Annotated in this window: 57 protein-coding genes and 1 pseudogene (2 of these 58 only partly in view); 11 read left to right on the top strand and 47 right to left on the bottom strand. The window is 68.7% G+C overall.

Annotated elements, in window-relative coordinates:
• From AWC17_RS22900 to dxr, 9 genes are all read right to left on the bottom strand, one after another.
• A protein-coding gene (locus tag AWC17_RS22900; RefSeq protein ID WP_197083387.1) for an alpha/beta hydrolase crosses the window boundary here: on the bottom strand, positions 1-63 show its start. It extends 498 nt beyond the left edge of the window; only the first 63 of its 561 coding nucleotides appear in the window; the start codon lies at positions 61-63; its stop codon lies beyond the left edge, outside the window.
• 120 nt (positions 64-183) lie between these two features.
• A complete protein-coding gene (locus tag AWC17_RS22895; protein WP_046183439.1) occupies positions 184-1695 on the bottom strand; it encodes a cobyric acid synthase in 1512 nt (503 codons plus the stop codon).
• Positions 1696-1699: 4 nt separating this feature from the next.
• Positions 1700-2557, bottom strand: a complete 858-nt coding sequence (map, locus tag AWC17_RS22890; RefSeq protein ID WP_046183452.1) for a type I methionyl aminopeptidase — start codon at positions 2555-2557, stop codon at positions 1700-1702.
• Positions 2558-2591: 34 nt separating this feature from the next.
• Positions 2592-3176, bottom strand: a complete 585-nt coding sequence (locus tag AWC17_RS22885) for a DUF1707 SHOCT-like domain-containing protein (RefSeq protein ID WP_046183440.1) — start codon at positions 3174-3176, stop codon at positions 2592-2594.
• A gap of 66 nt (positions 3177-3242) precedes the next feature.
• The gene (locus AWC17_RS22880) at positions 3243-5060 is read right to left on the bottom strand and encodes a penicillin-binding transpeptidase domain-containing protein (protein ID WP_046183441.1); all 1818 of its coding nucleotides are present in this window, start codon (positions 5058-5060) and stop codon (positions 3243-3245) included.
• 113 nt (positions 5061-5173) lie between these two features.
• On the bottom strand, positions 5174-6028 hold the full coding sequence (locus AWC17_RS22875) for a GNAT family N-acetyltransferase (protein WP_046183442.1): 855 nt from the start codon (positions 6026-6028) through the stop codon (positions 5174-5176).
• 56 nt (positions 6029-6084) lie between these two features.
• On the bottom strand, positions 6085-7263 hold the full coding sequence (ispG, locus tag AWC17_RS22870) for a flavodoxin-dependent (E)-4-hydroxy-3-methylbut-2-enyl-diphosphate synthase (RefSeq protein ID WP_046183443.1): 1179 nt from the start codon (positions 7261-7263) through the stop codon (positions 6085-6087).
• Between the two features lie 17 nt (positions 7264-7280).
• On the bottom strand, positions 7281-8504 hold the full coding sequence (locus AWC17_RS22865; RefSeq protein ID WP_046183444.1) for a M50 family metallopeptidase: 1224 nt from the start codon (positions 8502-8504) through the stop codon (positions 7281-7283).
• 19 nt (positions 8505-8523) lie between these two features.
• Positions 8524-9720, bottom strand: a complete 1197-nt coding sequence (dxr, locus tag AWC17_RS22860) for a 1-deoxy-D-xylulose-5-phosphate reductoisomerase (RefSeq protein ID WP_046183445.1) — start codon at positions 9718-9720, stop codon at positions 8524-8526.
• 96 nt (positions 9721-9816) lie between these two features.
• Here dxr and AWC17_RS22855 point away from each other — a divergent pair, with 96 nt between their 5' ends.
• Positions 9817-10071, top strand: a complete 255-nt coding sequence (locus AWC17_RS22855; RefSeq protein ID WP_046183453.1) for a DUF2631 domain-containing protein — start codon at positions 9817-9819, stop codon at positions 10069-10071.
• A gap of 16 nt (positions 10072-10087) precedes the next feature.
• Here AWC17_RS22855 and AWC17_RS22850 read toward each other — a convergent pair whose 3' ends face one another.
• The 6 genes from AWC17_RS22850 to pyrH all read right to left on the bottom strand — a co-directional run bounded on the left by AWC17_RS22850 (position 10088) and on the right by pyrH (position 15177).
• Entirely contained in the window at positions 10088-10957 is an 870-nt protein-coding gene (locus tag AWC17_RS22850; RefSeq protein ID WP_046183446.1) for a cytochrome c biogenesis CcdA family protein, read from the bottom strand.
• 4 nt (positions 10958-10961) lie between these two features.
• Entirely contained in the window at positions 10962-11471 is a 510-nt protein-coding gene (gene dsbE / locus AWC17_RS22845) for a disulfide bond-forming protein DsbE (RefSeq protein WP_046183447.1), read from the bottom strand.
• Positions 11472-11723: 252 nt separating this feature from the next.
• Complete coding sequence (rlmN, locus tag AWC17_RS22840; RefSeq protein WP_047321724.1) at positions 11724-12818, bottom strand: dual-specificity RNA methyltransferase RlmN; 1095 nt, start codon at positions 12816-12818, stop codon at positions 11724-11726.
• Positions 12819-12840: 22 nt separating this feature from the next.
• Positions 12841-13764, bottom strand: coding sequence for a phosphatidate cytidylyltransferase (locus tag AWC17_RS22835; RefSeq protein ID WP_046186786.1), 924 nt, complete (start codon positions 13762-13764; stop codon positions 12841-12843).
• 33 nt (positions 13765-13797) lie between these two features.
• On the bottom strand, positions 13798-14355 hold the full coding sequence (frr, locus tag AWC17_RS22830; protein ID WP_046186785.1) for a ribosome recycling factor: 558 nt from the start codon (positions 14353-14355) through the stop codon (positions 13798-13800).
• Between the two features lie 15 nt (positions 14356-14370).
• Positions 14371-15177 carry a UMP kinase gene (gene pyrH, locus AWC17_RS22825; protein WP_046186784.1) on the bottom strand — a complete coding sequence of 269 codons (807 nt, stop codon included), beginning with the start codon at positions 15175-15177 and terminating at the stop codon, positions 14371-14373.
• A gap of 353 nt (positions 15178-15530) precedes the next feature.
• Here pyrH and mbp1 point away from each other — a divergent pair, with 353 nt between their 5' ends.
• Both mbp1 and AWC17_RS22815 read left to right on the top strand, forming a co-directional pair.
• The gene (gene mbp1, locus AWC17_RS22820; protein WP_046186783.1) at positions 15531-15767 is read left to right on the top strand and encodes a microaggregate-binding protein 1; all 237 of its coding nucleotides are present in this window, start codon (positions 15531-15533) and stop codon (positions 15765-15767) included.
• 222 nt (positions 15768-15989) lie between these two features.
• Positions 15990-16715 (top strand): winged helix family transcriptional regulator, encoded by a 726-nt coding sequence (locus AWC17_RS22815; protein WP_046187230.1) that lies wholly within the window; start codon positions 15990-15992, stop codon positions 16713-16715.
• Positions 16716-16752: 37 nt separating this feature from the next.
• Here the strand turns inward: AWC17_RS22815 and AWC17_RS22810 are convergent, their stop codons facing one another.
• From AWC17_RS22810 to AWC17_RS22800, 3 genes are all read right to left on the bottom strand, one after another.
• On the bottom strand, positions 16753-17688 hold the full coding sequence (locus AWC17_RS22810; protein ID WP_046187229.1) for a lysophospholipid acyltransferase family protein: 936 nt from the start codon (positions 17686-17688) through the stop codon (positions 16753-16755).
• A gap of 115 nt (positions 17689-17803) precedes the next feature.
• Positions 17804-18358, bottom strand: a complete 555-nt coding sequence (locus AWC17_RS22805) for an MPT63 family protein (RefSeq protein WP_046187066.1) — start codon at positions 18356-18358, stop codon at positions 17804-17806.
• A 280-nt stretch (positions 18359-18638) separates the two neighbouring features.
• Positions 18639-19052, bottom strand: coding sequence for a ChaB family protein (locus tag AWC17_RS22800; RefSeq protein WP_046187065.1), 414 nt, complete (start codon positions 19050-19052; stop codon positions 18639-18641).
• 135 nt (positions 19053-19187) lie between these two features.
• Between AWC17_RS22800 and AWC17_RS22795 the strand changes: the two genes are divergently transcribed.
• Positions 19188-19607: a MarR family winged helix-turn-helix transcriptional regulator gene (locus tag AWC17_RS22795; RefSeq protein ID WP_046187064.1), complete on the top strand. Its 420-nt coding sequence runs from the start codon at positions 19188-19190 to the stop codon at positions 19605-19607.
• Positions 19608-19656: 49 nt separating this feature from the next.
• Here AWC17_RS22795 and AWC17_RS22790 read toward each other — a convergent pair whose 3' ends face one another.
• The 3 genes from AWC17_RS22790 to rpsB are packed head-to-tail and all read right to left on the bottom strand — an operon-like array spanning position 19657 to position 22729.
• Positions 19657-21054: an amidase gene (locus AWC17_RS22790; protein WP_047321722.1), complete on the bottom strand. Its 1398-nt coding sequence runs from the start codon at positions 21052-21054 to the stop codon at positions 19657-19659.
• 30 nt (positions 21055-21084) lie between these two features.
• Positions 21085-21900 (bottom strand): translation elongation factor Ts, encoded by an 816-nt coding sequence (gene tsf, locus AWC17_RS22785; RefSeq protein ID WP_046187327.1) that lies wholly within the window; start codon positions 21898-21900, stop codon positions 21085-21087.
• Between the two features lies 1 nt (position 21901).
• Positions 21902-22729, bottom strand: coding sequence for a 30S ribosomal protein S2 (gene rpsB / locus AWC17_RS22780; protein WP_047321720.1), 828 nt, complete (start codon positions 22727-22729; stop codon positions 21902-21904).
• A 292-nt stretch (positions 22730-23021) separates the two neighbouring features.
• On the opposite strand from rpsB, the pseudogene AWC17_RS22775 reads away from it, so the two are divergent.
• A pseudogene (locus AWC17_RS22775) lies at positions 23022-23489 on the top strand (M23 family metallopeptidase); the annotation flags it as partial.
• A gap of 94 nt (positions 23490-23583) precedes the next feature.
• Here the strand turns inward: AWC17_RS22775 and AWC17_RS22770 are convergent.
• Genes AWC17_RS22770 through dprA form a run of 4 tightly spaced genes read right to left on the bottom strand, consistent with a single transcriptional unit; the run spans position 23584 to position 27761 of the window.
• A complete protein-coding gene (locus tag AWC17_RS22770) occupies positions 23584-24474 on the bottom strand; it encodes a tyrosine recombinase XerC (protein ID WP_085165115.1) in 891 nt (296 codons plus the stop codon).
• Positions 24475-24506: 32 nt separating this feature from the next.
• Entirely contained in the window at positions 24507-25670 is a 1164-nt protein-coding gene (locus tag AWC17_RS22765; RefSeq protein WP_046186945.1) for a lactate 2-monooxygenase, read from the bottom strand.
• Between the two features lie 41 nt (positions 25671-25711).
• Positions 25712-26563 carry a siderophore-interacting protein gene (locus tag AWC17_RS22760; RefSeq protein WP_046186946.1) on the bottom strand — a complete coding sequence of 284 codons (852 nt, stop codon included), beginning with the start codon at positions 26561-26563 and terminating at the stop codon, positions 25712-25714.
• 31 nt (positions 26564-26594) lie between these two features.
• Complete coding sequence (gene dprA, locus AWC17_RS22755; RefSeq protein ID WP_047321716.1) at positions 26595-27761, bottom strand: DNA-processing protein DprA; 1167 nt, start codon at positions 27759-27761, stop codon at positions 26595-26597.
• A 113-nt stretch (positions 27762-27874) separates the two neighbouring features.
• Here dprA and AWC17_RS22750 point away from each other — a divergent pair, with 113 nt between their 5' ends.
• Positions 27875-28150 (top strand): DUF4190 domain-containing protein, encoded by a 276-nt coding sequence (locus AWC17_RS22750; protein ID WP_046187287.1) that lies wholly within the window; start codon positions 27875-27877, stop codon positions 28148-28150.
• Positions 28151-28164: 14 nt separating this feature from the next.
• On the opposite strand, the gene AWC17_RS22745 is transcribed toward AWC17_RS22750, so the two are convergent.
• From AWC17_RS22745 to AWC17_RS22730, 4 genes are all read right to left on the bottom strand, one after another.
• Positions 28165-29676, bottom strand: coding sequence for a YifB family Mg chelatase-like AAA ATPase (locus tag AWC17_RS22745; RefSeq protein ID WP_085165114.1), 1512 nt, complete (start codon positions 29674-29676; stop codon positions 28165-28167).
• Positions 29676-30053, bottom strand: coding sequence for a YraN family protein (locus AWC17_RS22740; RefSeq protein ID WP_046187233.1), 378 nt, complete (start codon positions 30051-30053; stop codon positions 29676-29678). The genes AWC17_RS22745 and AWC17_RS22740 overlap by 1 nt, the downstream gene beginning before the upstream one ends.
• A 114-nt stretch (positions 30054-30167) precedes the next feature.
• The gene (fdhD, locus tag AWC17_RS22735) at positions 30168-30986 is read right to left on the bottom strand and encodes a formate dehydrogenase accessory sulfurtransferase FdhD (RefSeq protein ID WP_046187234.1); all 819 of its coding nucleotides are present in this window, start codon (positions 30984-30986) and stop codon (positions 30168-30170) included.
• A gap of 80 nt (positions 30987-31066) precedes the next feature.
• Positions 31067-32047: an SDR family oxidoreductase gene (locus AWC17_RS22730; RefSeq protein WP_047321714.1), complete on the bottom strand. Its 981-nt coding sequence runs from the start codon at positions 32045-32047 to the stop codon at positions 31067-31069.
• Between the two features lie 272 nt (positions 32048-32319).
• Between AWC17_RS22730 and AWC17_RS22725 the strand changes: the two genes are divergently transcribed.
• Positions 32320-33087, top strand: a complete 768-nt coding sequence (locus AWC17_RS22725) for a GAF and ANTAR domain-containing protein (protein WP_046184438.1) — start codon at positions 32320-32322, stop codon at positions 33085-33087.
• A 6-nt stretch (positions 33088-33093) separates the two neighbouring features.
• Here AWC17_RS22725 and AWC17_RS22720 read toward each other — a convergent pair whose 3' ends face one another.
• The 4 genes from AWC17_RS22720 to rplS all read right to left on the bottom strand — a co-directional run bounded on the left by AWC17_RS22720 (position 33094) and on the right by rplS (position 35525).
• Positions 33094-33399 (bottom strand): DUF2469 domain-containing protein, encoded by a 306-nt coding sequence (locus AWC17_RS22720; protein ID WP_085165113.1) that lies wholly within the window; start codon positions 33397-33399, stop codon positions 33094-33096.
• Between the two features lie 4 nt (positions 33400-33403).
• A complete protein-coding gene (locus AWC17_RS22715) occupies positions 33404-34210 on the bottom strand; it encodes a ribonuclease HII (RefSeq protein ID WP_231614122.1) in 807 nt (268 codons plus the stop codon).
• A gap of 13 nt (positions 34211-34223) precedes the next feature.
• Positions 34224-35114 (bottom strand): signal peptidase I, encoded by an 891-nt coding sequence (gene lepB / locus AWC17_RS22710; RefSeq protein ID WP_047321713.1) that lies wholly within the window; start codon positions 35112-35114, stop codon positions 34224-34226.
• A gap of 69 nt (positions 35115-35183) precedes the next feature.
• Complete coding sequence (rplS, locus tag AWC17_RS22705; RefSeq protein WP_007775353.1) at positions 35184-35525, bottom strand: 50S ribosomal protein L19; 342 nt, start codon at positions 35523-35525, stop codon at positions 35184-35186.
• Between the two features lie 354 nt (positions 35526-35879).
• On the opposite strand from rplS, the gene AWC17_RS22700 reads away from it, so the two are divergent.
• A complete protein-coding gene (locus AWC17_RS22700) occupies positions 35880-36848 on the top strand; it encodes a serine hydrolase (RefSeq protein WP_047321712.1) in 969 nt (322 codons plus the stop codon).
• On the opposite strand, the gene trmD is transcribed toward AWC17_RS22700, so the two are convergent.
• From trmD to AWC17_RS22675, 5 genes are all read right to left on the bottom strand, one after another.
• Positions 36845-37531: a tRNA (guanosine(37)-N1)-methyltransferase TrmD gene (gene trmD / locus AWC17_RS22695; RefSeq protein WP_046184428.1), complete on the bottom strand. Its 687-nt coding sequence runs from the start codon at positions 37529-37531 to the stop codon at positions 36845-36847. The two genes, AWC17_RS22700 and trmD, sit on opposite strands and share 4 nt — an antisense overlap.
• The gene (gene rimM, locus AWC17_RS22690; protein WP_046184429.1) at positions 37528-38049 is read right to left on the bottom strand and encodes a ribosome maturation factor RimM; all 522 of its coding nucleotides are present in this window, start codon (positions 38047-38049) and stop codon (positions 37528-37530) included. The genes trmD and rimM overlap by 4 nt, the downstream gene beginning before the upstream one ends.
• Before the next feature lie 15 nt (positions 38050-38064).
• Positions 38065-38307: an RNA-binding protein gene (locus tag AWC17_RS22685; protein ID WP_003878715.1), complete on the bottom strand. Its 243-nt coding sequence runs from the start codon at positions 38305-38307 to the stop codon at positions 38065-38067.
• An 8-nt stretch (positions 38308-38315) separates the two neighbouring features.
• Positions 38316-38834, bottom strand: a complete 519-nt coding sequence (rpsP, locus tag AWC17_RS22680) for a 30S ribosomal protein S16 (protein WP_046184430.1) — start codon at positions 38832-38834, stop codon at positions 38316-38318.
• A gap of 200 nt (positions 38835-39034) precedes the next feature.
• Positions 39035-39454, bottom strand: coding sequence for a nuclear transport factor 2 family protein (locus tag AWC17_RS22675; protein WP_046184431.1), 420 nt, complete (start codon positions 39452-39454; stop codon positions 39035-39037).
• A 58-nt stretch (positions 39455-39512) separates the two neighbouring features.
• On the opposite strand from AWC17_RS22675, the gene AWC17_RS22670 reads away from it, so the two are divergent.
• A complete protein-coding gene (locus AWC17_RS22670; RefSeq protein WP_046184432.1) occupies positions 39513-40388 on the top strand; it encodes a D-alanyl-D-alanine carboxypeptidase family protein in 876 nt (291 codons plus the stop codon).
• Here the strand turns inward: AWC17_RS22670 and AWC17_RS22665 are convergent, their stop codons facing one another.
• From AWC17_RS22665 to ffh, 4 genes are read right to left on the bottom strand one after another with little or no spacing between them, the layout of a single operon-like run.
• Positions 40389-40997: a TetR/AcrR family transcriptional regulator gene (locus tag AWC17_RS22665; protein WP_046184433.1), complete on the bottom strand. Its 609-nt coding sequence runs from the start codon at positions 40995-40997 to the stop codon at positions 40389-40391. It abuts the gene before it with no gap.
• Position 40998: 1 nt separating this feature from the next.
• Positions 40999-42852 (bottom strand): N-acyl-D-amino-acid deacylase family protein, encoded by a 1854-nt coding sequence (locus AWC17_RS22660; protein WP_141224727.1) that lies wholly within the window; start codon positions 42850-42852, stop codon positions 40999-41001.
• 52 nt (positions 42853-42904) lie between these two features.
• Entirely contained in the window at positions 42905-43984 is a 1080-nt protein-coding gene (locus AWC17_RS22655) for a metal-dependent hydrolase family protein (RefSeq protein WP_141224732.1), read from the bottom strand.
• 12 nt (positions 43985-43996) lie between these two features.
• The gene (gene ffh, locus AWC17_RS22650) at positions 43997-45562 is read right to left on the bottom strand and encodes a signal recognition particle protein (protein ID WP_046184436.1); all 1566 of its coding nucleotides are present in this window, start codon (positions 45560-45562) and stop codon (positions 43997-43999) included.
• Positions 45563-45756: 194 nt separating this feature from the next.
• Here ffh and AWC17_RS22645 point away from each other — a divergent pair, with 194 nt between their 5' ends.
• Positions 45757-46548, top strand: coding sequence for an alpha/beta hydrolase (locus tag AWC17_RS22645; RefSeq protein ID WP_047321710.1), 792 nt, complete (start codon positions 45757-45759; stop codon positions 46546-46548).
• 102 nt (positions 46549-46650) lie between these two features.
• Entirely contained in the window at positions 46651-48381 is a 1731-nt protein-coding gene (locus AWC17_RS22640) for a DEAD/DEAH box helicase (RefSeq protein WP_047321709.1), read from the top strand.
• Here AWC17_RS22640 and AWC17_RS22635 read toward each other — a convergent pair.
• From AWC17_RS22635 to smc, 5 genes are all read right to left on the bottom strand, one after another.
• Positions 48378-50843, bottom strand: a complete 2466-nt coding sequence (locus AWC17_RS22635) for a [protein-PII] uridylyltransferase (protein WP_141224725.1) — start codon at positions 50841-50843, stop codon at positions 48378-48380. The genes AWC17_RS22640 and AWC17_RS22635 overlap by 4 nt on opposite strands.
• Positions 50844-50888: 45 nt before the next feature.
• Positions 50889-51227 (bottom strand): nitrogen regulatory protein P-II, encoded by a 339-nt coding sequence (gene glnB, locus AWC17_RS22630; RefSeq protein WP_046185924.1) that lies wholly within the window; start codon positions 51225-51227, stop codon positions 50889-50891.
• On the bottom strand, positions 51224-52615 hold the full coding sequence (locus AWC17_RS22625; protein WP_046185926.1) for an ammonium transporter: 1392 nt from the start codon (positions 52613-52615) through the stop codon (positions 51224-51226). The genes glnB and AWC17_RS22625 overlap by 4 nt, the downstream gene beginning before the upstream one ends.
• 185 nt (positions 52616-52800) lie before the next feature.
• The gene (gene ftsY, locus AWC17_RS22620) at positions 52801-54105 is read right to left on the bottom strand and encodes a signal recognition particle-docking protein FtsY (RefSeq protein WP_047321708.1); all 1305 of its coding nucleotides are present in this window, start codon (positions 54103-54105) and stop codon (positions 52801-52803) included.
• A gap of 198 nt (positions 54106-54303) precedes the next feature.
• Positions 54304-56238, bottom strand: the 3' portion of a protein-coding gene (gene smc, locus AWC17_RS22615; RefSeq protein ID WP_047321707.1) for a chromosome segregation protein SMC. Its footprint extends 1668 nt past the window's final position; 1935 of the gene's 3603 nt are visible here — the last part of the coding sequence; its start codon lies beyond the right edge, outside the window; the stop codon is at positions 54304-54306.

Here is a 56238-nt window from a genome sequence, read left to right as displayed (position 1 = left end):
TTCCGGACCGGCCACGCCTACCGGGACGGGGAATCCGTCGAGAGTGGTCATCATGGAGGGCATCTTCGCACGCTACAGCGGAGCGGCCTGCGCGCGCGACGATTTCTTAACATCCGCGCGTGCGCCCCGGGTTTTGCGTCGCCGTCAATTCGTCCTTCATGCGTGCACGTACTCGTGAATGTCCTACGGCCGCAACCGACTTGCGATGTGCGGTCGGTGGGGCGGCGGACCGTCGAGCAGGCCCAGGACGGCGTCGACGTCGAGATGGGAAGCCAGCAGATCGGCGATCAAGTCGAGCTGGGTATCGCGCCGCGCGGCGACGTTGGTGTCGGCGACGACGAACCCGCCACGGCCGGCCGCGACCGCGACGCGGGTAAGCCACGCGCGCCGGAACGCGTCGTTGTCGAGCAGTCCGTGCCAGTGGGTGCCGAAGACCGCGCCGCGCACGAGGCCGTGCGGTTCACCGTCGGGCCCACCCTCCGCGCCGAACCAGCTCTCCTCGGCGCACCGCGACACCCGGCCGTGACGGATTTCGTATCCGGCGAGCGGCGCTGGCCACCGGCGCAGAATCTTGGTCTCGCCGAAGGTGATGTCGGCGTCCAACAGCCCCAGCCCGGCGACCTCGCCGGCCCCGGATTCCACCGTGTCGTCGATGCGCCGGCACAGCATCTGAAACCCCCCGCAGATACCCAGCACCGGCTTGCCGGCTGCGGCATGCGCCGTGATCGCCTCGGCCAGGCCGTGATCGCGCAGCCAGGCGAGGTCCGCGACGGTGGATTTGCTCCCCGGAATCACGACGAGGTCGGTGTCGGCAAGGTCGGCGGGGTCGGTGCTCCAGCGCACCACCACGCCCGGTTCGCACGCCAGCGCCTCCACGTCGGTGGAGTTGGAGATCCGGGGCAGCCGGATCGCGGCCACCCGCAGCCACTCGCGCCCGCGCGGCGGCGCGGGGGTGCCGACGACGCGGTGCGCGACCACCGACAGCGAGTCCTCGGCGTCCAACCAGAGCTCGTCGGCGTAGGGCAGCACCCCGTAGGTCGGACGTCCGGTCATCGCGTGCAGCTGCCGCAGTCCGGGTTCCAATAGGGCGGGATCGCCGCGGAATTTGTTGACGACGAAGCCGGCGATCAGCGCTTGGTCGTCGGGCTCGAGCACCGCGACCGTCCCGAAGAGATGGGCGAGCAGGCCGCCGCGGTCGATATCACCTACCAGGATCACCGGCAGGTTCGCGGCCCGGGCCAGGCCCATGTTGGCCAAATCCGTGGCGCGCAGGTTGATTTCGGCCGGTGAGCCGGCTCCCTCGCAGATGACGGCGTCGAATTCGTCACGCAGGCAAGATAATTCGTCTGCGACGATCCCGGCAAGGCGGTCGCGATGCCGTACATAGCTCGCCGCCGTGACCGAATCGGCGACCCGGCCCCGGATCACCAGCTGCGACGTCCGGTCGCTGCCCGGCTTGACCAGGATCGGGTTGAACCGCACGCTGGGTTCCAACCCCGCCGCCCGCGCCTGCAGCGCCTGCGCCCGGCCGATCTCGCCGCCGTCGACGGTCACCACCGAATTGTTGGACATGTTCTGCGCCTTGAACGGCGCCACCCGAACGCCGCGGCGGGCCAACAACCGGCACAAGCCCGCGACCACCACCGATTTCCCGGCGTCGGAGCTGGTGCCGGCCACCAGGAGCGCCCCGCTCAAGGGTTCACGGCAGGGTAAGGATCTCGACGCCGGTGTCGGTCACCAGCAGGGTGTGCTCGAACTGCGCCGTCCACTTGCGGTCCTTGGTGACCACCGTCCAGCCGTCGTCCCAGATCTCGTAGTCCAGCCCGCCGAGGTTGATCATCGGTTCGATGGTGAACGTCATCCCCGGCTGCATGATCGTCGTGACCGAGGGCTGGTCGTAGTGCAGCACGACCAGACCGTTGTGAAACGTGGTGCCAATGCCGTGGCCGGTGAAGTCACGAACCACGTTGTACCCAAACCGATTCGCGTACGCCTCGATCACGCGGCCGACGACCGACAGCGCCCGCCCCGGCTTGACGGCGTTGATCGCGCGCATCGTCGCCTCCCGGGTCCGCTCGACCAGCAGCCGGTGCTCCTCGGAGACGTCGCCGGCCAGGAAAGTCGCGTTGGTGTCGCCGTGCACGCCGTCTATGTAGGCCGTGACGTCGATGTTGACGATGTCGCCGTCGGCGACCACCGTCGAGTCGGGGATCCCGTGGCAGATGACCTCATTGAGTGACGTGCAGCACGACTTCGGGAAGCCCTTGTAGCCCAGGGTCGACGGGTAGGCGCCGTGGTCGGTCATGTACTCGTGAGCGATCCGGTCCAGTTCGTCGGTCGTCACCCCGGGCGCAACCGCTTTGCCAGCCTCCTCTAGCGCGCCGGCCGCGATCCGGCCGGCGACCCGCATCTTCTCGATCACCTCCGGCGTCTGCACCCACGGCTCGCTGCCTTCCTGCACGGTGGGCTTCCAGGCGTACTCCGGACGGGGGATGCGGCTGGGCACAGGCAGAGTCGGGGACAACTCTCCGGGGGAAAGCGCGGTGCGAGCAGGCATGGCGAACAGCTTAATCACGGCGCGCAGCGGGCGGTCAGCCGAAGCGGCCGCGGATCAGCGAGCGTCGCGGCCCCCGGATGATCACCGAGCCGCACACCACCCGTCCCGTCAACACGACGTGCGGCCGCCCTTCGCCGGGCGCGTCTTTGCGGCGGTCGCTGGCGCTGCCGACGTAGACCTCCACGTCGTCGATCGACGCACTGGCGCCGTCGGGCAATCGGATCTCCACCGAGCCGAACCGCATGTCGAGTTCGATGACCACCACCGGGCCCGCGAACCGGGCCTTGGTGAGGTCGAGTTCGATGGAGCCCAGCCGGCGGACCAGCGCCAGGCGGGTGGGCACCGTCCATTCCCCTTGGCGTTTCAGTGAGCCGGCCCAGCCGCGCAGCTCGACCCGGTCGGCCGCGGACGTGACGATCGCGCCCGGACCGGGCAGGTCACCGACCAGCCCGTCCAGATCTCCCCGAGTGCGGGCGTAGGAAACTTGCGACGAGCGCTGCTCGAACTCGTCGATATCGATCAGCCCGAGCGCGACGGCGTTGTGCAGTCGCCGCATCGTGCCGTTGCGGTCGGCGTCCGAGACCCGTAACGCCACCATCTCTCCACCGGTCTCAGTCATGGCCTTTCCTGACGCTTGAACCCTCGGCCTACCCTCGCAACTTACCGCCGGGATGGGCCGCCGGCGTCAGGCCAGGAAGTCCGGCGGCAGCGATTCGAACATCACCTTGGTCATCCGAACCGCGTATTCGGAGCTGCCACCCCCGACGATCAGCGAGGCGAACGCCAGATCGCCGCGGTATCCGGCGAACCAGGAATGCGATCCGCCCGGGAATTCGGCCTCACCCGTCTTCCCGTAGACCGCGCCGCAGCCGGCGATCTCCTTGGCGGTCCCGTTGGTCACCACCAGCCGCATCATGGGCCGCAGCGCGTCCACCATCTTCGGGCTGATCGGCGTGGTATCGCCCTGAACCGCGGTCGCCCGGCCCGCGATGAGCTGCGGTGTCGGGGTCTTGCCGGCCGCGACGGTCGCCGCCACCAGGGCCATGCCGAACGGGGTGGTCAGCACCTTGCCCTGGCCGAAGCCGTCCTCGGTGCGCTCGGCGAGGTCTACCGTCGGCGGCACCGACCCGGTCACCGTGGTGATGCCGTCCACCTGATAGTCCAGCCCGATCCCGTACCGGGTGGCCGCCTGCGTCAGACCCCGGGGCGGCATCCTGCTGCTGAGCTCGGCGAAGGTGGTGTTGCAGGAACTGGCGAACGCCCGCGACATCGGCACCACCCCGAGGTCGAAGCCACCGTAGTTGGGGATGGTGCGGTGCCCGATGTCGATGTGGCCCGGGCAGCCCAGCATGGTGTTGGGGGTGGCCATGTCGCGGTCGACGGCGGCGCCCGCGGTCACCATCTTGAACGTCGACCCGGGCGGGAACAGGCCGGTGGTGGCCAGCAGGCCGTCCGCGTCGGCGCCCCCGTTCTGCGCGATCGCCAGGATCTCCCCGGTCGACGGCTTGATCACGACCATCATGGCTTTGCCGCCGCGGGTGTCCACCGCGCGCTGGGCGGCGTTTTGCACCACCCGGTCGAGCGTGATCGAGATCGACGGCGCCGGTGAACCCGGCACCTCGTGCAGGACTTCGACTTCGACACCGTTCTGATTAACGCTGACCACCCGCCAGCCCGCCTCGCCGTCGAGTTGGTCGGCCACGGCTTTCTTCACCTCGGACATGACCGCCGGCGCGAAATGCGGGTCGGTGGGCAGCATCTCGGGCTGGGGGGTGACCACGACGCCGGGCAGCCGGCCGATCGCCGGGAAGACCTTGTCGTTGTCGTCGGGATGCAACGTCACCAGGTCCACCGGCTGGGTGGCCGAGCTCGCCTGTTCGGCGAGCAGCTGCGGGTCGTTCAGCGTGCCGTTGAAGGGGTGCAGGACGTCCACGATCGCGTGCGCCGTCCCGCTGAGGGCGGCTCCGGAGCCGGCCTGGGTGGCGTCCAGCGTGTAGTGGTACAGGTAGCCCGGCACCAGCACGTCGCTGCCGCCGAGTTCGTTCACCGAGGCACGCCGCGGCGCATCGGCGCGCAACGCGAACGTCTGATGCTCGCCGAGTTTGGGATGCAGGCCGGTGGTGGTCCACCGGACCTCCCAGCGCCCCTCATCGCGCGCCATTTTCAGCTGGCCGTCATAGGTCCAGGTCCGGTTCTTGGGCAGGTGCCAGGTGAAGCGATAGCCGACCGTGCCGGTGTCCTCGGCGTACTTGGCATTGAGGATCTGCGTGTCGAGGTGACTCGCCTGCAGCCCCGCCCACGCCGCGTTGAGCGCTTCGCGAGCCTCGTTGGGGTTGTCGCTGAGTTGGGCAGCGGTGGCGGTGTCGCCGATGGCCAGGGCGCCGAAGAACTTCTCGGCCGCCGGACCGGGGCCGTCGGGCCGTGGAGTGCAGCCGGACATCGCGACGGCCGCAAGGAGCAACAGCCCTGAGGCTGACGAGGCCCATGTTGTTGTAGTTACCATCGTTGCTGATGTTATGAACTGCCGAGCCAACACCTGCGCAGACACACCGTGGCCGAACCGTTATGCACGCGCCGCCGCCGAGAGTCACACCAGAGTGGCGCCCGACTAGCCCGCTAGTCGAGCAACACCGTCGCGAAGTTGCCCACCTCGGCGAAGCCGACTCGGGCGTATGCGGCGCGAGCCACCGTGTTGAAGCTGTTCACGTACAGGCTGGCGGTGCGCCCGCTCCCGACGATCACGGCGGCCACGGTCGCGGTGCCGGCGGTGCCGAGGCCCAGGCCCCGCCACTCGGGGTGCACCCACACCCCCTGGATCTGGCCGACACCCGGCGACTGCGAGCCCACTTCGGCCTTGAAGACGACCTGGCCGTGCTCGAAGCGGGCCCACGCGCGGCCCGCCGCGATGAGGCTGGCCACGCGCCGCCGATAACCCCGACCGCCGTCGCCGAGCCGGGGGTCCACGCCCACCTCGCCGATGAACATGTCCACGGCGGCCACCAGATAGGCGTCCAGCTCGTCCGGCCGGACCTGGCGCACCCCGGGGTCGATGTCGCAGTTGGGATGTCTGGACAGCGCCAGCAGCGGCTGGTGCTCGCGCACGTCACGGGCCGGGCCCCAGGCAGACTCGAGCCGCTCCCACATCCGCATCACCAGGTCGGCCCTGCCGACCAGTGACGAGCACCGGCGCGTTCCGCTCATCGCCTCGTCGGCGAAGGCGTCCATGTCCGCCGGGGCGCCGCGCAGCGGGATCAGGTTGGCGCCGGCGAAGCACAGCGACTCCTCCGCGCCGCGCAGGGTCCACAGCTCCCCGCCGATGGAGTGGGGGTCGATGCCGTGGTCCGCCACCCGCGCCGCGACCATGCACGACCCGACGGGATCCTCGTCGAACACCCGCCAGACCGCGGCGGCGTCGCGCACCACGGACACCCGTCGCTCACCGACAAGGCGGAAGAGGGGCGGAGCCGACATCTGGCGAACTCTCTGTGGTGCGAACTAAAGGGCGAGCAAGAGGGAACCGGCCCCCATCAGCTTACGGTCACGATCGGCGAACCGCTTGATGTTGTGTCAGGACCGTGATCGGTCCCCGTCGACGCGGTCATCTCGGCCGCCAATCGCTGAGCCTCCTCGATGAGCGTCTCGACGATCTGGGCTTCCGGCACGGTCTTGATCACTTCGCCGCGAACGAAGATCTGCCCCTTGCCATTTCCGGACGCGACGCCCAGGTCGGCCTCGCGAGCCTCGCCCGGACCGTTGACCACGCAGCCCATCACGGCGACCCGCAGCGGCACGTCGAGGCCGTCCAGCCCGGCGGTGACCTCGTTGGCCAGGGTGTAGACGTCGACCTGCGCGCGACCGCAGGACGGGCACGACACGATCTCCAGCCCGCGCGGCCGCAGGTTCAGCGACTCGAGAATCTGGGTGCCGACCTTGACCTCTTCGACCGGCGGCGCGGACAACGACACCCGGATGGTGTCGCCGATCCCCCGCGACAGCAACGCGCCGAAGGCCACCGCGGACTTGATGGTGCCCTGGAAGGCCGGCCCGGCCTCGGTCACGCCGAGGTGCAGCGGATAGTCGCACTGGGCGGCCAGCTGCTCGTAGGCGGCGACCATCACGACGGGGTCGTTGTGCTTGACGCTGATCTTGATGTCACCGAACCCGTGGTCCTCGAACAGCGAGGCCTCCCACAGCGCGGACTCGACCAGCGCCTCGGGGGTGGCCTTGCCGTACTTCTCCATGAAGCGCTTGTCCAGCGAGCCGGCGTTGACGCCGATGCGGATCGGGATGCCGGCCGCGGCGGCGGCCTTGGCGACCTCGCCGACCCGGCCGTCGAATTCCTTGATGTTGCCGGGGTTTACCCGCACCGCGGCGCATCCGGCGTCGATGGCGGCGAAGATGTACTTCGGCTGGAAGTGGATGTCGGCGATCACCGGGATCTGGCTGTGCCGGGCGATCTCGGCCAGCGCGTCGGCGTCCTCCTGGCGCGGGCAGGCCACCCGCACGATGTCGCAGCCGGCGGCGGTCAGTTCCGCGATCTGCTGCAGCGTCGTGTTGACGTCATGGGTTTTGGTGGTGCACATCGACTGCACCGAAATCCGATAGTCGCTGCCCACCCCGACGTCGCGGACCATCAGTTGGCGTGTTTTGCGCCGGGGGGCGAGCGTGGGCGCCGGAGCGTCCGGCATGCCCAGGCCAATGGTCAATGTTCTAATTCCTTCAACTATTGGAAGAGCCTGATCGGATTGACCAGATCTGCGGTCACGGTCAGCAACATGTACCCGACCACGAACACCAACACCACGTAGGTGGCGGGCATCAGCTTGAGGTAGTTCACCGGTGCGGCCGCGACCATGCCGCGGGCCGACCGGACGAGGTTGCGGATCTTTTCGAACACCGCGATGGCGATGTGGCCGCCGTCGAACGGCAGCAACGGCACCAGGTTGATCGCACCCAGAATGAGGTTCAGCTGGGCCAGGAAGAACCAGAACGCCACCCACAGCCCATGGTCGACGGTGTCGCCACCGATGATGCTGGCCCCCACCACGCTCATCGGCGTCTGCGGGTCGCGCTGACCGCCGCCGATGGCGTGCACCAGCGCACCCACCTTGGTCGGGATGGTGACCAGCGCCTTGCCCACCTCGCCGGTCAGGTCTCCGGTGAACGCGACGGTGGCCGGCACCGCCGAGAGCACCCCATAGTGCGCGGGCGCGAGCTTGACGGCGGCGACGCCGATGGCGCCGACCGTCGCGGGTGCCGCTTGACCGTCCTGCCCATTGGCCCCATTGGTCAGGAAGCGCTGGGTGGGCGTGACGTCGACGTAGGTGGTGATGTCCTTGCCGCCACGCTCGACGACGACCGGAACGGTGCCGTGCATCTTGCGGATCGCGGCGGCCATGTCCTCGAACGTGGAAACCGGGGTGTCGCCGACCTTGACCACGACGTCGCCGGCGCGGATTCCGGCCACCGCGGCCGGACCCGGACCGGTGCAGTCCGCGATCTTCCCCGGGGCCACTTCCGGTGCGACACAAGCGGTTTCGCCGATCACCGCCCTGGTCGGCGGATGCAGGTTCGGCAATCCCCAGACCAGTGCGATGCCATAGATCAGCACCAGGCAGATGACGAAGTTCATGGCCGGCCCCGCGAACAGCACCGCGACACGCTTCCAGGCGGCCTGCTTGTACATCGCGCGGTCGGTTTCGTCGGGGGCCAGCTCCTCGACCGAGGTCATTCCGGCGATGTCGCAGAAGCCGCCCAGCGGCACGGCCTTGAGGCCGTACTCGGTCTCACCACGCCGCGTCGACCACAGCGTGGGCCCGAACCCGACGAAATAGCGACGGACCTTCATGCCGGTGGCGCGAGCGACCCACATGTGGCCGCACTCGTGCAAGGCCACCGAAATCAGGATGGCAAGGGCGAACAGCACAATGCCGATAACGAACATCATCTCTGCTGCAGGACCTTTCTCACACCATTCCGGAGGCGTTGACGGAGGCCTCGGTGGGCCGTGCGTGTGCGACGGCGCGTCGCGCTCGCTCCCGCGCCCAGCGCTGCGCGTCTAGTACCTCATCCACGTTAGCGGGTGAAACCGCCCATTGGTCTGCGGCGTGCAGCACGTCGGCGATGGTTTTCACGATGACCGGGAATCCCACCCGGCCCTGCAGGAATGCCTCGGCGGCTTCTTCGTTGGCCGCGTTGTACACGGCGGTCATGCAGCCGCCGGCTTGGCCGGCATGCCGGGCCAGTTCGACGGCGGGGAAAACCTCGCTGTCCAGCGGTTCGAATTCCCAGCTAGAGGCGGTGCTGAAGTCGCACGACGCGGCCACCCCGGGCACCCGGTGCGGCCAGCCCAGGGCCAGCGAGATGGGCAGCTTCATGTCCGGGGGGCTGGCCTGGGCGACGGTCGAGCCGTCAACGAACGTGACCATTGAGTGAACAATCGACTGAGGGTGCACGACGACCTCGATGCGGTCGTAGGGGACGCCGAACAACAGGTGCGTTTCGATGAGTTCGAGACCCTTGTTGACCAGCGAGGCCGAGTTCAGCGTGTTCATCGGGCCCATCGACCAGGTCGGGTGGGCGCCGGCCTGTTCCGGGGTGACGCCCTCGAGCTGGGCGGCGGTCCAGCCGCGAAACGGCCCGCCGGAGGCGGTCAGCACCAGCTTGGCGACCTCGTCGGGGGCTCCGCCGCGCAGGCACTGGGCCAGCGCGGAATGTTCGGAGTCGACGGGCACGATCTGACCCGGCCGCGCCGCGCGCACCACCAGCGGACCGCCGGCAACCAGGGATTCCTTATTGGCCAGCGCCAGCCGTGCGCCCGACTCCAGTGCGGCCAGCGTCGGCCGCAGGCCCAGCGCGCCCACCAGCGCGTTGAGGACGACGTCGGCTTCGGTGTCTTCGACCAGCCGGGTCACCGCGTCGGGGCCGCGGTAGGGGACGTCGGCGATTTGCGCCGCGCGCTCGTCGGCGACGGCGATGTTGCTGACCCCGGTCTCGGCGCGCTGCCGCAGCAGGGTGTCCAGGTTCGCGCCCCCCGCGGCCAGGCCGACCACCTCGAAGCGGTCCGGATGGGCCGCTATCACCTCCAGCGCCTGGGTGCCGATCGAGCCGGTGCTGCCCAGCACCAGCACGCGCAGGCGGCCCTCGGGCGTCGCGTTCGTCACCCACTCATTGTGCCCCGCCCGGTGACGATGCGGGGTGCGCGAGACCCCGCCGCGGGTATGCCAGAATCGCTGCAGAACCGAGGAAAGGGATTCACCGTGGCCAGTACCGAGGTGGAACAGTTCACCGGCGTCGACACCGTTGAGGTGCCGTCGGCGGCGTGGGGTTGGAGCAGGATCAATCACCGCACCTGGCACATCACCGGCCTGGTCGCCTTCGTGTTCCTGCTGGCGATGCTGCGCGGCAACCACGTCGGCCACATCGAGAACTGGTTCCTGATCGGGTTCGCCACGGTGGTGCTGGTCGCCCTGGTCCGCGACCTGTGGGGCCGCCGGCGCGGCTGGATCAGGTAGCCGCCACCCGGGTGCCCTAGCGTTGCGCCCGTCGGTACCAGGCGCCGCCGATCGCGACGACCGCCAAGCCGAGCAGGGCCGTCGCCCATGGCCATATTCCGTGCTGATACACCCAGCCCGCCAACGTCCCCTGCACGCGCCCGGCCGCGGTGATCACCGCGTCTTGAGGGTCGGCGTTCGCGCCTAACACGCGCAGCTCGTAGCCGCCGTAATAGGCCACGTACAGACCGACCAGCAACAGCAGCGCGCCACTGATCCGTCTGACGAACGGCAGGATGCGCCGCAGACGGTCGACCATCGCCGAGCTCGCGGTCACCGCGGCGACGGCCAGTACACCGACGACCAGGGTCAGGCCCGCGATGTAGGCGAGGTAGATCGACACGGCCGTGACGATCGATCCACCCCGCAGGCCCGCCGCCGTGACCGCCAGAAAAGGCCCGATGGTGCACGACAGGGAGGCGATCGCGTAGCTGATGCCGTACCCGTACATGGAGCTGAGCCGCGCCGTGGGTGCCCACCGCGGGCCCAACCCCCGAGGGGTGAGGGCCGACAGCTCGCGGCCCGACAGCAGCCAAACCCCGAGCACGACCAGCACCACGCCTACGATCACCGTGGCATACGGCAGGTACCGCTGCACGGTCGTGGCAGCCGATATGGTCAGCGCGCCGAACGAGCCGAACACGGTGAGGAAGCCGAGCGCCATCCCGATGGTGGCTGCCAGTGCCCGCCCGGCCGCGGCCGGACCCGACGACACCCCCGGTCGCCCACCGGGTTGCTGACCGCGCACCACCAGCAGCAAGTAAGCGGGCAGCATGGCAAAGCCACACGGGTTCAGCGCTGCCACCAATCCGGCGGCAAAGGCCAGGCCGACGAGGCCCTGATCCACGGGGTCAGGACCTCAGTGCGGCAACCCGGTCGGACAGCTCCTGCTGCGACATCGCCGAGGTCGGGTTGTTCACGAAGGTCGAACTGCCGTCGGCTCGGTAGAACACGTAAGCGGGCTGCCAGGGGACGTTGTAACGAGCCCAGATCGAGCCGTCAGTGTCGTTGAGATTGGTGAAGTTCAGGTTGTACTTGGCGACGAAGTTCTGCATCGCCGCCACGTCCGAATGGGCCGCGACGCCGACGAAGGTGACACCCGGATTGGCGGCGGCCACCTGGCTCACGCCCGGGGCTTCGGCGTTGCAGAACGGGCACCACGGCGTCCAGAACCACAGCACCGCGGGCTTGCCCTGCAGGCTGGCGCCATTGAACGGCGCACCACTCAGGGTCGTAGCGGTGAATTGCAGACGGTCGTCGGCGGCCAGCGCTCGGGATGCGTTGCCCACGCCGAATATCACCGTGACCGCGACCAGCGCCGCGGCGAATACTTTGCTCGCGGCTGAAAAGCGATTCCTCATGGCACACCCTTTCTTGCTGGAGCTCTTTTGCTGGAGTTATGTCCTACTCGACGCGACAGCCCCTCGCCCGGTTCATCACCCCTACCCGCCTTCGGCGGCCACCTGTCCGCAGGCCCCGCCAATTCGCCTGCGCTCCAGCTACCCGCCTTCGGCGGCCAGCTGTCCGCACGCCCCGCCAATTCGCCTGCGCTCCAGCTACCCGCCTTCGGCGGCCAGCTGTCCGCAGGCGGCGCCAATTCGCCTGCGCTCCAGCTACCCGCCTTCGGCGGCCAGCTGTCCGCAGGCGGCGCTGATCTCCCGGCCGCGCGTGTCCCGGACCGTGCACGAGACCCCCTGCGCCCGGACCCGCCGCACGAACTCCCGCTCCACCGCCTTGGGGCTGGCGTCCCATTCACTGCCCGGCGTCGGGTTGAGCGGGATCAGGTTGACGTGCACCAGCGGGCCGAGCGCCCGGTGCAGGCGCTTACCCAGCAGATCGGCCCGCCACGGCTGGTCGTTGACGTCGCGGATCAACGCATACTCCACCGATACCCGACGACCGGTGACATCGGCGTAGTAGCGGGCGGCGTCGAGCGCCTCGGTGATCTTCCACCGGTTGTTGACCGGCACGAGCGTGTCGCGCAGTTCGTCGTCGGGCGCGTGCAACGACAGCGCCAGCGTCACCCCGAGCCGTTCGTCTGCGAGTTTGCGGATGGCCGGGGCCAGGCCGACCGTCGAGACCGTGACCGAGCGGGCCGAAATGCCGAAGCCGTGCGGCGGCGGTTCGGTGATGCGCCGCACCGCGGCCAGCACCCTGGCGTAGTTGGCCAGCGGCTCCCCCATGCCCATGAACACGACGTTGGAGAGCCGATCGCCGAAATCGTCACGCAGGGCGACGGCGGCCGAGCGGACTTGTTCCACGATCTCCGCGGCCGACAGGTTGCGGGTCAGCCCGCCCTGTCCCGTCGCACAGAACGGACAGGCCATGCCGCAGCCGGCCTGCGACGAGATGCAGACGGTGTTGCGCTGCGGGTAGCGCATCAGCACCGACTCGAAGGTCGTCCCATCGGTGCCGCGCCACAACGTCTTTCGGGTCTGCCCGGCATCGCAGGTGACTTCGGCGGCCGAGGTGAGCAGGTGCGGGAACATCGCCTCGGCGACCCGGTCCCGCACGGCCGCCGGGAGGTCGGTCATCTCGCGGGGGTCGGCGATCAGGCGGCCGTAGTACTGATGCGCGAGCTGCTTGGCGCGGAACGCCGGCAGGCCCAGCTCGGCGACGGCCGACGCGCGGCCTTCCGCGTCGAGATCGGCCAGATGCCGAGGCGGCCTGCTGGGGCGGGGTTCGGTGAAAACCAGTTGTTGGACCATGACCAGTCCAGTATCGGCCCTCTCAGTGCACGAGTGTCAGCACCGTCCACGCGGCGACCGCCGACGGGAGCACGCCGTCGAGCCGGTCCATCAGACCGCCGTGGCCGGGCAGCAAGCGGCCCATGTCTTTGATGCCCAGGTCGCGCTTGATCTGGGACTCGACCAAATCGCCCAGCGTGCAGGTGACCACCAAGACGACACCCAGCAGCGCACCGATCCAGGGCTGTTTGCCGGCCAGGAAGGTCGCGGTCAGGATGGCCGCGGTGATACCGAAGAAGAGCGAACCGGCGAAACCCTCCCAGGACTTCTTCGGGCTGATCGCGGGAACCATCGGATGCTTGCCGAGCAGCACGCCCACGGCGTAGCCACCCACGTCGGAGGCCACGACGGTGACCATCAGGCAGAAGACCCGGCCCGCGCCGTCCTTCGGGTAGACCAGCATGGCGCCGAAGGAGGCGAACAGCGGCACCCACGCGGCCAGGAACACCGTCGCGGAGGCGTCGCGCAGGTAGTTGGCCGACGGAGACCCGGCGAACGGCTCCGGTCGCTTGCTGTTGTCCTGCATGAACAGGCGCCAGACGTTACAGACCACCACGGTGGCGCCGAAGCCGGCCAGCGCGCCGGCGGCATGAAACGGCCACGTCAGCCAGACGGTGACCTGACCGCCGATCAGCAACGGAATGAGCGGGATGACGTATCCGGCCTCGCGCAGCCGTCGCGCCACCTCATGGGTGGCGACGAAGATCGCGGCCGCGACGATGGCAACCCAGTAGCGCGGCGCGAACACCAGCGTCACGATGAGAGCGCCGCCGATTCCCGCGCCCACCGCGATGGCGGCGCGCAGGTCGCGTCCCGCGCGGGACGTCTTCTTGGCCGGCTGCTGCGTGGTGTTCTTGGCCTCACGCGCCGGCTCGTCGGGCGTGCTGGCTGCGCCGGTGCTTGCCACGGACCCTGGGTGAACTCAGCTGCTGGGCGGTCGCTAGACCTCCAGCAGCTCGCCTTCTTTGTGCTTGACCAGGTCTTCGATCTGGGTGATGTACTGGTGCGTGGTCTTGTCCAGGTCTTTTTCCGCGCGGCCGACCTCGTCCTCGCCGGCCTCGCCGTCCTTACGGATGCGGTGCAATTCCTCCATCGCCTTGCGGCGGATGTTGCGCACCGACACCTTGGCGTCTTCCCCTTTGCCCTTGGCCTGCTTGACCAGCTCCCGGCGCCGCTCCTCGGTGAGTTGCGGCACCGCCACCCGGATCAGAGTGCCGTCGTTGGTCGGATTGACGCCCAGGTCGGAGTTGCGGATCGCCGTTTCGATCGCGCCGAGCTGACCGGTCTCATAGGGCTTGATGACGACGAGCCGCGCCTCGGGCACGTTGATGCTGGCCAACTGCGTGATCGGGGTGGTGGCGCCGTAGTAGTCGATGACAATCCGGGAGAACATGCCCGGGTTGGCGCGGCCGGTTCGAATGGTTGACAAGTCGTCACGGGCCACCGCCACGGCCTTCTCCATTTTCTCTTCAGCGTCGAAGAGAGCCTCGTCAATCATCGTTCGCTCTTCCCCTCAGGTGGTGACCAGTGTCCCGATTTTCTCACCGGCGACCGCGCGGGCGATATTGCCATTGGTCAGCAGGTTGAACACCAGGATCGGCATGCCATTGTCCATGCACAGGCTGAAGGCGGTGGCATCGGCCACTCGCAGCCCCCGGTCGATGACCTCGCGATGGCTGATCGCGGCGATCAGCTCGGCTTGCGGATTCTGCCGCGGATCCGCCGAGAACACCCCGTCGACTGCCTTGGCCATCAAGACCACCTCGGCGCCGATCTCCAGCGCCCGCTGCGCTGCGGTGGTGTCGGTGGAGAAATACGGCAGGCCCATGCCGGCCCCGAAGATCACCACCCGCCCCTTCTCCAGGTGACGGACGGCGCGCAGGGGCAAGTAGGGCTCGGCGACCTGTCCCATGGTGATCGCGGTCTGGACGCGCGTGACGATGCCTTCCTTCTCCAGGAAATCCTGCAGCGCCAAGCTGTTCATCACCGTGCCGAGCATGCCCATGTAGTCCGAACGGGTGCGTTCCATGCCCCGCTGCTGCAGCTGCGCGCCGCGGAAGAAGTTGCCGCCACCGATCACGACCGCGACCTGGACACCGTCGCGAACCACCTCGGCAATCTGGCGGGCCACCCGCGCCACGACATCGGGATCCAGCCCGACCTGGCCCCCACCGAACATTTCGCCGCCAAGCTTGAGCAACACCCTGGAGTACTTGGGCCGCGTTAGGGGCTGACCGGCAGCTGATCCATTCTCCGGCGCCGTGGGCTCCGGCTTCGGAGCCGCCGCGCCGGCGGCTTGGGCCTCCCTGGACTCCGTCATCAGGCTCCTCGCATGAGAGTGCCATCCCGGGCTGACCTCATCCGGAACGGCATTTCACATCCTGCCTCATCGCAGCACAATGCGGCGTCGGCGGGGTGCGTTATGCGCAGAGTTTGGCGATGCGGACGGCTTTTCGCGGCCGTCGGCCAGGTGACGCCGACACTGGCGCCGGCTTGGCCACCTTGGGGCTGCGGATGTTTGAGCGATGGCCGGCAAGGGGAATCCGCACCATCGCGGTGGGAATTCACGGTCTTGAGAATAAGGGCCAGCCTCGCCGTATGACCGGACCGGTCGCTTTGGCGATCGGCATTGAGCGCATCGCTCAAGGTACGCCAACGAGAGGAACTAATTCCATGGCGGACAACAACTCGGGACCTGCTGAAGCTGTCAAGGGCGTCGTCGAGGACGTCAAGGGCAAGGCCAAGGAGGCCGTTGGTGCGGTGGCAGGTCGTGACGACCTCACCCGCGAGGGCCAGGCCCAGCAGGACAAGGCGGAAGCACAGCGCGACGCGGCAAAGAAGGAAGCCGAGGCCGAGGCGGCGCGAGGCGGCGCCAAGGCCGCTGAGGAGCGCCAGAAGGCTAATCAGTAGCTTGCTGGGAGGATGGGTCCGGTCCGTGAAAACGGACCGGACCCATCGACTTTTCCAGGCCAGGACGATCGCGTCCGGTTAGCCGGGCCGATGCGGTCCGCAGCCAATTCAACACAGTTTGCATAGTTTCGCGGCGAGCGGGTAATCATCGCTGCGCTGCAGACATCTCTTCGTGAGGTGCCTACGGGCGGGGGGAAGCAGACCGACACGGAGTTTCGGGAGATGTCGTTGGACGTTCTACTGCTGACGGACGCGGAAGACTTCGATCGCGCTCTGCCGCCCCTAAGTTCGTTTGCGCGAATCATGCGGCGCGCGCCCCTGACCGGTGACGGCCACGGGCCACCCGATCCCGGCGACGTCGCGATCGTCGACGCTCGCAGCGACCTTGTGGCGGCCCAGGCGGCCTGCCGCCGCCTGACAACGAATATGCCCGCTACCGCTGTGGTGGCCCTGGTGGCGCCGGTTGACGGGGTGCCGGTCGACGCCGACTGGAACGTTGACGATGTCATGCCGCCCGGCACCAACGCGGACGAGGTGCAGGAACGGCTGCGACGCGCGATCGCGCAGCGGCGCAGCGCAATCAACGGCAGTCTGCGCTTCGGTGCCCTGCTGTTGCACCCGACCAGCTTCACCGGGTCGCTGGAAGGCAAGGACCTGGGTCTAACGCTGACCGAGTTCAAGCTGCTGAGTTTCCTTGTGCAGCAAGCCGGTCGGCCGTTTACCCGGACCCGCCTGATGCACGAGGCGTGGGGCTATGACAGCAACGGTCGAATCCGTTCGGTCGACGTCCACGTCCGGCGGCTGCGCGCCAAGCTCGGCCCCCGCCATCAGTCGATGGTCGACACCGTCCGGGGTGTGGGCTACATGGCGGCGACGCCACCGCATCCGGAATGGATCGTCAGTGGTCCCACGTCGCAACCGGGTCACCCATTCACGCCGGCACAATGAGCCCGAATCTCTCTGTCCCAGAGAGACTTTGGATTGATCAACCGAATAGCGGGAAGGCGCGCTTGCGCGCGAGCGCGTCCATGCCTTCCTGGATGGCGTCCTGAATCTCGCGATACTTGCGGTCGACGTATGCTTCGTCCTCCGCGCGTGCGGGGTCGTGGTCGAGCTCGACGACCGGCATGAACCGGGTCCTGATCCTGGCCGGTAGCGGCAACTGCGGAAGCGCCGCCGGTGCGATCCCCCACGGCAGCGAGATGGCCAACGGGAACACTTTGAGGCGCAGCAGGCGGTCCAGCCGCAAAGCTTTCGACAGCTTGTCACCGCGGATGAGCACCGGCATCGCGTCGGCACCGCCGACCGTGGCGATCGGAACGACGGGCACGCCGGCCCGAATCGCCATCTTCACAAAGCCTTTTCGGCCCGCCAGGTTGGCCCGGTCGCGTTCGGTCCACGGGCGCAGCGAGTCCACTTCTCCACCGGGCCACAGCGCAACATCACGTCCTTCGGCCAGGGCGGTGGCGATCGCGTCCGGGGCGGCCGGAAGCACACCCATCGCCCGGAAGTACCGGCCGATCACCGGAATCGCCATCAACGCGTCATGTGCCGTGCCGTGCAGCGGGCGTTCCTGCCCGAAACGCCGCCACCATTGCAGACCGACGGTCCAGGCGTCCCAGACAAACGGAGCGCCGGAGTGGATCCCCACCAGTAGCGCCGGCGGTGCCGGGACGTTTTCCCAACCGTCGATCTCCATGCGAAACCAGTAATCCACCAGCACATTCCACAGATACTTCTGACGCTGCAGAGTGGTCTCGTCCTGTCCGCTGAGATCCCACCTGCCGGCCCGCTCGGCGACCCAGCCGCTCAATCCGCCGCCCTGATCGCTACGCCGCTCCTCCATCGTCGCCCGCACCTGCTCTGCGTGCACTTGCGCCTGTTCGCGTACTTCGGCTGGCCTGTGATCTGGGTTACTCATGGGTGCGGTGTACCCGATTCATGCGCGCACGATGCAAACGCCGGTTGGAAAAACGTTGCAGAAACGGACCTCCCCGCGTCGCACGCGCGACGCGGGGAGATATCCGCACGCCGGATTAGGTGTGGGTCGGGGCCGGCGGAGCACCCGGTGCCGGGCTCGCATTCGGAGCGCCAGGCGTCGAGCCACCCTGCACGTTCGACGTCCACATCAGAATGTCTTGCATTCCGTCGTTGTAGACGACGCCGTTCGGCGGCGCACCGGTCACGTCGAAGTACAGCGTTCCGGTCGACTCGTTACCCTGCGGGATCGGCGCCGGGTTGAGTCCGTTCGGGACTCCAACCTTGTCGATCACCCGGTAGTTCTGCCCATTCGGCCCGCGGGCGATGAAGTCGTTGACCATCGGCGTCACGAGCCCGCCGTCCGACCGAGCGGTGACGTCCGCCTGGTACAGCGTTCCCTTAGGGGTGTAGCCGGGAATCGCGGCGTTGCTCTGCTGCAGGTTGCTCACCGTGTAGTTGGTGATCAGCGGCCCGTTCACGAGTTGTTCGCTGGTGCCGAAACCCTGAATGTTGGGCGGCGCGGCGGAAGCCGGCGTCGCGGCGAAAATGCTTGCCACCGCTATACCCCCGGCAGCGGCAGCTGTCTTAACGGTCGTCTTGGTGACCTTCATTGCTCATCCTTTCGTGTCGAACAATCGCCCCCCAGAAGGGCAATACGCACACAAGCGGCGAAATAGCCATTACGCCTCCGCTTCAAACATTTGCACGCCCGTTTAAGGGCAATTTCGGTCGCTCAACTGCCGAAACGCGGTTATTTTGCTGCGCAGCGTCTTTCGCATCAGTTCTTAACACCTGTACCGATTTTCACGTCGCATGACTGACGCAACGTCAACCCCGGCGTCGAAACGAGCGATTAGCCCGTCACATTCGCGCGACCGGAGGACGCGTTTCTCAGCGGCCGCGAACCTTGCGGTTGTGCCTCATGATCGCGTCGACCAACTCCGCCTTGCTCATCGTCGACCGGCCCTGGACGTCGAGTCGGCGGGCCAGGTCGAGCAAGTGCTTTTTGCTCGCGTTGGCGTCCACACCCTCCGCGGTCGGGCCGGAGGCTCGTGGACCACCGCTCTTGGCGCGCTCGTCCGACGGGCCCTTCTCTTCTTTGGGTTCCCAATGGTCGCCGACCTTTTCGAAGCTGTGCTTGAGGGCGGAGTACGCCACCCGGTGGGCGCGCTCCTCGCTGCCGTATTCATCGGCGGCCGCATCGTGGGTTTTCGCGAACGTGCGTTGCGCTTTGGCGCTGGAGCGCTGCAAGGTGCTCGGCAATTCATCCTTCTTCGGCTTGCCGCCTTTCATCGTCTTCGGCATCGAAACCTCCTGATACGCCCGCGCGGTGCGAGTGACGTTTCACCGCTGGTCGGTTACCCCGTTGACGGGCCGGCAATCACGACTTGCGCTCGGAACTTCGCGTCGAGACGACAAAAATATGTCAATATCATTGACATGGTTCAGGCCGAAGACGCCCCGCTTGGTTACCTGCTCTATCGGGTGGCAAGCCTGCTACGCCCGGAGGTTTCCGCCGTGTTGGGCCCGCTCGGCCTGACTCTGCCCGAATTCGTCTGCCTGCGTATGCTTTCCATGTCTCCGGGGATGTCGAGCGCGGAACTGTCCCGGCAGGCGGGCGTCACACCGCAGGCCATGAACATGGTGCTGCGCAAGCTGGAAGACATTGGCGCCGTGGCACGTCCGGCATCGGTGTCCAGCGGCCGGGCGCTACCTGCCACGCTGACGGGTCAGGGCCGCGCCCTGCTCAAGCGGGCGGAAGGCGCGGTCCGGACCGCCGATGCCCGCATCCTGGCCAGGCTGACCGAGACTCAGCAGCGCGAGTTCAAACGGATGCTCGACAAGCTCGGTTCCGAGTGACCGCGGCGATCGCGAGCGCGGCGAAGCGGGTCGCCGCCTTGACCTCAAATCACGAGGTATGGATCCGGGCCCACGGCCGGGCCTCCTCGAGTTCGTAGGCCAGCTCGAGCAGCAGCGCCTCCTGGCCGAGGTCGGCCGAGAGCATCATGCCCACCGGCATGCCTTCGGCGGACTGCGCCAACGGAAGCGAGATCGCGGGCTCGCCGGTGACGTTCTGCAGCGGGGTGAACGAGACCCAGTCGATCAGCCGATCCAGCACCTGCTGATAGTCCGTGGGAGCGAGATAGCCGATGCGTGGCGTCTCGTCGGCCACGGTCGGTGTGAGCACCGCGTCGTAGGTGCCGAAGAGCCGCGCGGTGCGCCTGCGGATCCGGCGCAGCCGCATGATCGCCAACGGAAGCCGGTGGAAGTTGCGGGCCGTGTGTCGTTCCAGGCCGAGCGTGAGGCTGTCCAGCCGGGTGCGGTCGAACGTCTTGCCGAACATGTGCCGCCCGCTGCGCACCTGGGCCAGCGCGAGGAATCCCCAGTACAGGACGAAATCGTCGACGAAGCTGGCCGGTACCGGGGGCTCGTCGACGTGTTCGACCCGGTGACCCAATTCCTCTAGCAGCCCGGCCGATTTCAGCGTGAGTTCCCGCACCTGGGGACTGCACTCCCGCAGGACCGAGCGGGTCACCACCGCGATCCGCAACCGCTGCCTGCCGGGCCCGGTGACGTCGCCGACCGGCGCCAGCCGGTGGTTGCGCCAGATCCGCTCGGCCTCCCGGTAGAACGCCGCGGTGTCACGCACCGAACGGGTGAGCACGCCGTTGGCGACGATGCCCACCGGCATCCGGCGCAGGGTCGGGTCCAGGGGCAACCGCCCGCGCGATGGCTTGAGCCCGACAAGCCCGTTGCAGGCGGCCGGGATGCGGATGGAGCCGCCGCCGTCGTTGGCATGCGCGATCGGCACCACGCCGGCCGCGACGAAGGCCCCCGAGCCCGACGACGAGGCGCCCGCGGTGTAGTCGGTGTTCCACGGGTTGCGGACCGGCCCCAGCCGTGGGTGTTCGGCGGACGCGCTGAACCCGAATTCCGAGAGCTGCGTCTTGCCGATCGACGTCAGGCCGGTGGCCAGGAACACCCGCGCAAAATCGCTGTCGGCCAAGGCATCCCACGGCGCCCAGGCGTCGCTGCCATGCATGGTGGGCTGGCCGGCGACGTCGACGTTGTCCTTGACGAACGTCGGGACGCCGTCGAAGAAGCCGCTCGCCACCGCGCCGGTTCGCGCCTGCTGGAAGGCCGCGTACGCCAAGCCGTTGAGGACCGGATCGACGGCCTCGGTGCGGGCGATGGCGGCCTCGACCACCTCCGCCCTGCTGACCCAGCCGGCTTGTATCGCGTGGGCGAGGCCAACCGCGTCCAGATCACCGAGGGCGTCGTTGCCGAACGCGTGCACGTGTCGCATGGATCGACGCTAACCCGCCCCGCGCGGGGCTTAGGCCTGGCCCACTTCGAAGCGCACGAACCGCGTCACCGTCACGCCGGCCTCGTCGAGCAGGGCCTTGACCGTCTTCTTGCTGTCGGACACCGACGGCTGCTCCAGCAGCACCGCGTCCTTGAAGAAACCGTTCAGCCGGCCTTCGACGATCTTGGGCAGCGCCTGCTCCGGCTTGCCCTCCGATTTGGCCGTCTCCTCGGCGATGCGGCGCTCGCTGGCCACGACGTCTTCGGGAACGTCCTCGCGGGACAGGTAGCGGGCCTTCAGCGCGGCGATCTGCAGCGCGACGGAGTGCGCCGCGTCGACATCGGAGCCGGTGTACTCCACCAGCACACCCACAGCCGGCGGCAGGTCAGCCGCACGCTTGTGCAGGTAGGCCTCGGCGGTGCCGTCGAAGAACGCGACACGGCGCAGCTCGAGCTTCTCGCCGATCTTGGCCGACAGGTCGGCGATGGCCTGCTCGACCGTCGTATCACCGACCGAAGCAGCCTTAAGCGCGTCAACGTCCGCGGCCCTGGACTCGGCCGCAGCCGCGACGATGTCGTCGGCGAGCTTCTGGAACTCGGCGTTCTTGGCGACGAAGTCCGTCTCGGAGTTCAGCTCGATCAGCGCGCCGCCCTTGGCCGCGACCAGACCTTCGGCCGTGGCGCGCTCGGCGCGCTTGCCGACGTCCTTGGCGCCCTTGATGCGCAGCGCCTCGACCGCCTTGTCGAAGTCGCCGTCACTCTCGGCCAGCGCGTTCTTGCAGTCGAGCATGCCGGCGCCGGTGAGCTCCCGAAGCTTCTTGACGTCGGCGGCGGTGAAGTTGGCCATCTCAGCCTTCCGTGGGGGTCGATTCGGGTGCGCCCGCGTCGGTGGGGGCGCTTGCAGCAGCGGAGGCCAGCAGTTCCTGCTCCCATTCGGGCAGCGGCTCGGCGGCCTCCGCCTCGGGCTTGCCATCGCCGCGGCCGACTCCGGCGCGGGCCTGCAGGCCTTCGGCGACCGCGGAGGCGATCACCTTGGTCAGCAGCGCGGCCGAGCGGATCGCGTCGTCGTTGCCGGGGATCGGGTAGTCGACCTCGTCGGGGTCGCAGTTGGTGTCCAGGATCGCGATGACCGGGATACCGAGCTTGCGGGCCTCGCCGACGGCGATGTGCTCCTTGTTGGTGTCGACGACCCAGATCGCCGACGGCACCTTGGCCATGTCCCGGATACCGCCGAGGCTGCGCTCCAGCTTGTTCTTCTCGCGGGTCAGCATCAGGATTTCCTTCTTGGTGCGACCCTCGAAGCCACCGGTCTGCTCCATGGCCTCGAGTTCCTTGAGGCGCTGCAGGCGCTTGTGCACGGTGGAGAAGTTGGTGAGCATGCCGCCCAGCCAGCGCTGGTTCACGTACGGCATCCCGACCCGGAGGGCTTCGGCCGCGACAGACTCCTGCGCCTGCTTCTTGGTGCCTACGAACATGACGCTGCCACCGTGGGCGACGGTTTCTTTGACGAACTCGTACGCCTTGTCGATATAGGTCAGCGTCTGCTGCAGGTCGATGATGTAGATGCCGTTGCGGTCGGTGAAGATGAACCGCTTCATCTTGGGATTCCAGCGACGGGTCTGATGCCCGAAGTGGGTGCCGCTGTCCAGCAGCTGCTTCATGGTTACGACGGCCATGCTTGCGCCTTACTTGTGTCGGTTGTCGCCCGGCATCGGGTGAAGCCGGGCCCTGGCGCCTGCTGCGATGCCGGACCTCGCCAGGAAAACCCTGGCGGGGACCGCCCGGCATGCGGTGCGAACTCCTAGTGGAACTCAGAGACGCGAGCAGACGCGCGAAGTCAGCCCGCGAACGAGCTGCGACCAGGAGTTTACACCGACTCAGCTGGTGGTTTTGCACAGCACCGGCCCGTCCTGAGTGGTGCCGGCGCCCGCGGGGCAATGAACTGAGCCGATGCGACGAGTTTGGTGGCTGATGCTGTGCCTGACGGCGCTCAGTGCGGCGCCGGCGGTTGCCGACGACGCTCGCCTGGACTGGCCGCTGCGCCCGCCGCCGGCCGTCGCCCGGGGATTCGACGCCCCCTCACCGGACTGGAAGCCCGGGCATCGGGGGGTGGACCTGCCCGGCGCTCCAGGTCAGCCGGTGTACGCCGCGGGCACCGCCACCGTGGTGTTCGCCGGGGAGCTGGCGGGACGGCCGGTGGTGTCGCTGGCCCATCCCGGCGGGCTGCGCACCAGCTACGAGCCGGTCCGGGCCGCAGTGCGGGTCGGTCAGCCGGTGACGGCCCAGACGGTGATCGGCGAGCTGGTGCCCGGGCATGCCGGCTGCCGGGCCGCGGCGTGCCTGCACTGGGGCGCGATGTGGGGTCCGGCGTCCGGCGCCGACTATGTCGACCCGTTGGGCCTGGTGAAGTCGACTCCGATCCGGCTCAAACCGCTACACGGGTGAGGCCCGGCGCTCGGGTGTGCGCCCAGGGCGGTTCCCCACGGCGGGTCGTCGCCCAGGCCGCCCACTCAACGCCGTGAGTGCACACTCACGCCCGCGGGTGAGCCTGATCGTGCACCGCCCGCAACCGCGAGACGGCGACATGGGTGTAGATCTGGGTGGTCGCCAGACTGGAATGGCCGAGCAGCTCCTGCACGACCCGCAGGTCGGCTCCGCCTTCGAGCAGATGCGTGGCCGCGCTGTGCCGCAGCCCGTGCGGGCCCATGTCGGGCGCGCCGTCCACCGCGGCGACCGTCTGGTGCACGACGGTGCGGGCCTGGCGCACGTCGAGCCGCCGGCCCCGCGCACCCAGCAGCAGGGCCGGGCCCGAATCGGCGGTCACCAGAGCGGGCCGCCCCTCGTCCAGCCAGGCGCGCAGCGCCTCGGCGGCCGGCATCCCGAACGGCACGGTGCGCTGCTTGTTGCCCTTGCCGAGCACGCGAACCAGCCGGTGGTGGGTGTCCACGTCGTCGATGTCCAGGCCGCACAGCTCGCTTACCCGGATTCCGGTGGCGTACAACATCTCGACGATCAGCCGGTCCCGCAAGGCCATCGGATCCCCTTGTTGGGCACCGGATTTCGCAGCGGCCATCGCGTCGAGCGCCTGGTCTTGGCGCAGCACCGCCGGCAGCGTGCGGTGCGCCTTCGGCACCTGCAGCCGGGTCGCCGGGTCCCCGGCCAGCAGGCCGCGCCGCACGGCCCACGCGGTGAACGCCTTGACCGCCGAGGTGCGACGGGCCAGCGTCGTGCGCGCCGCGCCGGCACCGGCGGCCGCGGCCAGCCACGACCGCAGCACCGGCAGGCTCAACGCGTCCAGGCCCCGGCCGTCAAGAAAGGCGAACAGCGAGCGCAGGTCGCCCAGATACGCCCGGCGAGTGTGCGCCGACCGGCCGCATTGCAGCTCCAGGTACTCGTCGAACTCGTCGAGGATGGCCTCCACGCCTTTACGTTCGCAGGCGCCGGAGGTTCGGCTCAGCTGACGCGCCGAAGTGTGTCCGGGGTGAGATCTTTGAGCTGGGGATATCCGTCGACGGCCATGATGAGGTCGGCCTCGGCGAGCAGCATCCGCAGCACGTGCACGATGCCGTCGACGCCGCCGAGGGCCAGGCCGTACGCGTACGGGCGCCCGATGCCCACCGCGGTGGCGCCCAGCGAGAGCGCCTTGATGATGTCGGCGCCGCTGCGGATCCCGGAGTCGAACAGCACCGGAAGGCCGTCGGCCGCCTCGACCACGCCCGGCAGGCAATCGAGCGCGGGCAGGCCGCCGTTGGCCTGCCGGCCGCCGTGGTTGGAGCAGTAGATGCCGTCGACGCCGCCGTCCTTGGCGCGCCGGGCGTCGTCGGGATGGCAGATGCCTTTGACGAGCAGCGGCAGGTCGGTGAGCGACCGCAGCCACGGTAGGTCATCCCACGTCAGGGCAGACCCGAAGACCTGCACCCAGCGCAGCACCGCATCCTGCGGGTACTCCTCGGGCGGACGTTGCAGTCCGGCGCGGAAGACCGGGTCGCTGGTGTAGTTGGCCAGGCAGTGCCCGCGCAGCTGCGGGAAGTTGGACGTGCTCAGGTCGCGGGGGCGCCAGCCCGTCACCCACGTGTCGAGGGTGACAACGATGCCCTTGAAGCCGGCCGCTTCGGCGCGCTGCACCAGGCTGGCGGCCAGCTCGCGGTCGTTGGGTGTGTACAGCTGGAAGAACCCCGGGGTGTCGCCTAAGGCGGCGGCGACGTCTTCCATCGGGTCGACGGTCAGTGTGGAGGCGACCATCGGGACGCCGGTGCGGGCGGCGGCCCGCGCGGTGGCCAGGTCGCCATGGCCGTCTTGGGCGCAGATGCCGATGACGCCGATGGGTGCCATGAACACCGGCGTCGGCAGGGTCATCCCGAACAGCTCGACGGACAGGTCGCGTTCGGCGGCGCCGACGAACATGCGTGGGATGAGGCCCCACCGCTCGAAGGCCTCGCAGTTGGCACGCTGGGTGCGTTCGTCGCCGGCTCCGCCCGCCACGTAGGACCACACCGAGGGGGGCAGCGCGGTGGCGGCCTTGGCCTCCAGCTCCGCGAAGGCCATCGGTAGCGGTGGCACCACCCCGCCCAGGCCGCGCAGGTAGATCTCGTTCTGGTAGTCCCCGAAATGCGCCATGGAGTAGAGGATGCCAGCCGGCGGTCAGACCGACGAGCCCGCTACGAGGCCCCAGCTTCCGCCTCGGCCAGTTCCTTTTTCCATTGCCGGAACGTCTCTTCGGTGCGGCCGCGCCGCCAGTAGCCCGAGATGGACGACGCCCACTTCGCGTCCACACCGCGCTCTTTGCGGATGTAGGGACGCAGGTTGTGCATCACGCTTTGCGCCTCGCCGTGAATGAAGACGTGCACCTGCCCAGGCAGCCACGGCGTGGTGGTGACCGCCTCGATGAGCGGGGCGTGATCACCGGCCCGGTCCTCGGGGACCAGGTCGGCTCGGCCACCGCGATAGACCCAGTGCACCTCGACGCCGTCCGGCGCGGTCAACGGAATCTCGTCTTCCTGGCCCGCCACCTCGATGAATGCCTTGCCTACGGCGTTGGGGGGCAACGCTTCCAGCGCCGCGGCGATGGCCGGGAGCGCCGATTCGTCGCCGGCCAGCAGATGCCAATCGGCGGCCGGGTCGGGTGTGTAGGCACCGCCGGGACCCATCAAAAAGATCCGCTGGCCGGGCTGGGCCGCCGCGGCCCATTGGCCCGCGATCCCGTGCTCGCCGTGCACGACGATGTTCAGCGTGATTTCGCGGGCCGCCACGTCGACGTGCCGGACCGTCATGGTCCGGACCGTCGGGCGCTTCTCGGGGGGCAACTCGGCGAAGCTGTCCAGGGTCAACGGCTGCGGCAAGGCCGCGACGTCGACGTCATCCGCGACGAACACCAACTTGACGTAGGAGTCGGTGAATTTGCTGGGCACGAACGCGTCGAAATCCTTGCTCCCCAGCACCACCCCGACCATGTGCGGCGTGAGCTCCTTGGTATCGACAACCTCGAAGCGTTGCAGAGGTCGACCCGCCACTTGTCCTCCTGTCCCCACCGACCCCCGTCGACTATACGAGCCGCGGTGTTGATGCAGCTTGGCCGCTGGCGGCACGGACGAGTCGCCACTTGCCCTCCTGGCGCTGCACCAAGCCGGCCAGCTCGAGGATCGCCAGCGGTCCCAACACCCGTTCGGGCACCAGCCCCGACGCGACCGCGAGCTGCTCGACGGTGGCGGTGCCGCGGCCCGGCAGCGCCTCGTACACCCGTCGCTCGGCGTCGCTCAGCCCGTCGAGCGCCGTTGCCGGATGCGGTTCGTCGGCTGCGAGCTCGCCGATGCGGCCGATGAGCTCGACGATGTGGTCGGCCCGGGTCACCAGCTCGGCGCCGTTGCGCAGCAGCGCGTGGCACCCGGCCGACGCCGACGACGTCACGGGCCCGGGAACCGCGGCCACCACCCGCCCCAGCGCCCGCGCCCACGCGGCGGTGTTCGCCGCGCCGCTGCGCAGGCCCGCTTCCACCACCACCGCGGCGCCCGCGACGGCGGCCACCAGGCGATTGCGGGTCAGGAATCGGTGGCGGGCTGGCCGGACACCGGGCGGGTATTCGGTGACGAGTAACCCGTGTTGGCCGATGCGATGTAGCAACGCTGTGTGGCCGCTCGGATAGGGAATGTCGAGCCCGCCAGCGAGAACGGCCACGGTGATCCCGTCAGCGTTCAGCACCGCTCGGTGTGCCGCGCCGTCGATGCCGTAGGCGCCACCGGAGACGACGGCCACCTCCCGTTGCACCAGCCCGACCGCCAAGTCCTCGGCCACCTGCTCGCCGTATGCCGTCGCGGCCCGAGTTCCCACTACGGCGGCCGCGCGATGCACCACCTCGTCGAGTTGGGCCGGGCCCTGCGCCCACAACACCATCGGCGCCCCACCACGGCCTTTCGCGGAGGCGTTCCCGAACGCGGCGAACGCCAGCAGCGGCCACTCGTCATCGTCGGGAGTGATCAACCGTCCTCCGCGAGCGGCGAGCAGCTCGAGATCAGCCGCCGCGCAGTCGATTCCGCGCCTCGCCTCGGTCTGCCGCGCGAGGTCGTCGTCGACCAGTCCGCGGCGGACCCGGTCGGCCGCCTCGACCGGGCCCACACGTCGCACCAGCGCGGCGAGCTCGGCGCACGGCGGCTCGGCCACCCGGGACAGGTACGCCCAGGCGCGCAGCACGGGATCGTCGACGGCGGTCAGCATTGCCCCGGTCCGGGTTCCAAGAATTCGCCAAGGATCCGTTTAGCCCCACACGCGAATGTGATGTCGTCGACCCCCATTCGCCGTCGCGCAGGCGGCAAGGAACGGAGCGAACGATGATCATCTGCCAGCCGGCCCAGCTCGCCGCGCCCGCCCGCCCGGTAAACCCTTGGGCGATCGCGGCGTTCGCCCTGAGCCTGGTCAGCTGGTGCGGTTTGCCCATTCCGATCCTGAGCGGCGCCCTCGCGTCCGTCGCGTTGCGTGACATGGAACAGCGCGGCGAAGGAGGCCGCGCGATGGCGCAGTTCGCCAGGGCGTTCGCCATCTTGGTGACCGCGGCGATTGTGGTCAGGGGCGGGCACAACGACTGGCTGACCAAGGCCTACTGGTGACCCAAGGCCGGCGCTCATCGCTGCGCCCCCGGCTGCCGGAAGCTGAGCGCGGCCGCGACCTCCTCGGGTCCGGGCGACACGCCGCCGGCCAAGTCCGTCAGGCTCCACGCGACCCTCAGGGTGCGGTCCAGGCCGCGGATGCTGAGCAGCCCCCGGTCCAGCGCTTTTTGCAGCGGGGTCATCGCGGCGTTGCCGGGACGGAACTTTCGGCGCAACAGCGCCCCGCTGACTTCGGCGTTGGTGCGGAATCCGTGCGGTAGCCACCGCTGGGCTGCGGCCGCCCGGGCCTGCGCCACCCGCTGCCGAACCTGTGCCGTCGACTCGGCGTCGGCGCCCGCGAACGCGCCCGCGCGCACCGCATGCATCTGCACCCGCAGGTCCACCCGGTCGAGCAGCGGCCCGGACAGCTTGCCCAAGTAGCGGCGCTTGGCCGCCGCCGCACAGATGCAGTCCTGCGGATCGGCGGGCGCGCACGGACACAGGTTGGCGGCCAACACCAGTTGGAACCGGGCCGGGTAACAGGCCACCCCATCGCGACGGGCGAGACGAATCTCCCCGTCCTCCAACGGAGTTCGCAAGGCCTCCAGCGCACTGACGCTGATCTCGGCGCATTCGTCGAGGAAGAGCACCCCACGGTGTGCGCGGCTGACCGCGCCGGGGCGCGCCATGCCCGAACCGCCGCCGACGAGCGCCGCCACACTGGAGCTGTGATGCGGCGCGATGAACGGCGGCGTGGTGATCAGCGGCGTGTCCCCCGACAGCAGCCCTGCCACGGAATGGATCGCGGTGACCTCGAGTGACTCGCTCTCCGACAGCGGCGGCAATAGGCCCGGAAGTCGTTGCGCAAGCATGGTTTTGCCGACCCCCGGTGGGCCGGTGAGCATGAGGTGGTGCGACCCGGCGGCGGCCACCTCCACCGCGAAACGCGCCTGCGTCTGCCCGACCACATCGGCCAGATCCACCGAGGGCTCCGGCGCGGTGGGCGTCGTGGTGATCCTGTTGTGCAAGGCCGCGGACCCGCTGAGCCACTTCTGCAACTGCCCCAGGGTGCGCACGCCCCAGACGTCGATACCGTCGACCAGGCTGGCCTCGGCCAGGTTGTCCACCGGGACGATGGCGGCCGGCCAGCCGTCGCGCTTGGCGGCCAGCACCGCCGGCAGCACCCCGCGCACCGGGCGGACCCGGCCGTCCAGCGACAGCTCGCCCAGCAGCACCGTCTTCTCCAGGCGGTCCCACGGGTTCTTTCGTTGCGCCGACAGGACGGCCGCGGCCAACGCGATGTCGTAGACGGAGCCCATTTTGGGCAGCGTCGCCGGGGAGAGCGCGAGCGTGAGCCGCGCCATCGGCCAGCTGTTGCCGCAATTGGCGACCGCCGCCCTGACGCGGTCGCGGGACTCCTGCAGGGCGGCGTCGGGCAGACCGACCAGATGCACGCCCGGCAGTCCGGAGGTGATGTCGGCTTCGATTTCCACGATTTGTCCGTCCACCCCGCGCACGGCGACCGAGAACGCGCGACCCAGCGCCATCAGCCGATCCCTTGCAGATGGGTGATTTCGGGGGTGCGCCGGCGCCCGATCCGCACCCGGATCACGTCGATGCGAAGCGCGGCCCAGCGGTGGTCCTGGCCGGCCAGCCACAGCCCGGCCAGTCGGCGCAGCCGGCGAACCTTGCGCTCGGTGACGGCGTACGCCAGCCCGCCGTAGCCGTCGCCGGTACGGGTTTTCACCTCGACGAATACCACCGTGCGGGTGGCCTCGTCGCAGGCGATGACGTCGAGTTCGCCGTAGCGGCAGCGCCAGTTGCGGTGCAGGATCCGCAATCCCATCCTGGTCAGGTGGCCCACGGCGAGCGCCTCGCCCGTCGCCCCGAGTTGGACCCGAGTCATAGTCGGTTCGGTCGTCATGGGAGCCAATGTGCGGGGTTGCCCCGACAAGACAGCCCACAGCGGCATGTGCGACCTGTCCGTGACGACCGGTTATCCCCAGTGCCGCCTTCATTCACAACCGGCCGAAAACGACTAGCTGATTCGATCCGCCCTGGTGTAGATGTTCATCGAGTCTTCCCGCAGGAATGCCACCAGGGTGATCCCCGACTCCTCGGCCAACGACACCGCCAGCGACGATGGCGCGGACACGGCGGCCAGCACCGGGATCCCGGCCAGCACCGCTTTCTGCGTCAACTCGAAAGAGGCCCGCCCACTGACCAGCAGCACCGAGCCAATCAGGGGCACCCGCCGATTTTCCAGCGCCCAGCCGATGACCTTGTCGACCGCGTTGTGCCTGCCCACGTCCTCCCGCACCGCCAACATCGTGCCGTCGACACCGAACAGCGCCGCGGCATGCAGCCCGCCGGTGCTGTCGAAAACCTTTTGCGCGGAACGAAGTTGGGTGGGCATCGCCTTGAGCTTGGCCGCTGCGACGGTGGCGGGATCCGCGCCCGGCGCGAAGCGGCCGATCAGCCTCACCGCGTCCAGCGACGCCTTGCCGCAGACCCCGCACGACGAGGTGGTGTAGAAGTTGCGGGTCACGTCCAGGGTGGGCACCGTGACGCCGGCCGCCAACGTCACGTCGAGGACGTTATAGGTGTTCGTGCCCTCGACGGCACCGCCGCAATAGCGGATGGTCAGCACGTCGTCGCGGCCGGCGATGATCCCCTCGGTGAGCAGAAAGCCTTGCGCCAGTTCGAAATCCGCGCCCGGCGTGCGCATGGTCACGGTGACCGCGGCGCCGTTCACCCGGATCTCCAGCGGTTCCTCGACGACCAGCGTCTCCGGCCGGGTGATCGCTTTCCCGGCGGTGAGATGCTTCACCCGCCGGCGTGCAGTTACGTGCCGCACTAGGCGATTTCACCGTCAGTCGGGATCGCGGCGGAACGCTGGGACCTCACGGAGCCAAACTACCTTGGTTGCGCGGGACGTCACACCGCCGAAGCCAGCGCCGTCAGAGTGTCCGCCGAGGAGTGCACCGGCCGCCAGCCGAGCTGCGTGCGCGCTTTCGTGGTGTCCATGACCATCGACGTGCGCGCGGTGTGCAGCCATTCCAGCATCGACGGGATGAGCGGCACCCGCGAAAGCGCCGCCGACGCCGCCGCGGCCGCCACGGCGGGCACCCGCACCGGACGGCCACCCAGGGCCCTGGCCACGTCGGCCACCGTCACAACGCCGTCACCTGCGATGTTGTACGCCCCCGGCGGCGCCGGGGTGGTGGCCGCCAGTGCGATCGCGCTCGCGACGTCGTCGTGGTGCACCAGCTGCAACGGGAAACCCGGATCCGGGACGACCGGCTTCAATATCGGCACCGCCTTGACCAGGGCCCGCATCGGGCCGGGCAGTTGGTTCCACGGCATCGCGTCGGCCAGGGCGGTGGCATTGGGCCCGGCGACGATGCACGGCCGCAACACGAATACCTCGAGCGGCGAGTCCTTCGTGATCTCGTCGAGCAGCGCCTCACACGCCGCCTTCTGCGCCGAGTAATAGTGCTCCTCGGAACCCCGTGCCGGGACGTCCTCGGTCAGCGGGTCGGGGTTGTCGCCGTGGTAGCCGTAGGCGGCCACCGACGAGGTGTACACCAGGCGCCGCGACCGCTCGCTGGCGACCGTCGCCTCGAACACGTTGCGCGTGCCCTGCAGGTTGATGCGGGCGCTCTCTTCCCGCGAACCCATGATGATGAACGCCAGGTGGATCACCACGTCGGCCTGTGCCACCAGGGCGTCGACGGCCTCACGGTCCATGATGTCGCCCTGCTGATAAGTGGTCTTCAGCCAGCCGCGCGAAGACGGATCGAACGGCCGGCGCGCCATCCCGACGATGGCGTCCACCGCGGGTTCGCGCTCCAGCGCCGTCACCGCGGACATACCGATCTCGCCGGTTGGCCCGGTCACCGCGACGGTGATTCCCACTCCAAGGCTCTTTCCCGCTCAAGGCCCGCCGAAACCACGCGTGGGAAACGTCACCACGCGCCTCTGCCGCCGGTGTCGCAATTCGTAAGCGCCGCGCGGGCGGGTACCCGTATTGTCAGCGGGTGATTTTCGCTGGCCCGGGGCTGGAGCCGTGGCGCGTGGATTTCGTCGCAATCGCACCGAACAGCGTGTGAGGGCCGCGCCCAGGACCGATAATCTACGGCGATCGATCGCGGGGTCAGACTGCGACTGCGCAGGGAATGAGGCACAACATGGGGGACGAATCAACGGCCGCGGACCGGCCGACGCCCGGCGGGGAGAAGGCTGACCCCGGGACGGTTTTCGCCGCGCTGGCCGAGATCATCTACCAGGGCTCCGACGCCGGGCAGATGTATGCGGCCATCTGCGTCGCCGCCACCCTGGTCGTCCGCGGATGCGACCACGCCAGCCTGTTGGTGCGTGAAGGCGACCGCTACGTCACCGTGGGCGCGAGTGACCGGCTGGCGCGGCAGATCGACGAGCTGGAACGGCGTTCCGGCGACGGCCCCTGCATCGACGCGATCGAGGAGGAAACCCCACAGATCGACCCGGACCTGACGACGCCGTCGCTGTGGCCGCAGCTGGCGAAGGTCCTGGTGGCGGAAACACCGGTGCGCGGGGCGATGGGCTTTCGGCTGCTGGTGGACAAACGCAAAGGCGCCGCACTCAACCTGTTCAGCGACACCCCCAACGTGTTCGACGCCGAGTCGGCCGGGCGCGCGGCGGTGCTGGCCGCGTTCGCCAGCGTGGCCATCAATGCGGTCGCCAAGGGCGAGGACGCCACCAGCCTTCGACGGGGACTGCTGAGCAATCGCGAGATCGGCAAGGCAGTCGGCATGTTGATGCTGCTCCACGACATGACCGAGGAACAAGCGTTCGACCTGCTGCGGCGCCATTCCCAGGCGCTGAACATCAAGCTCGCCGATGTGGCCCGGGTGGTGATCGAGAAACGCGGTGAACTGCCGGCTCCGGAAGAAAAGCAGGCTCTGGAGGGCGGCTAGCTTCGGCTATTCAGGCAGCCGCAGCTCCGGCTTTTCCACCTCTTCGATGTTGACGTCCTTGAACGTCACGACCCGCACCTGCTTGACGAACCGCGCCGGCCGGTACATGTCCCATACCCAGGCGTCGGACAGCCGCAGCTCGAAGTACACCTCACCCTCAGCGTTGCGTGGCACCATCTCCACGCTATTGGCCAGGTAGAAGCGCCGCTCGGTTTCCACCACGAAGCTGAACTGACCGACGATGTCCTTGTATTCGCGGTACAGCGAGAGCTCCATCTCGGTTTCGTACTTTTCGAGATCCTCGGCACTCATCTGTTCAGACGTCCTTCTCGGAGAAACACTTCCCCGGCGTTCCACCCGGGGAATCCTTACCCCATCTTTCCTCACCGATATCCGCCGCGCGCGGGCGGAGTGTCCGGTCTGCGTCCGGTCTGCATTCGGCCACCACCCGGCCACCCAGCCCCCCTGACCCTATGGCCACGCGCCGGACATTGATGAACGAATGGCGGTGTTCGGGGCAGGGACCCAGCTGCGTCAGCGCCGTGCTGTGCGCCGGTGTGCTGTAACCCTTGTGCTCGGCGAAACCGTAACCCGGGTGGTCGGCGTCCATAGCGACCATCAGCCGGTCCCGGCTGACCTTCGCCAGCACGCTGGCCGCGGCGATGCATGCCGCCACCGCGTCGCCGCCGATGACCGGGAGCGACGGCACCGGCAGCCCGGGCACCCGGAATCCGTCGCTGAGCACATAACCGGGCCGCAGCGACAGGCCCGCCACAGCGCGGCGCATGCCTTCGATGTTGGCGACGTGCACACCGCGCCGGTCGACCTCGGCCGGCGGGATGAACACCACGTGGTAGGCCAGCGCGTAACGACGGATCAGCGGGAACAACTTCTCCCGGGCACTCTCGGTGAGCTTCTTCGAATCATCAAGCGCGGCAAGGCTTTCCAGACGCCCGGGCCCAAGCACACAGGCGGCCACCACCAGCGGGCCGGCGCAGGCGCCGCGGCCGACTTCGTCCACGCCGGCGACCGGGCCCAAACCGCTGCGGTACAGCGCTGACTCCAGGGTGCGCAACCCCGACGATTTGCGGATCACCGTCCGCGGCGGCCACGTCTGGGTCATTTCCAAGCCATGGCTACTGACGCTGCTGCGGGTTCACCGACGACACGCCACCCCATCGCCCCGGCGGCCACACGATGAACCTCGCCTTGCCGATCACGTTGGACACCGGCACGGTCCCCGACGCCGGATCGCCCGTGCACAACACGCCCTTGAGCGCCTCGGCCGGGACGCTGGTGCAGTGGGCACGGGAATCCGCCGAGTGCGTCCGGTTGTCGCCCATCACCCATAGCCGCCCCTGCGGAACGGTGACCGGCCCGAACTCGCTGCCCAGGCACGGGTACACCGACGGGTCGGCCATCATGGTGGCCGGATCCAGGTAGGGCTCCTTGAGCGGCTTGCCGTTGACCGTCAACCCGGTGTCCGCCCGGCACTGCACCGTCTGCCCGCCGACCGCGATGACCCGCTTGACCAAGTCGTTCTCGTCGGGGGGCACGAAGCCGATGAAGGACAGCGCGTCCTGTGCCCAGTGCAGCACCGTGTTGTTGGACCGGATCGACTTGTACCCGAGGTTCCAGTTGGGCGGTCCCTTGAACACGATGACGTCACCGGGGCGCGGAGAGTCGAAGCGATAGCTGACCTTGTCGACCATGATCCGGTCGCCGACGCAACCGGCGCACCCGTGCAGCGTCGGCTCCATCGATTCCGACGGGATCAGGTAGGGCCGCGCCACGAACGTCAACATGACGTAATAGAGCGCCACCGCGATCACCGCCAGCAGCGCGAATTCCCGCAATGTGGATCGCTTGGTGCGCTCCGGTGCGTCCGCGTCGGACGCATCCCCCGGTTCGGGGACCGGTTCGGCGGCCTTCGGCGACTCGCCTTCAGGCGTGTCCGGGATGCGGGTGGAGACCTTCGGCTCTGACTGGGCGGACTGGGGCTCAGGTGAGTCCGTGGGATCGGTCACGAGATCAGAGTAGCCAGCGCAGATTGTGGCGAGGTAAACCGACCGGGGCTGCCGCCCGGCCGTCCCGGCTCAGCGCTTTTCCTTGATCTTGGCCTTCTTGCCGCGGAGCTCACGCAGGTAGTACAGCTTGGCGCGGCGGACATCGCCACGGGTCACCACCTCGATGTGGTCGATGTTCGGCGAATGCACCGGAAAGGTCCGCTCGACGCCGACGCCGTAGCTCTCCTTGCGCACGGTGAAGGTCTCGCGGATGCCGCCGCCCTGCCGACGGATCACCACGCCCTTGAACACCTGGATACGCTCCTTGGCGCCCTCGATGACCTTGACGTGCACGTTGATGGTGTCGCCCGGGCCGAAAACCGGGATGTCGTCGCGCAGCGACGCTTGGTCGACGAAGTCCAGGCGGTTCATCTGAGAAGGCACTTCCTTGCGGTCGCGGCCTGGGGCAACAGCCCTCACCTAGGTTGTGAGGCGGTCGCCAAGCCGATGGTTTGGGGCAACTTGCGCGTATCTCGCAGCAGGCGAGAAGCGGCCCGGCCGGCCGGCAACCGCTGGAGACAACTGGTCAATTGTGCCAGATGGGACGCGTGCCACGAAAATCACAGCTTCCGATGCGGTTCGCAGCGAGCCGAAAACGCTGGTGAATGGTACATATGACTGGGGCCAGAACGCGCTACCGGGTCTTGGGTGACGGCCGGAGCAGGTGGCGCGACGCGGCCCGGGCCTGTGCACTTGGGTGCCTCGGAGCCACGTCGGAGGAGAGGAATGCGCGTTCGGCCGCTGATTTTGTTCACCGCCACAGCGGCGGTGGCGTTGGTGGTGGCCGCCGGGTGCGAGGCGAAGGTCCAGGCCAAGGTATACAACCTGCCGGTTTACATCACGCCCGACCGCGGTCTGCGCCAGCCGCCCCCACGGGTGGCCGAGCTGATGCTCGAGGCGGTCAAGCCGCCGCTGCCGGAACCGCAACTGGCGAGCGCGGGGTCCGTCGGCCTGCAGGCGCGGGTGCAGCAGGCAACCGACGAGGCCGCCGCCGGTGGAGCCACCCTGTCGGTGGCGATTCTCGATCGCAAAACCCACCAGCTGATCTCCACCGGCAATAGCCAGGTCATCGGCACCGCATCGGTGGCCAAGCTCTTCATCGCCGACGACCTGCTGCTGCACGAATCCGAGGGCAGGGCTGCGCTGAACGCCGGCGACCGCCAGGCGTTGGACATCATGTTGCAGTCCTCCGACGACGGCGCGGCCGAGAAGTTCTGGGCGCAGGGCGGTGAGAACGCCATCATCACCGCGGTCGCGGCCCGCTACGGGCTCACGTCGACCACCCCGCCCAGCGACGGACGCTGGTGGAACACCATGAGCTCGATGACCGACCTGGTCCGCTATTACGAGATGCTGCTCGACGGATCGGGAGGGCTGCCGGCCGACAAGGCGAAGGTCATCGTCGACGACCTGGCCCAGTCCACCCCAAACGGGCTCGACGGCTACCCGCAGCGGTTCGGCATCCCGGACGGTCTGTACGCCGAACCGGTGGCGGTCAAGCAGGGCTGGATGTGCTGCATCGGCAGTGACTGGATGCACCTGTCGACCGGCGTGATCGGGGCGGACCGTCGTTACATCATGGTGGTGCAGTCCCTGCAGCCCTCCGACGACGCCACCGCCCGCGAGACCATCACCCGGGCGGTCAAGACAATATTTCCCGAGGGGCGGATCGACCCGCTGCGGCGCGGGCTTTAGTCCAGCAGCTCCGGGCGGCGTTCGCGGGTGCGCTGCAGCGAAACCTCCCGGCGCCATGCGGCGACGCGCGCGTGGTCTCCGGACAACAAGACCTCGGGAACATCGAGCCCGCGCCAGCTCGGCGGCCGGGTGTAGCTGGGCCCCTCCAACAGCCGGTCCAGGGCCGGCGAGTGCGAATCCTCACGATGCGACGCCGGGTTGCCGAGCACTCCCTCGAGCAGGCGCACCACGGCTTCGATCATCACCACCGCCGCCGACTCCCCGCCGGGCAGGACGTAGTCGCCGATCGAGACTTCTTCGACCCGCATGCGTCGGGCGGCATCCTCGATGACCCGCTGATCGATGCCCTCGTACCGACCGCACGCGAACACCAGGTGCTCCTCGGCGCTCCAGCGCTGGGCATCGGCCTGCGTGAACAACCCACCGGCGGGCGTGGGGACAACCAAAACGGTTTGATCCGAACATATTTCGTCCAACGCTTCACCCCACACCGGCGCCTTCATCACCATCCCGGGGCCACCCCCGTAGGGCGCGTCGTCGACCGAGCGATGCACGTCGTGCGTCCACCTACGCAAATCGTGCACCTGCAGGTCGACCAGGCCCGACTGAATCGCCTTGCCCGGCAACGATTGCCGCAACGGGTCCAGGAAGGTCGGGAAGATGGTGACGACGTCGATTCTCATGCAAGATCCAGCAGGCCCTCGGGCGGATCGATCTCCACACTGCGGTCGTCGAGTGACACCGACGTGACGATCGCGCCGACGAACGGCACCAACACTTCCCCGCCGTCGCCTCGCCGCACCGCCAGCAACTCGCCGGCGGCGGTGTGCAGTACCTCGGCGACGACGCCGACATCCTGGCCCGCAACGGTCCGGACATACAGCCCTTCGAGCTGGTGGTCGTAGTACGTGTCCGGCTCGTCGAGGGGCGGCAAGTCATCGGAATCGACGACGAACACGGTGCCGCGCAGCGCGTCGGCGGAGTCACGGTCGGTCACCCCGGCCAATCGCAACAGCAGCCGTCCGCCGTGTTCGCGCGCGCTCTCGACGACGAAGTCGCGTTCCCCGCCGCCGCGGGATGCCTTGCCGTGCAGGGTATTGCCCGGCGCGAACCGGGCGCCGGGGTCGTCGGTGCGAATCTCGACGATGACCTCGCCGCCGATCCCGTGCGCTTTCGCGACGCGCCCGACGGTCAACTCCAACGGAGTTCCATGGGGCTACTGGTCGGTGTCCACCACGTCGACACGGATTCCGCGGCCACCGATGCCGGCGACCAGCGTGCGCAGGGCGGTCGCGGTGCGTCCGCCGCGACCGATCACCTTGCCCAAGTCGTCGGGATGGACGTGGACCTCGACAGTTCGGCCGCGGCGGCTGGTCACCATGTCCACCCGGACATCGTCGGGGTTGTCGACAATCCCCCGGACCAGATGCTCCACCGCGTCAACGACGACCGTACTCATCGGCGCGGTCAGCTTTCGGTGCTCGGCGCGGCCTGCTCGCCGCCCTCGGCAGCCGGCTCCGCGGGCGCGGCCTCAGCGGCGGTCTCCGCAGGCGCCTCGGCGGCGGCCTCTGGCTCGGCAGCCTTCGCGGCCTTCTTGGCCGGGGCCTTCTTCTTCGGTTTCGCGGCCTCGGTGGTGGGACCGCCCTCGGCCTCGGCCAGCGCGGCGTTGAACAGGTCGAGCTTGCTGGGCTTGGGCGGGGCGAGCTTCAAGTGGCCCTCGGTGCCGGGCAGACCCTTGAACTTCTGCCAGTCACCGGTGATCTTCAGCAGCTTGAGGACGGGCTCGGTGGGCTGCGCACCCACCGACAGCCAGTATTGGGCGCGCTCGGAGTTGATCTCGATGAGGCTGGGGTCTTCCTTCGGGTGGTAGCGACCGATGACCTCGATGGAGCGACCGTCGCGCCGCGTCCGCGCGTCGGCGACGGCGATGCGGTACTGGGGATTGCGGATCTTGCCAAGCCGGGTGAGCTTGATCTTCACAGCCATGGTTAAGCGAATTCTCCTGTGTGTGTCACGCTGCAATTCAGCGATCGGGGCGGGATGCCCGGATCCGGTTTTGCCTCGCGTGTATGACCACGAAGCGATGCGTAATCGCTCGGCGGACAGCCGCCCATTGTGCCAGAACAGGCCGCCGCGCCAGAAATCCGTCGCCGAAAGTAGCGAAAGCGGCGAAAGCCCGACGCGGCCTACATGACCTTCTGGAAGACCTTGGACTCGGCCCGGCGGGTCATCCGCCAGCCCTCGGGCGTGCGGACGAACTCGTCGTCGTACCAGAGCCCGCAGAACAGCACCTGATCCTTGTCACCGCCAAGCACCATCGGGTTGAAGCAGATCACCCGCGACGAGGCCTTGTCCCCGTCTATCTGCACCGAGAAGTTGCCCAGCATGTGCGCGTACACCGGGAAGTTCGGCAGCACCTCCGACAGCCACTTCTTGACCTCCGGGTACTGGCCCTCGATGCCCCCGAGGGCGGTGTAGTCGATGTACGCATCGGCCGTGAACACCTTGTCGAGGTCGTCGAATCGGCGCTGGTCAATGGCGGTGGAGTAGTCCACCAGAAGCTGCTGGATCTCTAGGCGATCGGAAATTTCGGCCAGGCTCAACATGCATCGGACAGTACTGAAAATCGGCGCCGAACAGGCCCGGAAGTTAGACTTTCGGCCCATGCGCAAGGTCTTGGCCGCAGCCGCGGCCCTGCTCACGGTCGGTGCGTGCGGCGCCACCGTCCCCACTGCCTGGGCCGACAGCATGCAGCCGGTCGGCTCGGTACCGATCCCCGACGGCCCGGCTCAGACCTGGATCGTGGCCGATCTCGACAGCGGTCAGGTGCTGGCCGGCCGCGACCAGAATGTGGCCCACCCGCCGGCAAGCACCATCAAGGTGTTGTTGGCGTTGGTGGCCCTGGACCAGGTGAGCCTGGACTCCACGGTGGTCGCCGATGTCGCCGACACCCAGGTGGAGTGCAACTGTGTCGGCGTCAAACCGGGCCGCATCTACACCGCGCGCCAGCTCCTCGATGGCCTGCTGCTGGTCTCGGGTAACGACGCCGCCAACACGCTGGCGCACATGCTGGGCGGCCCCGACGCCACGGTCGCCAAGATGAACGCAAGGGCCGCGTCGCTGGGCGCGACGAGCACCCACGCCGCGACGCCGTCCGGCCTGGACGGGCCCGGCGGATCCGGGTCCTCGACGGCCCACGACCTGGCCGTCATCTTCCGCGCCGCGATGTCCAACCCGGTGTTCGCCCAGATCACCGCCGAGCCATCGGCGATGTTCCCCGGCGATAACGGCGATCACCCGATCACCAACCAGGATGAGCTGCTGCAGCGCTATCCCGGCGCGATCGGCGGGAAGACGGGGTTCACCGACGCCGCCCGCAAGACCTTCGTCGGCGCGGCGGCCCGGGGCGGCCGGCGGCTGGTCATCGCCATGATGTACGGCCTGGTGAAAACCGGCGGGCCGAGCTATTGGGACCAGGCGGCCACGTTGTTCGACTGGGGTTTCGCGCTCAACCCGCAGTCCGGCATCGGCTCGCTCTAGCTATTCCGATAGGCCCGCGTCCGGCGCCGCCGCGGACAGCAGCGTCATCAGCATCGGAATCCGTTGCTCGGCAATCTGCGGCTGCGGCAGCACCCCCTCCACCACCGCGGCCCCGTCGAACACGTTGGTCAGCAGCGCCACCAGAACCGGGAACGTTTCCTCGGGGAAGCTGTCGGCTCCGGGCAGCGCACGGGCGGCGTCGTGAATCTTCGTGGAGTACTGCCGCAGCTCGTGTTGCAGAGTGGCCCTGAGCTTTTCGTCGGTGCGGGCGGCGACCAGCAGTTCGTACAGCACGGCGTTGCTCGGGGCGGCGGTGACGTCGCGGAGTATCGCCAGGGCGGCTTGCAGCGCCGGCCGATCGGGCGGTATCTCGGCCACCCGCTTGGTGAACGTCTCGAGCTGACGACGCAGCACCTCGGAGGCCGTCGCCGCCATGAAATCGCCCATTGTCTCGAAGTGCCGGAACAGGGCGCCCACGGAAACCCCCGCGCGCTTGGTGATCACGGCGGCGGATGCCCGGGCGTATCCGACCTCGATGATGGTGTCGATGCAGGCGTCGAGAAGCCGCCCCACGGTCTCTTCCCGACGCTGCTGCTGGGTTCTGGCCACGTCAGGCTCCGATTTTCACGGCGCTCTGGCCCCGGTGCCGCTGACCCGCGCGCAGGTAGCGGCCGGATTTCACGGTCTGGCCGTAACCGTCGCGGAACTGGCCCGCACGGAAGACGACGGCGCCGCCCACACCCGTCGCGACCACGGCGTCGTCGTTGCGATTGACCATGCGCCGCAAGCCGCCATAGAAGGGCACCTCGTCCTCGTAGTAACCCTCGACCGCTTCGTTGAGGCCGGCGGGGTCGATCACCACGAAGTCCGCGCGGTCGCCCTGCCGCAGCGTGCCGGCATCGATGCCGAACCACTCCCCCAGTTCACCGGTCAGCCGATGCACCGCCTGCTCGGTGGACATGAACGGCGCACCTGCCCGGTAGGCGTCCCGGGCCCGCTTGAGCAGCTTCAGCGGGAAGTTGTAGAAGGCCATGTTGCGCAGGTGCGCACCGGCGTCCGAGAAGCCCATGTGCACGCTGCCTTCGTTGGCGAGCGCGTCGAGCAGCTTGGGGCGATGGTTGGCGACGATGGTCGTCCACCGGACGTTGCGTTCTCCGTTCTCGACGAGTACATCGAGGAACGCGTCGAGCGGGTGCAGCTTGCGCTCGTCGGCGATGGCGCCAAAGCTCTTGCCTATCAACGACTTGTCCGGGCATTCGACGATGACGGCGTCGTGGAAGTCGCGGTGCCACAACGACGGTCCGAGTTTGACGCGGTCGAACTCGCGCCGGAATTTCCGGCGGTACTCCTTGTCGGCCAGTAACTCGTTGCGCTCCAACTGGTCCCGCAGGTGCAGGGCGGCCGTTCCGGCGCCGAACTCCTCGAAGACCGGCAGGTCGATTCCGTCGGAGTACAACTCGAACGGCACCGGCAGGTGCTGGAATCGCACATCAGAGCCCAGGAGCTTGTTGAGCAGGCGAGTTCCCGGGCCGAAGACGTATACGGATAGCGGCATCGACTTGGCGTCGGCGGACACCAGCATGCTCATGCGAACGCCCTTGCCCCGGTTGAGTATTCGGCTACTGGCCAGGAAGAAGAGCATCCCGGTCGACGGCTTCGCCACGTTAGGGGCGCTCTGCAGCAGGCGGCCGCGCTTGCGCAGCACCCTGATCAGCCTGCGCCGCTCGCGCCAGGTTGCGAAGGTGGACGGCAGTGCCCGCGACCGGAAGCGCTCACCGTCGAGCTTGTCGATGGCCGCGTCCATCCCCGACATGCCGAGGACCCCGGCTTCGAGCGCCTCGTCGAGCAGGGCTGCCATCTGCTCGAGTTCGGCGGCGGTGGGCTGGACGGCGGCGTCGGTGGCTCGATCGAGCCCGAGCACCGCGGTCCGCAGATCCGAATGGCCAAGCAGCGAGCCGATATTCGGCCCGAGCGGCAGAGCGTCGATCGCCTTGATGTATTCCGCTGCGGTGGACCAGGTTTTGTTGGCGTTCAGGGCGCCGTACACGTATTCGCGCGGCACGGCCTCGACCCGGCTGAAGAGGTCGGCGGCGTCCTCGGAGCTGGCGTAGATCGTCGACAACGAGCAGTTCCCCAGCAACACGGTGGTGACACCGTGGCGCACGGACTCCCGCAGGCCCGGGTCCAGCAGCACCTCGGCGTCGTAGTGGGTGTGCACGTCGATGAAGCCGGGCACGATCCACTTGCCGGCCGCGTCGATCACCTCGGGGCAACCCGTCTCGTCCAGCGGCTCGTCCGACACTGTGGCCACCACGCAGTCGCGGATGCCCAGCGTGCGGGTCTTCGGTGCGTCGCCGGTGCCGTCGAACCACAGCCCGTCGCGAATGATCACGTCGTAAGCCACTTTTGCCTCCAGGTCGTCGTGGTGACACGGAACGTAACATAGATAGCGATCACTCGCAATCTTTTCTGGATTGCGGCGTGTCCACCGGGGGCACCCGCGCCTCCGGGCGGGGCTAGGCCGGGGGGCGAAACACCTTGCCGCGCAGTATCACCAGATCCGGACGATGCAGCACGTCCGGGCCCGACCGCGGGTCGTCCGAATAGCACAGCAGGTCGGCGGACTCGCCGTGATCGAGCCCAGGGCGGCCCAGCCAGCGGCGCGCTTCCCAGCACGCCGCACCCAAAGCCTCCGTCGGGGTCATCCCGATGCCCTTGAGCGCTTCGACCTCGTCGGCGATGCGCCCGGGCGCGACCATGGTGCCGGCGTCACTTCCGGCGTAGATCGGCACGCCCGCATCACGGGCCGCGGCGATCCGCGACAGGCCCCGGGCATGCAGGTCGCGCATGTGAGCGGCGTAAGTCGGGTACTTCGCGGCAGCGGCGTCGGCGATACCGGGGAAATTCTCGACGATGTTGACCAGCGTGGGGACCAGCACGGTTCCGTGCTCGACCATCAGCGCGATGGTGTCATCGGTGAGGCCGGTGCCGTGTTCGATGCAGTCGATGCCTGCGCTGATCAGCCCGGGTAGCGCGTCCTCACTGAAGACGTGCGCGGTGACGCGGGCGCCATGGGCGTGTGCGGTCTCGATGGCGGCCTTGAGCACGTCGTCGGACCACAGCGGGGCGAGATCGCCGACGCTGCGATCGATCCAGTCGCCGACGAGCTTGATCCAGCCGTCCCCGCGGCGCGCCTCCTCGGCCACCGCCTCGGGCAGTTGCCACTCGTCTGCCAGCTCGCGTGAGAAGCCCGCTGCATAGCGCCTGGGCCTGGCCAGATGCTTTCCGGCCCGGATGATGCGCGGCAGATCGTCGTGGTCGTCGAGGCTGCGGGTGTCGGTGGGTGAGCCGCAGTCTCGTAGTAGCAGCGCACCGACGTCGCGTTCGATTTCGGCTTGGGCGATCGCGTCATCGAGCGGGATCTCGCCGTGGTCACCGAGGCCGACGTGACAGTGGGCGTCGACCAGTCCGGGCACAATCCAGCCGCCGTCAAAGACGGTGTCTGCCCCGGTGACGGGCTCCGTGCTGATGCGTCCGTCGAGGATCCATAGTTCGGTTGGGGTCGCGTCGGGCAGCCCGACACCTCGCACGTGCATGCGCACGGCGGGTTACTTTCGTCCCGGGTTGCCTGGGAACTTGAGCTTGGACAGGTCGAAGTCCGCCAGCCCGGGCGGCAGCTCGTTGAGGCCCTCGGGCATGTGCGACAGGTCGGGGAGTCCTGCCGGCATGCCCGGCATTGGGGCGCCGAACGGGTTCCTGACCTTGGGCGGCGTCGGGCCCCGTCCGCCCTTCTTACCCTTCTTGCCTTTCGCGCCCTTGGCCTTTCGTGTCGCCGATTTGCGGCCCATGCCGGGGATGCCCATCCCGCCGAGCATCGACGACATCATCTTGCGCGCCTCGAAGAAACGGTCGACCAGCTGGTTCACGTCGGACACCGAGACGCCCGACCCGTTGGCGATCCGCAGCCGCCGAGACGCGTTGATGATCTTCGGGTCGGCCCGCTCTGCGGGCGTCATGCCGCGAATGATGGCCTGCAGGCGGTCGAGTTGCTTGTCGTCGACCTGGGCCAGCGCCTCTTTCATCTGCCCGGCCCCGGGCAGCATGCCCAGCAGGTTGCCGATCGGACCCATCTTGCGGATGGCGAGCATCTGTTCCAGGAAGTCCTCGAGCGTCAGCTCGCCGGTGCCGATCTTGGCGGCGGCGGCCTCGGCCTGCTCGGCGTCGAAGACCTGCTCGGCCTGTTCGATCAGGCTCAGCACGTCGCCCATGCCCAGGATGCGGCCGGCCATCCGGTCGGGGTGGAAGACGTCGAAGTCCTCCAGCTTCTCGCCGGTGGAGGCGAAAAGGATTGGGACGCCGGTCACCTCGCGCACCGACAACGCGGCGCCACCGCGGGCGTCACCGTCGAGCTTGGTCAGCACCACCCCGGTGAAGCCGACGCCCTCGCGGAAGGCCTCCGCGGTGGTCACGGCATCCTGGCCGATCATCGCGTCCAGCACGAACAGGACTTCGTCGGGATTGACGGCGTCGCGGATGGCCGCGGCCTGGGCCATCAATTCTTCGTCGATGCCCAGCCGGCCGGCGGTGTCGACGATGACGACGTCGAAGTGCTTGGCCTGGGCCTCGGCCAGCCCCGCCGCCGCGACCGCGACTGGGTCGCCGGGCCCCGATTCGGGAGACTCGCCGGGGTGGGGCGCGAACACCGGTACCCCGGCGCGCTCACCGACGACTTGCAGCTGGTTCACCGCGGCCGGCCGCTGCAGGTCGCACGCCACCAACAGCGGAGTGTGCCCCTGCCCGCGCAGCCACGCGGCCAGCTTTCCGGCCAGCGAGGTCTTACCGGAACCCTGCAGACCGGCGAGCATCACGACGGTCGGCGGCGTCTTGGCGAACGCCAACTGCCGGGTCTCCCCACCCAGGATGCCGATGAGCTCTTCGTTGACGATCTTGACGACCTGCTGCGCCGGGTTGAGGGCACCGGAGACCTCGGCGCCCCTGGCGCGGTCCTTGATCCGGGTGACGAACGCGCGCACCACGGGCAAGGACACGTCGGCTTCCAGCAGCGCCAGCCGAATCTCGCGGGTGGTGGCCTCGATGTCGGCGTCGGTCAGTCGACCCTTGCCGCGTAGTCCCTGAAGGGCACCGGTCAACCGGTCGGACAGCGATTCAAACACCCCGCCAGCCTAGTGGAGCCCGGCGCGGCAGGCCCGGCGCAGCCCATCGGCCGCGACACTGCAACTACGCACACGACACGCCGATAAAGGTGTGCGTGGTTTCAGTCTCGGCGCGTCGGCGAACGCGCGGCTGGCCGCACACCCGACGTGTCGAAGGGCTTGACGGCCTGCCGCCAGCAAACAAAAGTCAGCTCATGCTCGAGGTGATCGACAAAGGGTCCTGCACCCGAGACCATCCGGTGCCGCTGCTCTTCGTGCACGGCGGCTGGCACGGCGCGTGGTGCTGGGAACACTTCCTGGACTTCTTCGCCGATGCGGGCTACCGCGCCGCCGCCGTGAGCCTGCGCGGACACGGCGCCAGTCCGACGGCGAAGCCGTTGCACAAGGTTTCCATCGCCGACTACATCGACGATGTGCGTTCGGTGTCCGACAAGCTGGGCGGGCCGGTGCTGATCGGCCATTCGCTGGGCGGCTTCGTGATCCAGCGCCACCTCGAAGACCGAACCGCCCCGGCCGCAGTGCTGGTGGGCTCCGTCCCGCCGCAGGGCGTGCTCACATTGGCAATGCGAGTCTGGCGCCGCCGACCGTCGATGACCATGGAAGCGTGGAGCGACCGCTCGCTGCTGAAATTCCTCGCCACCCCGGCTCTGGCCCGCGAGTACCTGTTCTGCGCCGACACGCCCGAGGCCATCGTCGAATCCTGCCGGCAACGCGCCGGGGCCGAGAGCGTCCGCGCCGCCATGACCGATCCGATGGTCCGCCGCGTCAGAACCCGGCGGGTGACCACGCCGATCCTGGTCCTCGGCGCCCGGTACGACGGCTTCGTCAGCGTCGGCGAGGTGCGCGCCACGGCGCGCGCCTACCGGACCGAGCCGGAATTCTTCTCGATGGGACACAACATGATGCTCGAGCCGGGATGGGCTGACGTCGCCGAACGCATCCACGCGTGGCTGGTCGCCCGCGACCTGGTGAGCCGGGCACGGTAACCGCGCTCGAGTCGTTACTGCGCCGAAAAGCGTTGGCGTGCTAGATTTCACAGCCACCGCTTAACCGCGCTGACCGCGTCGACAACTGCAACTACGGGGGGAATGTCCGTGCAACCGCTCGCTCGCACGGAGTCCTCCGTCGACGACGGCGGCCGGGCGCTGCGCGGCTGGCAGCGCCGGGCGTTGGTGAAATACCTGGCCGGCCAACCGCGTGATTTCCTGGCCGTGGCAACCCCGGGATCGGGGAAGACGACGTTCGCCTTGCGGGTGGCAGCCGAACTGCTGAGCCAGCGCGCCGTCGAGCAGATCACGGTCGTGGTGCCCACCGAGCACCTCAAGGTGCAGTGGGCGCAGGCCGCGGCACGGCACGGCATCGCCCTGGACCCGAGGTTTTCCAACTCCGATGCCCACACGTCGGGCGAGTACCACGGTGTGATGGTCACCTACGCCCAGGTGGCCGCGCATCCGACGCTGCACCGGGTGCGCACCGAGCAGCGCAAGACGCTGGTGGTCTTCGACGAGATCCACCACGGCGGTGACGCCAAGACCTGGGGTGACGCCATCCGCGAGGCCTTCAGCGATGCCACGCGCCGGCTCGCACTGACGGGCACGCCCTTTCGCAGCGACGACAGCCCCATCCCGTTCGTCGCGTACGAATCGGGCGCCGACGGGGTGCGGCGTTCGCAGGCCGACCACACCTACGGCTATGCCGAGGCTCTCGCCGACGGGGTGGTCCGGCCGGTGGTGTTCCTGGCCTACTCCGGGGAAGCGCGCTGGCGGGACAGCGCCGGCGAGGAGCACGCGGCGCGGCTGGGCGAGCCGCTGACCGCCGAACACACGGCGCGGGCCTGGCGGACGGCGCTCGACCCCGCCGGTGAATGGATGCCCGCGGTGATCGCGGCCGCCGACCAGCGGCTGCGCCAGAAACGCGCGCACGTGCCCGACGCCGGCGGCATGATCATCGCCTCCGACCGCACCGCGGCCCGCGCCTACGCCGCCCTGCTGACGACGCTGACCTCCGAGGCGCCGACGGTGGTGCTGTCCGACGATCCCGGATCGTCCGCGCGCATCAGCGAATTCGCCGCCGGTACCAGCCGGTGGCTGGTCGCGGTTCGCATGGTCTCCGAAGGCGTGGACGTGCCCCGGCTCTCGGTCGGCATCTACGCCACCAGCGCCTCGACTCCCCTGTTCTTCGCACAGGCCATCGGCCGGTTCGTGCGGTCGCGCCGGCCGGGCGAGACCGCGAGCATCTTCCTGCCGTCGGTGCCCAATCTGCTGCAGCTTGCCAGCGAGCTGGAGGCCCAGCGCAACCACGTGCTCGGGGAGCCGCACCGCCCAGCCGACGATCCCCTCGATGGTGATCCCGCCATCAGGAGGCAGACCGAGAAGACCGAAACCGACACCGGATTCACCTCACTGGGCGCGGACGCCGAACTGGATCAGGTGATCTTCGACGGGTCGTCGTTCGGCACCGCCGCACCGGCCGGCAGCGACGAGGAGGCCGACTACCTCGGCATCCCGGGTCTGCTCGATGCCCAGCAGATGCGGGAGCTGCTGCACCGCCGCCAGGACGAACAGCTCCAGCGACGGGCCGCGCAGGGGGCGACGGCCGCGATGTCGGCGCCGCCGTCGATGCACGGCCAGCTGCGCGAGCTGCGCCGCGAGCTCAACACCCTCGTGTCGGCCACCCATCACCGAATCGGCAAGCCGCACGGCTGGATTCACAGCGAACTTCGCCGTCGTTGCGGAGGGCCGCCGATCGCCGCCGCGACCCGCGAGCAGATCCAGGCCCGCATCGAGGCCCTGCGTCGGCTCAACGCCGAGCACTCCTAGTCGCCGACCGGCTCCTCGAGCACTTCGACCGCGGGGCCGCCCAATACCGCCAGCAGGTTCTGCTCGATCGCGGCTCGCGCGTCGTGCTCGGCGTGTGCCGGCACAGTCACGCAGAAGACGTCAGCCGCCGTCGACCCGAAGGTGTTGACCTTGGCCCAGACGATGTCCGCGCTCGCACGTTCCAGCGCACTGGTCAGCAGCGCGAGCAGACCCACGCGATCCATGGCCCGGACTTCGAAGATCAACTGGCCGACCGTCGTGGTGTCGAGCCACAGGATGCGTGGCGGAGCGGTCGAACGGGTGACGGGCACCCCGGCCTGAATCTCGCCGGCGCGCGCAGTCGCGGCGCTGACGGCATCGCTGTCTTTCCTCTCCAGCGTGCCGAGGGCATCGAGGTCGCCGACCAGGGCGCCCTTGAATTGTTGCCGCAGCAAGCCTGATTCGGGCGGCGAGCCGAACAGCGGCGACACGACGAACTCGACGATCGCGACGCCCTCGTGAATGTTGGCCAACGCCGAGTGGATTCGCAGCGAGTTCAAGGCCAGCACCGCGGCGGCTTTCGACACCAGCCCCCGCTGGTTTGGCGCGAGCATCACCGCGGTCAACCGCTCCTGGTCTCCGGGGTTGATCTCCACGTGCACCTCGCGGCCGGCAGCCAGCGAAAGATAGTGCGGCGCAATCGGTTCCGCCTCCGGAAGCGGCTCACCGGCCATCACCAGCCGGCAACGACGGACCAGGTCCTCGATCAACGACGCCTTCCAGTCGCTCCACACCCCCGGCCCGGTGGCCTTCGAATCCGCCTCCGCGAGCGCGTGCAGGAGCTCGAGCAGTTGTGGGTCGCCGTGCAGGGCCGCGGCCACCGACTCGATGGTCGTGGGGTCGTTGAGGTCACTTCGGGTAGCCGTGATCGGCAGCAGTAGGTGATGGCGGACCATGCCCGCCAGCGTGTCGGTGTCCTGGGCCGACAGCCCCAGCCTGTTGCCGATCGGGATCGTCAATTCCGCGCCGAGCACGCAGTGGTCCGTGCCGCGCCCCTTGCCGATGTCGTGCAGCAGCGCACCCAGCGCAAGCAGGTCCGATCGCGCCACGCGGGTGGTGAGCGGGGCCGCGTTGACGGCGGTTTCGACGATGTGACGGTCGACGGTCCACTTGTGCGAGACGTCGCGCGGCGGAAGGTCGCGGACCGCGTCCCATTCCGGGAAGAGGCGACCCCACAGCCCGGTCCGGTCCAGCGACTCGATGGTGTTCACCGCGGTGGGCCCCGCCAGGAGCACGACCAGTAGGTCGTCCAGCGCCTCCCGCGGCCATGGCGACGGCAGGTCCGGAACGTTGTCGGCCAGCCGTTTGAGCGTGCCGGCGGCGATGGGCAGGCCGGTGTCCGCCGACGCGGCCGCGACTCGCAGCACCAACCCGGGATCGGTTTGGGGTTGGGCGTCGCGGGCGAGCACCACCTCGCCGTCGTACTCGACCACGCCCTCGTCCAACGGTCGCCGCTTCGGGCGCCGCACCAGAGCGGTGATGCCGCGCCGGGGCAGCGCGTTCTGCGCGGTCCGCAGCCCGGTTTCGGCGTGGTAGGCGATGGTGCGACTGGCACTCGACAGCATGCGCGACAACGCAAATCGGTCCCCGACGCCCAACGCGGCGCTCACCTCGTCGGCGAACTGCGCCAGCAGTTGATCGCGTCCTCGTCCGGAAACCCGGTGCAGTTCGGTGCGCACGTCGAGCAGCGTCAGATATGCGGCGTCCAGCGAGCCCCCCGGCGCGTCCGGATGGCCCATGCCGTGGCGGTCGATGAGCTGCGCCACGCCCAGCGCGTCAAGCAGTTGGACGTCGCGCAGCCCGCCGCGCCCCGACTTCAGGTCCGGCTCGGCCCGCTGCGCGATTCGCCAACACCGTTGCCAGCGTTCGTATGTCATGGCGACGAGCTCGTCCATGCGGGATCGGATTGCGCTGCGCCACTGCCGTCGCGCCCCGTCGATGAGTTCCGCCGACAGCCGCTCGTCCCCGGCGATGTGTCGCGCGTCCAGCATGCCCAGCGCGGCCACCAGGTCGCTATTGGCGACGCCCAGAGCCCCGGACACCGTCCGCACGCTGTGGTCCAGCCGAACGTTGGCGTCCCACAGCGGATACCACAGCCCGTCGGCGACCCGCTGCAGCACCGCGTCAGACTTGTTGTCGTGCAACAACATCAGGTCGAGATCGGAATACGGCAGCAGCTCGCGGCGGCCCAAACCGCCGACCCCGACGATCGCGAAACCGCTGCCGTCGGTGATGCCGATCTCGTCGGCCTTGGCGACCAGCCAGGATTCGTGGAGCTCCAGCCAGGCTTTCCGCAGCTCCGCCGCGCCGAGTTGACTGCCTTCCGACAGCAGCTGGCGCCGCGCGGCAGCCAAATCGATTGCCCCGCCGGCGCTTCGGATCCCCGCTCCAGATGACCCGGACGGGTCGGGTGGGCTTGTCATACCCTCCCGGCCCGTCCGGCCTGGTTCAGAAATGTGCGGCTACGGTCAGAGGGCATCGGTTCCGCGTTCACCCGTGCGCACTCGCACAATGGTTTCCACGGGGGTGACCCAGACCTTGCCGTCACCGATCTTGCCGGTGCGCGCCGACCGGACGATGCTGTCCACGACCTTGTCCACGATGGAATCGTCGACCACGACCTCAATTCGCACCTTCGGCACGAAATCCACCGAGTATTCAGCACCCCGGTAAACCTCGGTGTGGCCCTTCTGCCGCCCGTACCCCTGGATTTCGCTGACCGTCATCCCCAGGACGCCCGCGTCCTCGAGGCTGGTCTTCACGTCATCGAGGGTGAACGGCTTCACGATTGCGGTGACTAGCTTCATGCCTGCTCTGCCTCCACTTTGTCGCCCACTCGATCCTTCTCCAGGCCGTTACGGTCATCCACCGGAGTCCGCGCCGCCGGAAGACCGGATCCTTGCCCACCGATCGTTCCGAAATCGTAACCGCTCTCCGCGTGCTCAGACTCGTCGATGCCGGTTGATTCCTCCTCGGCGCCGACACGCAACCCGATGGTGTACTTCAGGATCAAAGCCAAGATTAGCGTGACGATGCCCGAGTAGAAGAGTACGGCGAACGCGCCGACCGCCTGCCGTTCCAGCTGGGCCCAACCGCCGCCGTAGAACAATCCCTTCGATACCCCGGCCACACCGTTGATGGCCGTGGACTCCGGCGCGGCGAGCAGTCCGACCAGCAACGTGCCCGCCAGCCCGCCGACCATGTGCACCCCGACCACGTCGAGCGAGTCGTCGAAGCCGAACCTGAATTTCAGCCCGACCGCCAGCGCGCACACCACCCCGGCCACCGCGCCGACGACGATCGCGCCCAGGACGTTGACCGACGAGCAGGACGGTGTGATGGCGACCAGTCCGGCGACGATGCCGGACGCCGCTCCCAGCGTCGTGGGTTTCCCGTCGCGGATGCGCTCGGTCAGCAGCCACGCGAGCATGGCCGTGGCCGTGGCGACCGTGGTGGTCATGAACGTCGCTCCGGCCGAGCCGTTCGAGCTGGTCGCCGAACCGGCGTTGAACCCGAACCAGCCGAACCACAGCAAGCCGGCGCCGAGCATCACGAAAGGCAGGTTGTGCGGCCGGAACAGCGTGGTCGGCCACCCGCGGCGCTTGCCCAGGACGATCGCCAACGCCAGGCCTGCCACACCGGAGTTGATATGGACCGCCGTCCCTCCGGCGAAGTCGATGGCGTGCAGCTTGTTGTTGATCCAGCCACCGTGCTCGGACGCGAAGCCGTCGGCGGCGAAGACCCAGTGCGCGACCGGGAAGTAGACCAACGTCGCCCACAGTCCGGCGAACACCAGCCAGGCGGTGAACTTGAGCCGATCGGCCACCGCGCCCGAGATCAGCGCGACGGTGATGATCGCGAACATCAGCTGGAAGGCCACGAACACGGTCGCGGGCATGGTGCCGGCCAGCGGGATGTCGACCTGCGTGACGCCCTTGCTCGGGTCCGCCTTGACGGCGTTGCCGCCGATAAGCTTTGCCAGGCCCCAGTAATCGGTCGGATTGCCTACGACGCCGCCCCGGTCGTCACCGAACGACATCGAGTAGCCGTAGAGCACCCAGAGCACGGTCACCACGCCCATGGAGCTGATGCTCATCATGATCATGTTGAGCACGCTTCTGGTGCGCACCATGCCGCCGTAGAAGAACGCAAGGCCAGGCGTCATCAACAGCACTAGCGCGGAACTCGCCAACATCCAGGCGGTATCGCCGGTATCGGGTTGGCCCAATTGCGGGAATGCCACTCGCTCACCTCCGGTCGGACATGAATGGCCGTCAGGCGACGCCTGTGACCTGATCCAGAACCTTGCGCAACGGTTGTTTCCGCAGTGGGGCCACCGTGTTTCGGCGGTATTAACGTCGCGCTCGCCGTGTAAGGGGTTCAGCCGAGCAGGGCGTCGACGAAGGCGCCCGGCTCGAACGGCGCCAGGTCGTCGGGACCCTCCCCAAGCCCGACCAGCTTCACCGGCACCCCGAGTTCCTGTTGGACGCGGAATACGATGCCGCCCTTGGCCGTACCGTCCAGCTTGGTCAGCACGGCGCCGGTGATCTCGACGACCTCGGCGAACACCCGCGCCTGGGCCAGCCCGTTCTGCCCGATGGTGGCGTCGAGCACCAGCAACACCTCGTCGACCGCGGCGCGTCGTGTTACCACGCGTTTAACCTTGTCGAGCTCGTCCATCAGCCCGACCTTGGTGTGCAGCCGGCCTGCGGTGTCGATGAGCACCACGTCGGCGCCCGAGGCGATGCCCTTGTCGACGGCGTCGAACGCCACCGATGCGGGGTCGGCACCTTCGGCCCCGCGCACCACCTCCGCGCCCACCCGGGACGCCCAGGTTTGCAGCTGATCGGCCGCGGCGGCGCGGAAGGTGTCGGCGGCGCCGAGCACGACACGACGTCCGTCGGCCACCAGCACCCGCGCCAACTTGCCGACGGTAGTGGTCTTTCCGGTGCCGTTCACGCCGACCACCAGCAGCACCGCCGGGTGATCGGCGTGCGGCAGGGCGCGGATCGAGCGGTCCATGTCGGGGTGCAGCTCCCGGATCAGCACGTCGCGCAGTACGGCCTTCGCGTCGGCCTCGTTGCGCACGTCGCTGCTGGCCAGGCGGCTGCGCAGCTGCGCCATCACCGACTCGGTGACCACCGGGCCCAGGTCGGCGACCAGCAGGGTGTCCTCGACATCCTGCCAGGCGTCTTCGTCGAGATCGCCGCCGCCGATCAGGCCCAGCACGCTGCGTCCCAGCGCGTTCTGCGACTTGGCCAGCCGGCCGCGGAGTCGCTCCAGGCGGCCTTCGGGCGGCGCGATGGCCTCGATCTCGGGGGCGGCCGGCGCCTCGGCGGGTGCCGGCGGCTCGGGGGGTGGCGGGGCTACCGGAGGCGCCGCGATGGTCCCCGGTTCGGGGAGTTCGACCTCCGAGATCGTGCGACGTGGAACGTCGCGCGGAATGGTGGCGTCGTCGCCGACCGCGGGGAGGCCCGTGGTGTCGAGCCGATCGGCCGGCGCGGTCTGGCTGAAGGTGATGCCGGACGACGCGGTGTAGCCGCCCGACCGGTCGATCGCGCCGGACTCCGGCTTGGCCGTGAAGCTGATCCGCCGGCGGCGGTACCGCGCCAGGCCCAGGACCAGCGCGGCGATGAGAACCAGAATGGCGACGACCGCGATGGCGATCCAAAGACCTTGCGACACGCTGCCATTGTTTCAAGCGGCACGGCGCCGATTGGACCGGGCCTCGCTCGATGGCGCGACCTGGGGCACCTCCCGCTTGCGGGGGACTTCGCCCGGCTATGCCGCGCTTGCGATCGCCGCTAGCTCGATGGCGGCGACCTGGGGGCACCTCCCGCTTGCGGGGGACTCCGCCCGGCTATGCCGCGCTTGCGATCACCGCTAGCTCGTAACCAGCTGCTCCACCTGCTGCCCGCGCATCCGCTGCGAGATGACCGCGGTGATGCCGTCGCCCTGCATGGTCACGCCGTACAGCGCGTCGGCGACCTCCATCGTCGGCTTCTGGTGCGTGATGATGATGAGCTGCGACCGCTCCCGCAGCAGCTCGAACAGGCTGATCAGCCGGCGCAGGTTGGTGTCGTCGAGCGCGGCCTCCACCTCGTCCATGATGTAGAACGGCGACGGGCGGGCGCGGAAGATGGCGACCAGCATCGCGACCGCGGTCAGCGCCTTCTCGCCACCGGACAGCAACGACAGCCGGGTGATCTTCTTGCCTGGCGGGCGCGCCTCCACCTCGATGCCGGTCGTGAGCATGTCGTCCGGGTCGGTCAGCCGCAGCCGGCCCTCGCCACCGGGGAACAGCACGGTGAAGACTTCCCGGAATTCGCGTTCCACGTCGACGAAGGCGTCGCTGAACACCTGCAGGATGCGGGCGTCGACGTCGGCGACGACGTCGAGCAGGTCCTTGCGGGCCCCCTTGACGTCTTCGAGCTGGGTGGACAGGAAGTTGTAGCGCTCCTCCAGCGCGGCGAACTCCTCCAGCGCCAGCGGGTTGACCCGCCCTAGCTCGGCGAGCTCACGCTCGGCGCGTTTGGCCCGCCGCTCCTGGGTGGCCCGGTCATACGGCATCGGCGCCGGCGCGACGACTTGCTCACCGCGTTCCCGGGCTTGCTCGAATTCGGCCATCTCGAGCTCGGTGGGCGGGAGCGCCACATCCGGCCCGTACTCAGCGATCAGGTCGGGCGGTGCCATTCCGAACTGCTCCAGCACCATCTGCTCGAGCTGCTCGATGCGCATCGCCGCCTGCGCGTTGGCCACCTCGTCACGGTGCAGCGAGTCGGTGAGCGTGGCCACCCGGGCGTTCAACGCGTTCACCTCGTCGCGCACCGCCGCCATCGCCGTCGCTCGTTCCCGCCGCTCGGCCGCCAACGCGTCGCGGATCTTCGACGTCGCCCCGACCACCCGGTCCAGCCGCTGCGCCAGCAGCCGCCCGGCGTCGGCCACCGCCGCGGCGACCGCGGCCGCGCGCAGCCGCGCCTCGCGCGCCTGCTGGGCCCTCAGCCGTGCCTCGCGTTCCGCGGCCGCGGCACGGCGCAGGGAATCCGCGCGTCCGCGCACCGCGTTGGCCCGCTCCTCGGCGGTCCGCACGGCCAGCCGGGCCTCCACCTCGGCACTGCGCGCGCCTTCGGCCGCGGCGGCGATCCGCTGGCGGACCTCCGCGTGGTTGGGCTGTTCCGCGTGCACGTCCTGCGTCTCTTGGGCGTTGCGCAGCCGGTTTTCCAGTTCCGTGACTTCTTCGACTGTCTGCGCGCGGCCCGCTTCGAGCTCCTCGCGCTGCCGCAGCAACCTGCTCCACTCGTCTTCGGTCGTGCGGGCTTCCTGGCCGAGCCGGCCCAGCTGCTCGTACATCGCCGAGATGGCGGTGTCGGATTCGTTGAGCGCGGCCAATGCCTGCTCGGCGGAGTCCTGGCGGGCGGCCTGCTCGGTCAGCGCGCCGGACAGCGCCGCGGTCAGCTGAGCGACCTGTGACTCTGCGGCCGCCAGCTCGCTGCCGGCCTTGTCGATTTCCGAGGTCACCTCGAGCGTGGACAGCTTGCGGTCGGAGCCCCCGCTCACCCAGCCGGCGCCCACCAGGTCGCCGTCGAGCGTGACCGCGCGCAACTGCGGGCGCTGCGCCACCAGCTCGAGCGCCTGATCCAGGTCGTCGACCACCGCGACACCCGAGAGCATCGCCGTGATGGCACCCCGCAGCCGCCCGGGCGCGTCGATCAAGTCCAGCGCCCACAGGGCGGTGCCCGGCAGGGCATCGCGCGACGCGGGGTGGTCGGCGGGCCAGTCGCCGAGCACCAGCGCCGCGCGTCCGCCGTCGGCCTGCTT

The organism is Mycobacterium nebraskense (genome assembly GCF_002102255.1).
Classification (GTDB): Bacteria; Actinomycetota; Actinomycetes; order Mycobacteriales; family Mycobacteriaceae; genus Mycobacterium; species Mycobacterium nebraskense.
The sequence above is the reverse complement of the archived record's forward strand: the minus strand, read 5'-3'. Positions and strand labels throughout refer to the sequence as shown.

Excerpts from the sequence above, each read along its gene's own strand:
- dprA (WP_047321716.1), bottom strand. The coding sequence starts at position 27,761 with ATGCTGACCGCCGTCGACGATCCCGTGCTGCGCGCCTGGGCGTACCTG.
- rplS (WP_007775353.1), bottom strand. The coding sequence starts at position 35,525 with ATGAACCGCCTGGACTTCGTCGACCAAGCGTCGCTGCGCGACGACATC.
- map (WP_046183452.1), bottom strand. The coding sequence starts at position 2,557 with ATGCCTGCTCGCACCGCGCTTTCCCCCGGAGAGTTGTCCCCGACTCTG.
- frr (WP_046186785.1), bottom strand. The coding sequence starts at position 14,355 with ATGATTGACGAGGCTCTCTTCGACGCTGAAGAGAAAATGGAGAAGGCC.
- AWC17_RS22740 (WP_046187233.1), bottom strand. The coding sequence starts at position 30,053 with ATGACGACCGAACCGACTATGACTCGGGTCCAACTCGGGGCGACGGGC.
- AWC17_RS22790 (WP_047321722.1), bottom strand. The coding sequence starts at position 21,054 with ATGCGACACGTGCACGCGTTCGGCAACGACGCCCTCGGTGATCTGGAC.
- AWC17_RS22880 (WP_046183441.1), bottom strand. The coding sequence starts at position 5,060 with ATGGTAACTACAACAACATGGGCCTCGTCAGCCTCAGGGCTGTTGCTC.
- AWC17_RS22625 (WP_046185926.1), bottom strand. The coding sequence starts at position 52,615 with ATGTTGGCGAGTTCCGCGCTAGTGCTGTTGATGACGCCTGGCCTTGCG.
- glnB (WP_046185924.1), bottom strand. The coding sequence starts at position 51,227 with ATGAAGCTAGTCACCGCAATCGTGAAGCCGTTCACCCTCGATGACGTG.
- AWC17_RS22745 (WP_085165114.1), bottom strand. The coding sequence starts at position 29,676 with ATGGCGCTGGGTCGCGCGTTCTCGGTCGCCGTGCGCGGGGTGGACGGA.
- AWC17_RS22750 (WP_046187287.1), top strand. The coding sequence starts at position 27,875 with ATGATCATCTGCCAGCCGGCCCAGCTCGCCGCGCCCGCCCGCCCGGTA.
- tsf (WP_046187327.1), bottom strand. The coding sequence starts at position 21,900 with ATGGCCAACTTCACCGCCGCCGACGTCAAGAAGCTTCGGGAGCTCACC.
- AWC17_RS22885 (WP_046183440.1), bottom strand. The coding sequence starts at position 3,176 with ATGACTGAGACCGGTGGAGAGATGGTGGCGTTACGGGTCTCGGACGCC.
- AWC17_RS22720 (WP_085165113.1), bottom strand. The coding sequence starts at position 33,399 with ATGAGTGCCGAGGATCTCGAAAAGTACGAAACCGAGATGGAGCTCTCG.
- AWC17_RS22635 (WP_141224725.1), bottom strand. The coding sequence starts at position 50,843 with ATGACAAGCCCACCCGACCCGTCCGGGTCATCTGGAGCGGGGATCCGA.
- AWC17_RS22645 (WP_047321710.1), top strand. The coding sequence starts at position 45,757 with ATGCTCGAGGTGATCGACAAAGGGTCCTGCACCCGAGACCATCCGGTG.
- rpsB (WP_047321720.1), bottom strand. The coding sequence starts at position 22,729 with ATGGCCGTCGTAACCATGAAGCAGCTGCTGGACAGCGGCACCCACTTC.
- AWC17_RS22725 (WP_046184438.1), top strand. The coding sequence starts at position 32,320 with ATGGGGGACGAATCAACGGCCGCGGACCGGCCGACGCCCGGCGGGGAG.
- AWC17_RS22875 (WP_046183442.1), bottom strand. The coding sequence starts at position 6,028 with ATGTCGGCTCCGCCCCTCTTCCGCCTTGTCGGTGAGCGACGGGTGTCC.
- AWC17_RS22700 (WP_047321712.1), top strand. The coding sequence starts at position 35,880 with ATGCGCGTTCGGCCGCTGATTTTGTTCACCGCCACAGCGGCGGTGGCG.
- AWC17_RS22675 (WP_046184431.1), bottom strand. The coding sequence starts at position 39,454 with ATGTTGAGCCTGGCCGAAATTTCCGATCGCCTAGAGATCCAGCAGCTT.
- AWC17_RS22655 (WP_141224732.1), bottom strand. The coding sequence starts at position 43,984 with ATGCACGTGCGAGGTGTCGGGCTGCCCGACGCGACCCCAACCGAACTA.
- trmD (WP_046184428.1), bottom strand. The coding sequence starts at position 37,531 with ATGAGAATCGACGTCGTCACCATCTTCCCGACCTTCCTGGACCCGTTG.
- AWC17_RS22810 (WP_046187229.1), bottom strand. The coding sequence starts at position 17,688 with ATGAGTAACCCAGATCACAGGCCAGCCGAAGTACGCGAACAGGCGCAA.
- dsbE (WP_046183447.1), bottom strand. The coding sequence starts at position 11,471 with ATGAGGAATCGCTTTTCAGCCGCGAGCAAAGTATTCGCCGCGGCGCTG.
- rlmN (WP_047321724.1), bottom strand. The coding sequence starts at position 12,818 with ATGGTCCAACAACTGGTTTTCACCGAACCCCGCCCCAGCAGGCCGCCT.
- AWC17_RS22805 (WP_046187066.1), bottom strand. The coding sequence starts at position 18,358 with ATGAAGGTCACCAAGACGACCGTTAAGACAGCTGCCGCTGCCGGGGGT.
- rpsP (WP_046184430.1), bottom strand. The coding sequence starts at position 38,834 with ATGGCTGTGAAGATCAAGCTCACCCGGCTTGGCAAGATCCGCAATCCC.
- AWC17_RS22800 (WP_046187065.1), bottom strand. The coding sequence starts at position 19,052 with ATGCCGAAGACGATGAAAGGCGGCAAGCCGAAGAAGGATGAATTGCCG.
- AWC17_RS22865 (WP_046183444.1), bottom strand. The coding sequence starts at position 8,504 with ATGATGTTCGTTATCGGCATTGTGCTGTTCGCCCTTGCCATCCTGATT.
- pyrH (WP_046186784.1), bottom strand. The coding sequence starts at position 15,177 with ATGACGGAGTCCAGGGAGGCCCAAGCCGCCGGCGCGGCGGCTCCGAAG.
- AWC17_RS22815 (WP_046187230.1), top strand. The coding sequence starts at position 15,990 with ATGTCGTTGGACGTTCTACTGCTGACGGACGCGGAAGACTTCGATCGC.
- AWC17_RS22795 (WP_046187064.1), top strand. The coding sequence starts at position 19,188 with ATGGTTCAGGCCGAAGACGCCCCGCTTGGTTACCTGCTCTATCGGGTG.
- AWC17_RS22685 (WP_003878715.1), bottom strand. The coding sequence starts at position 38,307 with ATGAGTACGGTCGTCGTTGACGCGGTGGAGCATCTGGTCCGGGGGATT.
- AWC17_RS22765 (WP_046186945.1), bottom strand. The coding sequence starts at position 25,670 with ATGGCGCATTTCGGGGACTACCAGAACGAGATCTACCTGCGCGGCCTG.
- AWC17_RS22715 (WP_231614122.1), bottom strand. The coding sequence starts at position 34,210 with ATGACCCAGACGTGGCCGCCGCGGACGGTGATCCGCAAATCGTCGGGG.
- AWC17_RS22640 (WP_047321709.1), top strand. The coding sequence starts at position 46,651 with ATGTCCGTGCAACCGCTCGCTCGCACGGAGTCCTCCGTCGACGACGGC.
- mbp1 (WP_046186783.1), top strand. The coding sequence starts at position 15,531 with ATGGCGGACAACAACTCGGGACCTGCTGAAGCTGTCAAGGGCGTCGTC.
- AWC17_RS22670 (WP_046184432.1), top strand. The coding sequence starts at position 39,513 with ATGCGCAAGGTCTTGGCCGCAGCCGCGGCCCTGCTCACGGTCGGTGCG.